Origin of the sequence: uncultured Imperialibacter sp., assembly GCF_963974565.1 — a bacterium.
GTDB lineage: Bacteria > Bacteroidota > Bacteroidia > Cytophagales > Cyclobacteriaceae > Imperialibacter > Imperialibacter roseus.
Genome location: NZ_CAXBCJ010000008.1, coordinates 1 through 57415, shown reverse-complemented (window position 1 = coordinate 57415; position 57415 = coordinate 1). Strand labels below are relative to the sequence as shown.

The following is a 57415-nucleotide window of genomic DNA, read 5'->3' as shown; positions in this document are numbered from 1 at the left end:
CCAGAAATCTCCGAAAAAGGCCTTCGCTACGACCTCACGGTACCTTTTGCCCGCTATGTGGTGATGAACCAGCACCTGCACAACTTTCCATTCAAGCGATACCAGATACAGCCTGTGTGGCGAGCCGATAGGCCGCAGAAAGGCCGCTACCGGGAGTTTTTCCAGTGTGATGCTGACGTGGTGGGCACCAACAGCCTGCTTTGCGAGGCAGAAATTGTGCTGATGATCAGGGAGGTGTTTGAAAAGCTGGGGCTGGCAGACTACTCTATCAAGCTCAACAACCGGAAGATACTGAGCGGCATCGCCGAGCTGATGGGGGCCCCTGGCAAGGAAGGCCCTTTGTGCGTCGCTATCGACAAACTGGACAAGATAGGAGAGGAGAAAGTATTCGAGGAGCTAAAGGAAAGAGGGTTTGGTGACGATGTGGCCGAAAAGCTAAAACCATTTTTGCAGCTCACCGGGTCTAATACTACTATCATTGCCGACCTTGAAAAGCTATTGGCTGGCAGTGAGGTCGGTATGGTTGGCGTCGCAGAGTTGAAAGAGGTAATGGCAATGGTGGAAGGTTTTGGGGTAAAGGTGGATCAACTTGCCATCGACCCAACACTGGCCCGTGGCCTTAGCTACTACACGGGTTGCATTTTTGAAGTAAAGCCAACCTCCGTGCAAATGGGAAGCATTTGCGGCGGCGGCCGCTACGACGACCTTACCGGTATGTTCGGTTTGCCCAACGTTTCTGGTGTTGGTATATCTTTCGGTATTGATCGTATTTACGATGTGCTCGACGAACTGAACTTGTTTCCTGCAGAGTCGCTGCGCACATCCAAAGTGCTTATCGCTAATTTTGACCCGGCCTCAGCAATGAAGGCGTTGGCAGTTCTCGGTAAGTTAAGAGAGGGGGGCATTGCGGCCGAACTTTTTCCAGAGTCAGCCAAGCTGAAAAAGCAGTTTACCTATGCCGAAAGCAAGGGCATTCCTTTTCTGCTCATGGCCGGAGAGTCGGAGTTCGCCTCAGGTGAATTTGGGCTTAAAAACCTTCAGTCGGGGGAGCAAAAAACATTCACAATAGATCAAATCATTAGCGAGCTAAGGTAAGGGAAGCAATTTCGTTGTTTTATATTGCGTTGTTTAACTACCCGAAAGGCCTGCGTAACAGTACCAGGCAGGTTAATTACTTGGCTTTGATTCAGAGAAAACGGTTTATTCAGCTTGCGGTATGTTGGGGGGTGTTGGCACTTTCGGTAGTCGCACATGCTCAAAAGACCAGTAAAATCGGCCGATTTTCTGTTGACAAACCCATAGGCTGCGCTCCGCTTACAATCAATATATCGGAGTTGGATAACTTCGGAAATATCTCCAGGCAGTATTTGTATGAAGATGGCGCTCCGGTAACCAACAGCACGACCCATACCTTCAATACGCCCGGTACTTTCAACATTGTTCAGGTGATTGGGTTGGATATCAACCCCAAGACGGACACACTGGAGATAACAGTAAATTCGCCGGAACCACCGCAGGTAACGGTCGCCAACTGCCGCAATTTTTCAGCCAGTGTGAAGGTGCCTGCGAGCCCCTACGATTATTACCGGGTTTACTACACCACCGTCGATTCGGTGGATGTGCTGGCTGGTAACTATGCCGTTCCTCATGATTATGGCGTGGCTGGCAGCTTTCCCGTAAGGGTAAAGGGCTTCTACAACGGAGGCAATGATGGTTGCGGTGAAACTAACGTCACGATCAACACCAGAAGGGAGCTTACCGACCCGATCTTGAATAGCATCGAAACTTTTCAGGACAGCACCATGCTGATCAGTGCCACGCTCAACTCAGGTATTAGCTACGTATTGCAGGTGTCGGAAAACAATGGAAGCACTTTCAGCGAGATTCCGTTAGTCTTTCAGGGGAATCAAATTTTGTTGGATCAGCTGCTGCCGATGACTAACGACTATTGTTTTCGTCTGGCAGCCTACGACCCCTGCAACAATGAGTTCTACTACTCCAACACTCTCTGCCAGGTAAGCCTGGCTGCCAGCTTCGAGCAGTACCGAAACCTCCTTAGCTGGGTTCCTCCCGGCCCGGCAGCTCAGTCTTTTGAAATCTACCGCAATGATACCTTATATTATCAGTCTGCCAATGCCGGGGTGACGCAGTATCCCGACTCCACCCTCATTTGCAACACCGACTACTGTTACCAGGTAAGGGTCAACTATCCGGTAGGGTTTGCGCTGAGCCAGGTGGTGTGTGGCACCTCCTTCGAAAAGCAAAACTTAGCACCTATCACAGGTGTCTATTCCACTTATCAGGGCGATGATCTTTTTCTCAGTTGGGAGAGTGCTGAGCAAGCCAATGCCAACACTACCTATCAGGCAGTTTATGCTTTTGACGGTAGCAATTTTAGTACAGGAGCTACTTTCAAAGGCGACATTAATGAGCAACTGGTTAGCAATCCACAGTTTTTAAAGAACAGCTATTCTTATACTATTCGTTATAGCGACGAATGCAATAACCTTTCTCCGCTGGGCACCATTACCCGGCCTGTATTTCTCAGTATCGAGCAACAACAAACGAACACCTTTCACCTAACGTGGAATCAGTACCGGCCACTTACCGACGGTGTGCGGCAATATTATGTCGATCTATGGGATATCAATATGGCGCTGTTGACCACTTTCGATGTATGGGATCCCACCTTCTACGAGTTGCGGCTTACTTCCGAGTACAACAGCGCTGCTTATGTAACCGTGCGGGCCGCAGGGTTAGGTGTTGATGCCGACTTTGTCACAACCAGCAATCGGCGGGCCATCTCTTTTCACAGCGATCTTTATCTGCCCTCAGCCTTCACCCCTAATGGAGACGGCCTGAATGAGGAGTTTGGTGTGAAGGGGCCCGAAGTGACTAATTTTAGCTTTAGAATTTACAATCGATGGGGAGAGCTGGTGTTTTACACAACTGAGCAACCCAAAGGATGGAATGGCGTATTCAAAGGTGCCCGGGCCCCGCAGGGAACATACAGGTATTATGTGGAAGGAACCGATGCAGGAGGCAGACTGATCAAAAAAAGCGGTAATTTTGTTCTGCTGAAAAACTAAACGAAGAGCATATGTTTGATATGATGAAAATGATGGGCAAGGTGAAAGAGGTGCAGGATAAAATGAAGGCTGCCCAGGAAAACCTTGCACGCATCGAAGTGGAAGGTGAGTCGGGAGCTGGTATGGTCAAAGCTGTAGTTAATGGAAAAAAGAAGCTTATAAGTCTTGATATTGATCCGTCACTCCTTAATGACAAGGACAAAGAGATGCTTCAGGACCTGGTGATAGCGGCAGTAAACATGGCCACAGAAAAGGCTGATGAAAAAGCCAAAGAGGAAATAAAGAAGAGCACAGAAGGAGTTCTGCCCAATATTCCGGGGTTCGACTTTGGTAGCATGGTATGAGCCCAAAGGTAGCTGTAGCCATTCTCAACTTCAACGGCAAAGACTTTCTTGATCGTTTCATGCCCTCGGTCATCGATTTTTCACCCGAAGCCGACATTTGGGTGATAGACAACGCATCAACCGATGGCTCGGTAGATTTTCTGAAGAAAAACTTCTTTGACGTAAGGATTATAACCCTTGAAGAGAACCTGGGCTATGCGGGTGGCTATCAGGCAGGGCTGGCTCAGATCGACGCCGACTACTACGTTTTGCTTAATTCAGATGTGGAAGTGACCGAAGGCTGGCTTCAGCCAATGATTTCCCTTCTGGAAGCAGACAAAACGATTGCTGCCTGCCAACCAAAAATTCTTTCCTGGAATTTGCGGGACACTTTTGAGTATGCCGGTGCGGCTGGTGGCTTTATCGATATACTTGGCTACCCGTTCTGCAGAGGGCGGGTATTCGAAACGCTTGAAAAAGACAGCGGACAGTACAACGACCAACTTGAAGTTTTTTGGGCTACAGGGGCTTGTTTGTTTATCCGGTCAGCCGCTTTTAACGAAGCGGGCGGGCTGGATGCCACCTTCTTTGCTCACATGGAAGAAATTGACCTTTGCTGGCGTTTGAAGATGGCTGGCCACAGCGTCTACTACCAGGGAGAGTCGGTCGTGTATCATGTTGGGGGAGGCACGCTCGATAGCTCAAATGCCTATAAAACCTATCTCAATTTTAGAAATAGCATCGTTTTATTATTGAAAAACGACGTTTCCCGATCGTTGTGGTGGAAAATACCGGTGCGGTTCAGTATTGACTTCCTGATCTTGCTTAGGTTTTTGGTGTCGGGCAAAGCCGATCATGCAAAAGCTATTTCAAATGCCCACGTGTTTACTGTAAGGAATTTTTTAAAGTACAGATCGGCTCAGCCAAAGAAAGCTTTGAAGATGCTAACCGGTGCCTATAAGGGAATTGCGCCCCTGGCGTATTTGGCTGGGAATAAAGGTTACAGCAAACTGAAAGGGAGAATTCAATAATACCAAAGTATATTGTCACGCCTTCTGAACCAACGTCTGAACTGCATGATAAACGCCAACGTCAGATAAACGATCAGAGGAGATCCGAAAGTTAAGAACGACGAATAAATAAAAAACAACCTGATGCTAGTTGTGGGGATTTTCAGATAATCACCTAACCTGTTACAGACTCCAAATGCGTATTTTTCAAGAAACTGTATCATGAATAGCGTCTTTTTGCTCTGCAAAGTTAATAACAAAAGTTGTATATTGTTCTAACGGTTGAATAAAGCAAAATTATTTTCCGTATAATTGCAATAGAACCATTATAACAATAGTTTTACGTCGGAATTCATAATCATTCAAAACATTATTCAAATGAAAAAAACGAGACTTGCTTTCGGCATATTGTTTGGATCACTCCTGATGTCAGGTTGTGCGCTAAACAAGATGATAAAACTTGCCAATGACCAGCAGTTGGAAGTGACCCCGAATCCTTTAGAGCTTCATGCTGACAAAGTGGAATTTGAGATGTCCGCTATCCTTCCTCCAAAAATGCTCCCAGGCGGTACTTCTTACAGCCTAAAAACCTTCTATCAGTATGGAACCAACGAAGCCGAGTTAGGCACAGTTGAATTCAAAGCAGGTGATTTTCCTAATAGCAGTTCTACAACATCCAGAAAAAGCCAAACATTCTCATTTGCCTACGACCCAGCAATGGCGAAGGGTGATGTAATGATTCAGGGTGTTGCTGCCAAAGGAGCAAAAAACAAGACTACTGAAAAAATGAAAGTAGCTGAAGGTGTCATCACCACATCTTTGATGGTAGAAGACATTGTAGCTGCTTCTTATGCTGACCACGGATACAACGACAAAGAAGAATTAGAACCAACAAACGTTGAATTCTTTTTCGAACAAGGTCGTTCAGTTCTTAGAACTTCAGAGAAAAACAGTGACCGTGGTAAAGGTTTCACTGCTTTCGTTGCCGATAAGAACGTAACTCGTACTGTAACTATCACAGGTACTCACTCACCAGAAGGTACTGAAACAATCAACTCTGACCTATCTCAGGATCGTGCCGAGGCGATTGAAAAGTGGTACAGAGACATGATGGCCAAATACGATTACAAAGGAATGGCTGATCAGATCAAATTTGTATTGAAGCCAGTAGTTCAGGACTGGACACAATTCAAAACCATGCTAAATGGCTTTGATGGTGTAAGCTCTGATGAAAAAACTGCCATGCTTGCTGTAGTAAACGGAACAGGTTCTTTCGAAGAAAAAGAAAAGGCGTTGCAGAAGCTTTCAGGTTACAAGAAAGTGTTTGACAAAATCTATCCAGTATTGCGTACCGCAAAAACTGAAGTCTTGACTGTTAAAGTTAAGCGCCCTAATCCTGAAATTGCCGTTTTAGCTAAGCAAATTGGTGAAGGCTCAATTTCTGCCGATTCTCTTTCAAATGCTGAGTTGCTTTTTGGTGCAACACTTACTCCATCTCTTACTGAGAAAGAAGCTATTTACAAAGCGGCTATTAAGAAGCAGGATACTTGGGTAGCACACAACAACCTTGGAGCTGTTTATCTTCAAATGGCTGCTGCAGCTAGCGGTGCTGATGTGAAGAAGAATGTTGACTTGGCGCTTACTCAATTGGAAATTGCCAACAAACAAAAAGCGAACACTGCCGAAGTACTGGTAAACATGGCAACAGTTTATATGCTACAGGGTGACAACACTAAAGCATATGACGTAGCAGGAACCGTTTCTGGTGCAACAGGTGATGCTTTGAGAAAGCTTAACACTTTGAAAGGAACTCTTGAGGTAAAAACTGCTCAGTACGATAAGGCATTGATGTCTTTCGCTGGAGCTGACAATACTGCAGAGGTATCTTTCAACAGAGGTCTTGCTCTTGTACTTAAGAAAGAATTCTCAAACGCTAAGACTGCCTTCAAAGATGCTACTGATAAAGATAGCTCTTATGCGAAAGCGTTCTACGGCCTTGCGATTGTAGGTGCCCGTACTTCAAATGCAACAGAAGTAACAAACGGCTTGAAATCAGCGATTGCAGAAGATTCTTCACTGAAAGAAAAAGCACTTACAGATCTTGAATTTAGGAACTACGCAGACGCCGTTAGATCCCTTTAATTCACAGGAAGATTTGAATTCTATTAAATAAGAAAAGCCCCATTATGGGGCTTTTCTTATTTAATTCCGCAGGAGGTTGAGGGGTTATCTAACCTTAACTGTCTCCTTTTCAAGTTTTAAAGAATAGACCGACAGGTAGTTGGCAGGGTTGTTAAAGTAACTCTCCAACTGCTCAACGGTTTCTTCCTCCATTAACGGCATCAGCGGTTGCTGCACTTGTTTTAATTTTGCTAAGGACTGTTTCAGCGTCTCATCCCACTTTGGGTAGTAGGCGTCAAAGTCATCGGCACTAACCGATCCACGGCAACCCGGCTTGTCACACAACAGGCTGATTCTCTCTGTCATGTTAAAAATACCGTATTCATCGGTGATCTGTTCACCGGGAAAAATATCCCGGATTGCAATTTCAAAACCATAACCAGTGCTCATCGTGTTGCATTGGCAACAGTGATTTACATACTTGGCAAGGTCCCAGCTCACCACCCTAACGCCTCGCTGATCTATGTAAGAATACCTTTCGATCTTCTCTTGAAGTAGCGGGACACATTTTTCGAATGTTTCGGGGGTGATTTCAAGTTCCAGACTATCCCTGATGTACGTAATTGTACCTTCAGGGATAAATTCTGTGGCAAATACACCGTAGCCTACGGTCTCATTTACCAGTCGGAGTTCAGTGTGAGGATGAATCATACCTAATTCATAACACTATAATTTTATGCAAAGAAATATAAAGTTTTGAATAGTCAATTATTCATTGAAAAAATTCATAGTTCTTTCGATTCCTATTGCTGCAAATGAGAGGATCATATCGATGGATTTGTCCATTCTTTCAGGTAGGAGGGCCATTTCTTCCCTGGAAAAATTATTTAGAACGTACTCCACCTGATGGCCCTTTGAGTAGTTATCGCCAATGCCAAAACGAAGCCTTGCGTAGTCCTGGCCGCCAAGTGTTGCCTCAATGTTTTTAAGTCCATTGTGACCAGCGCTTGAGCCCTTGGGCTTCATCCGCAACTTGCCAAAGGGAAGCGCAATGTCATCGGTGATAACAAGGATGTTTTCTCTGGGAACTTTCAATTGCTGCATCCAATAGGCCACTGCTTTGCCGCTGAGGTTCATATAAGTAGTCGGCTTAATGAGGTGCAGGGTTCGGCCCTTATGTTTGATTTCAGCCGTGTAGGCTTGCTTGTTGAAGGTGAAGCTGGCAGACTCTGCCTGAGCAAGTCGATCCAAGACCAGAAAGCCAATGTTGTGCCGTGTGAGCTCGTATTCAGGCCCGATGTTGCCTAGTCCTGCTATTAGGTATTTCATTGCGTTAATCGTTTGTCTGCCGCCTCCAAAATAGAAAATCCCGCCTTAACAGGCAGGATTTTCACATTGATGGCATTTGAATATTTTTTATACCGCTTCTTCTTCCTCTTCTCCATCAGCGCCTTTGCCTTTAAGCGCTCTAGGAACTTCCACTGATGCGATAGAAACAAGGGGGCTATTCAAGATGTTGTATTTAGCCTCTCCAAGCTCTCCCACCTTCACTGTTTTGCCAAGTTCCAGTTTGCTGATGTCTACCTCAATGAATTCGGGCATTTCAGAAGGAAGTGCCTTCACAGTAAGTTTACGCATCTTAGAAACCAACTTACCACCCTTTTGAACTCCGGGAGCTACACCCAGGAACTTAACAGGGATGTCAAGTTTTACTGGTGAGTTTTCATTCAATTCAAGGAAGTCAGCATGCAGAATCATCTCGTTTACCGGATGGAACTGAATGTCTTGCAAGATTGCTTTGAACTCTTGTCCTTCAATATTCAGATGAACAAAAGCAGCATTTGGTGTGTAAACAAGGTCTCTGAAAAGAATCATAGGCGCATGAAAATGTACCTGGCTTTTTCCTCCGTAGATGACACATGGAACACTGCCCGCCGCCCTAAGGTCTTTGGACTCCTTTTTACCGAGATTTGCTCTTTTAAACCCTATAATCTCTACTGTTTTCATAATGATGTATATTAATTATTGATAAATAGCGAACTAATGGAGCCGTGGCTATGAACATTGTTGATGGCCTTGGCAAATAGGTCAGCCACCGAAAGCACCTTTATTTTCGATGATTGCTGTTTAAGGGGCAGAGTGTCAGTCACAACAAGTTCTTCGAGCACTGAGCTGTTGATATTGGCGTAAGCATTGCCCGATAGTACTGGATGCGTACATATTGCTCTTACCGTTCTAGCTCCCTTCTCCTTAATAAGCTGTGCCGCCCTGCAAAGTGTGCCGCCGGTGTCGATAAGGTCATCGATAAGCACTACGTCTCTGTCGGTCACATCTCCAATCACCTGCATGGAGGCAATTTCGTTGGCACGCTTGCGGTGTTTATCGCAGATAACCATATCGGCTGAGAAATGCTTTGCGAACGTCCGTGTTCTTGCTACGCCTCCAACATCAGGAGAAGCAAACGTCAGTGCTTCAAGATTGAGTGATTGAAGGTACGGAACAAAAATAGCCGTTCCATCAAGGTGATCAACGGGGATGTCAAAAAAGCCCTGAATCTGTCCCGCATGCAAGTCCATAGCCATCAGACGGTCAGCACCTGCTGACTGCATTACATTGGCTACCAGTTTTGCTGCAATGGAAACTCTTGGCCTGTCTTTTCTGTCCTGGCGTGCGTAACCAAAGTAGGGCACCACTATTGTGACATACTTGGCACTGGCCCTTCTTGCCGCATCTATCATGAGCAAAAGCTCCATAAGGTTGTCGGCAGGTGGGCAGGTAGATTGAATCAGGAAAACGTCGCAGCCTCTGATGGACTCGTTGAAGCTGTAGGAAAGTTCGCCATCACTGAAGCGCTGCGAAGAATAGTTTCCAAGAGGTTTCCCATAAGCCTCGGCAATTTTCTTCGCCAGGTCTAACGATCCCGTTCCAGGAAAAATCTTTACAGATGATTCAATTGGTTCCATCAAAATAGAGCACTCCAGAAAGTAAGAATCCCGGCTTTCACCGGGACTTTTGAAAGTTGACCGACAAGGATTCGAACCTTGACAAACAGAACCAAAATCTGTTGTGCTACCGTTACACCATCGGTCAATCCGATTTTGGAGGTACAAAAGTAGAAACTATCTTTTGGTTTACAATAGCAGGTAATAAAAATATTGTACGAAAGTCCGTAACACTTTCTCTTTTTCGTCTGAATGCGCCCAGCACAAGAGCCGGCTGACCGCACGGACAGCCCTGCCCTGCATTGTCATTCAACCTGCCACTCTCTCCAATATCGGATAGTGAGCATCCATATTAACTGGTAATATGTATCGCTACATGTATCGTTCACGCTCTCAAATGCAGCCGCCGAAGTACTTACTTTTTGGTATTTTCTGATATCTAATGACTTGAAATTGATTTAGTTACAAGAATAATGTACCTTACAGTAAGGTTAGCCAACTCAAGAGCATTTTTTTACCATCAAAACAATACTAATCATGAGAAGAATTTCACAATTATTCTTAATGGTTCTGTCTGTGTCATGCCTTCTGTCTTGTAACAAGAATGAGGATCCAACAGAGCCATTGGCTGACAAGGGGGTGCTTAAGCTTAGCCTCGCACTAGCCATTGACGAATTCCCTACTTCGGGTAGGGTAGCAGAAGTAGTAGATTTGGGCGATTACGTCGTCACTATTTTCGACGCTACTGACGACTCTGAGGTGATAGTTTTCGATCCCTGGTCGAGCGCACCGGAAGAGATTGAGTTGGAGACAGGTGAGTATTACATCGAAGCACACTCCAATAACCTGGTGGACGCAGCGTTCAATAATCCTTATTATTTTGGAAGATCCGACAATTTCACAATTGATAAGGAAGAGATCAAGGAAATCCCCCTTACTGTAACGTTGGCTAATTACAAGGTGTCAGTGGTTTATTCAGACGACATCAAAATGGATTTTGACACTTACGGAATGGTTGTTACCTATAACAACACTGGGGAGCAGCTTGACTATGGCGACTCCGAGGAGCTGGAAGGCTACTTCAGAGCCAACAACCCTATTTTCATCGAAATTTCGATGACTTATTTCAAGGTGTTCGATGGAACGACGATTGATAGAACACTTACAGCAACTATTGATAATCCGCTACCAAGAACACACTACAGAATTAATGCAGATGCCCACCTCGACGACGGTAAAATCGTAATCAATATCAATATCGACGACGGTGTCGATGTAGTCGACATTACTCCTGCTGAAGTAGAGGTACTCAACGGACCCGCCACCCCCGAAACGATTGGGGCCAGTTTTGAGCAGTCGTTTGAGGATGAGCGTGGATTTCCGTTCGGGGAACTAGTTTGGACGTTTTCAGACATAGCGCTCGCAAATAATAACGCAATTTACTGGAGCCCGGTCATAGGTGGCATCAAGGCATCGATGGATGGAGATGGATATGATGACCTTGTGTTAAATGAGACACTTGACTTTGTTGAGGCCGAATCGAACAGGGGCAACGGGGTGCTTGTTTGGCAGGGATTGACCCAGATACCGTTGTTCAATGGATCTTTTCAGCCGAATGAAACACGAATGGAAATGTCAATTTTTGACGGCGATGGAGTGACGCCGAGAGGCGTGGTTGACCCGGCGACCCTGGGTATGCCTGCCAGCATAGGAGGTATGGTTCCAATTGTCAATAGTGGCGATAGTTTTGTTGTAAAATTCAAGCTGTTGTCGAAATCAGGGGCGAACTGGGTGCCCTATCTTGATACCTTTGATGCTGCGTCAACACCGCCAGATGCTGGTGGTACGGCCTACAGCTCCTTCGAGGGCGGCTTCTTCTGGGAATAGCGAATACGAACCATGAGATAGATGAAACGAGGTCGGGAGGCCTCGTTTTTTATTTGTCTATTCTGGTAAGAATATCATTCATCATGTCAATCTGAACTTTTTGAATTTCAATGAGCTCTTGCTGCTGATGAAGAATCAGGTGATCGATTTTTTCGTGCAGCATCCTGATTTCCAGTTCCGACTTTAGGTTGATCATATAATCTTTTTTGGCCCTTTCTCTGTCTTTCTGCTCCTGCCTGTTTTGACTCATCATGATCACCGGTGCCTGCATGGCAGCAAGGCAGGAGAGGATAAGGTTAAGCAGGATGAACGGATACGGATCAAACCCTTTGTTAGAGAGCCAGTAAAAGTTAAAAACGATCCAGATAAATAGAAATATGCCAAACGATATGATGAAGGTCCATGAGCCCCCGAAACTCGCCACATGATCTGCTATCCGCTGGCCAAAAGTGCTTTGAACTGCATCATCTTCCACTTTATCAGTAATGGTGGTTTGGTCTTTCAATGTCTCCAAAACATTGCTTTCAAGATCAGAAAGCTCGTCGAGCTCGGTTAGCAGGCAATTGGATATGTATTTCTCCCGGTAAAAATTGAGCTCCTGTAATGCCAGAAAAGAGTCATCGGAGAATTTTGGATGATCAGACCTGATTAAGTCCAGGATTTTTTTTCGGATGGAATTTCCAGCTACTCTGTCGCTGATGGGAAACTCCTTACCTGATGTATCGCTGATGAATGTCGACATGGTTTTAGGCTATATTTGGACATAAAGTTACTCAAATGAGTGGCTTAAAGTAGTGTAAAGGTATGACGGGAATAATTCAACAGGGTGCATTGCGAACACAGCATGAGAGGGTCATTAAAATGCCCGTTTAGCAAGTTTGTTTTGATTAAAACTTAATATGGGCCTATCTTCCGGCCTGATTTTTTTATTGGAACACAAAAAACAATAGATGGCGGCCAGGGGAGGATTTTCTAATAAACTTGGATTCATTGCAGCCGCAGCTGGTTCAGCTGTTGGCTTGGGTAATATATGGCAGTTCCCCTATGTCACCGGGCAAAATGGCGGCGCAGCTTTTTTGCTCGTATATATTGGATGGATTTTTCTCATCGGCCTGCCGATAATGGTGGGGGAGATCGCTGTCGGAAGAAAGGCACAATCGAACCCTTACGGGGCGTACAAAAAGCTGGGAGGTAAGTCATGGGCCTACGTGGGCCTGTTTGGGATCATATGTGGCGTGATGATTCTGTCATTTTACAACGTAGTGGCAGGCTGGGCATTTGGCTACTTCCTCGAACTAAGCTTCGGGAATCTGTTGAATGAGCAAGACTACAGTGGTTTCTTTTCGGCCTACGTGGCCGACTTCAGAGACAATTTGTTCTTCAGCATCGCCTTTATGGTGATCACAGCTTATATCGTTTACAGAGGGGTGCAGAAGGGGATAGAGGGCACTTCCAAAGTGCTGATGCCTACACTCTTCCTTATTCTGATTTTCATTATCATTTACGGATTGACACTGCCTAACGCCATGGACGGGGTTAGTTTCTATCTGCTACCTGACTTTAGCCTGATCAATGGCCGAACGATTTACACCGCTTTGGGGCAGGCTTTCTTCTCTCTCAGCCTGGGAATGGGAGCGCTGATCACGTACGGATCCTACATCAGCAGGAATGACAATATTGTCAATTCTGCAATTCTTGTGACCATTGCCGATACAGCAGTCGCTTTTCTGGCTGGCCTGATGATATTTCCCTTGGTGTTCTCACAAGGACAGTCGCCTGCTGAAGGCCCCGGGCTTGTGTTTGTAGCACTGCTTGGAGTTTTTCAGACAATGGGGCCACTTATCGGCAAAATTGTTGGTGGCGGGTTTTTTCTGCTGCTTTGCTTTGCAGCGCTGACTTCTACCATATCTCTTTTGGAAGTACCGGTTGCCTTTCTGGTGGACGAGAAGAAATGGTCAAGGAAAAAGGCGGTTTCTGTGATGGCGCTATTGATATTTCTTATTGGCCTCCCAAGTATGCTCGGGTTTGGCGCTGTAGGAGCTTTTACCGAATTCGTTAGCTATGAGGGTGGGGTTAAATCCTTTATGGACGTGGTGCAGGATCTCTTTTTTGTCATTAGCCTACCACTTGGTGGGTTCCTTTTGAGTGTTTTCATATCCTCCAAATGGAAAACTGCCGGACTTAGCGAAGAAATAAGCCATGGAAACCCTTCCTACAGGGGATCGTTCATTGAAAAGTTCTTCAACTTGATGATAGTCTACGTTTGCCCCGTAGTGCTGGGAGCTATGTTCCTGCTTACTGTGTTGCAGAAGTTTTTTGGAGTGGAGCTGATTTGACGGTATAGCAAGATTTATGCTTCACTCAGGAGCTGGACGACTTCATCTTCCAGTGGAGACAGGTGTCTGCGAATAATATTCCAAATGATTCTATCGTCAATGTTGTCGTATGAATGAACCAGTCTATTACGAAGGCTTATTATTTGTTTTGCGTTATTCAGTGGAGGAGAATCATCCGAGTTTTTGATGAAAAGATTAACAGCCTCTCCAATTATGCCGAGCTGACCTTCTACAGCACTTTTAACCATATAGCTCGTGCTGTATTCGTCAAAGGAATTTATTTTTTCTGTGAAGGAATATACCAGCCGAATTGAACTTAGGATATCAGACAGATACTTCCGCTCTTTGTCCGTCATAAATCAACTTCTTGGTGGCTTCGATACTTTTTCTGAGGTAGGGATTTTTTATTGATTCATCTGTCAATAGGTCCACTTTTTTACCGAAAAAGCTTTCAATTTCATCCCAAAATGACATCAAAGCTTCCCCGTACTCCATCGGATCTGTGATATTCATTTTTATAACGAGATCAATATCGCTTTTGGCTTTATCAAACTGATCTGTTACCGAAGAACCAAATGCATATAGTTTATCCACCTTGTATTTGACACAAAGTTTGATAAACCCCTCCTGATTTCGTTTTATCAGTTGTAAGATATGCATCTAGTAAAGATCGGGAAAAATTACCTAGTCCTTTACAATCATCTCTTCCACCCACTTCCTCGCATTTACAAAGGCCTCCATCCATGGCGTTACCTCATCTGATTTTCGTCCGTCGGGATAGTAGCCCCAGTTCCAAGGAAACATCGACCTTTCCAGGTGAGGCATGATGGCCGCATGGCGCCCGTTGTGGCTTACCACGCAGGCAGTGTCGAACTGCGACCCGTTGGGGTTGGCCGGGTAAGAAGAGTAAGCAAACTTAGCAGCAATATTGATCTTCTCCGGTTCTGCAAATACAAACTGACCTTCACCGTGCGCTGACCAGATCCCTAGTCTGCTGCCAGCAAGTGAGCCAAACATCACGGAGTTGTTCTCTAGAATTTCAACATCTGTAAAGGTGCACTCAAACTTGCCTGAAGTGTTGTGATGCATCTTTGGGTGGTCGTTCTTTTCAGGGTAGATCAGCCCTAGCTCCATGGCCAGCTGACAACCGTTACACACGCCCAGGCTGAGGGTGTCTTCTCTTGCGTAGAAATTATCCAGCGCTTTTTTAGCCTTGTCGTTGTAAAGGAAGGAACCCGCCCAGCCTTTTGCCGAGCCCAGCACATCCGAGTTGGAGAAGCCGCCCACAAACACAATCAAGTTGACTTCTGACAAATCTTCCCTGCCGCTGATAAGGTCAGTCATATGTACGTCCTTCACATCGAAGCCAGCCAGCCACATGCAGTAGGCCATTTCACGGTCACTGTTGTTGCCTTGCTCTCTGATGATGGCCGCTTTTATGCCGGTTGTCTTTGGTCTGGTAAATGAAAGGCCATAATCAGCAAGTTTGCCACTGAATTGTGCAGGGAGCTTGATTTTTAGTGGCTGCTTGCCAAGGTTATTATAGCGTGTGTCAGCAAAGCCCTCTTTGGTTTGTTTTTTATCCAAAAGCCAGGAGGTTTCTGCCCACTCTTTGCGCATTTGGGCTACGTCAAACGTCCAGCTATCACTTCCCAGTTTAATTTCTACGCTGGGCTTTGAGGTTACTTCTCCAATAACGCTGCAGGTGATGCCTGTTTCGGTGAAAATGGTGTCAAGCCTTGCTGCATCAGTTGTTTGAACCACCAGGCCAGGGTTTTCACTGAACAGTACTTTAATAGCATCAGGCTCATTCAAGCCATCCAAATTCACCTTCATCCCCACTGATGCAGAAGGGAAGCACATTTCTAAAAGCGTGGTGACAAGGCCACCAGACGAAACATCGTGACCGGCAATGATAAGCCCTTCGCTGATGAGCAACTGCATCAGGCTAAATACTTTAACAAAATAGTCGGCCTCAGCGGCGTCTGGAGTGGAGTCACCCAGCTTGTTCAATACCTGCCCGAGTGTGCTGCCGCCCAGTTCGAAACCTTTGCTGCCAAGGTTGAGGTAGAGCAATTTGCTGCCGTCAACGACTTTGGCTACCGGTTCAATTGTCTTCCTGATATCAGTTACCTGCCCTACAGCGGAAATAATGACAGTGCCGGGAGAGTAAACCGTTTTGCCTGGGTACTTCTGCGTCATCGACAGGGAGTCTTTACCTGTCGGGATGTTTACGCCCAGTGCACAGGCGTAATCACTAACTGCCTGCACGGCATTGTACAGCCTGGCGTTTTCTCCCTTATTTTTTGCAGGCCACATCCAGTTGGCGCTGAGCGAAACGCCCTTGATGCCCCCTTCCAGTGGAGCCCAAACCAGGTTGGTCAAGCTTTCAGCAATGGCCAGCCTGGAGCCAGCCTTTTCGTCGATGAGCGCTGGCACCGGGGCATGGCCGATGGAGGTACCAACTCCCTTGTTGCTGCCAAAGTCGAGTGCCATGATGCCGAGGTTGTTGAGAGGAATTTGCAGCTCTCCACAGGTCTGCTGCTTGGCCACCTTGCCGGTAACGCAGCGGTCTACTTTGTTGGTAAGCCAGTCTTTGGAAGCCACTGCTTCCATTTTCAATACCTTCAGCAGGTATTCTTCCACCTTAGTTGCGGAAGTTTGAATTGGCTGGAAGCTGGATTTCTCTTCCTTGTCTTCCAGAATGGTCTTAGGAGATGAGCCGAAAAGATGAGTCAGCTCAAAATCCACAGGCTTCTTACCTTCTTTGTTCGTGAAGGTCAATTTGTGGTCGCCGCTTGCTTCACCCACAACGTACATGGGCGAACGCTCTCTGTCAGCCACCTTGCGCAGGTAGTCGAGATGCTTTTCATGAAGTGCAAGCCCCATGCGCTCCTGCGACTCGTTGCTGATGATTTCTTTATCAGAAAGGGTTGGGTCACCAACAGGAAACTTGCTGATCTCAAACTTTCCTCCGGTTTCTTCTACCAGCTCTGACAAACAGTTGAGATGCCCGCCCGCTCCGTGGTCGTGCACCGATGAAATCGGGTTTTCGTCGAGCTCGGCAAGGGCTCTGATGGTGTTGGCTACCCGCTTCTGCATTTCGGGGTTGGAGCGCTGCACAGCATTTAGCTCGATGGAGTTACCAAATTCGCCGGTGGCCACAGACGACACGGCTCCGCCACCCATGCCAATGCGATAATTGTCGCCGCCCAGCACCACAATCTTATCTCCTTTTTCTACACTCTTCTTTTGACTATGATCCCTGATGCCAAATCCAACACCACCCGCTTGCATAATCACTTTGTCGAAGCCATGAGCCTTGCCATTCTCTTCGTGCTCGAAGGTCAGGAGGCTTCCGGTGATAAGTGGCTGCCCGAATTTATTACCATAGTCGCTGGCACCGTTGGAAGCTTTGATGAGTATTTGAGAAGGTGTTTGATAAAGCCACGGTCTCTCAGGGCTGTGGTTTTCCCAGGGCCGGTTGCTCGACAGCCTGGAGTAGGAGGTCATGTACACAGCCGTTCCTGCCAGTGGGAAGCTTCCCTGGCCGCCCGCCATCCTGTCTCTGATTTCTCCTCCACTGCCGGTAGCAGCACCGTTAAATGGCTCCACGGTGGTGGGGAAGTTGTGAGTTTCTGCTTTGAGAGAAAGCACGCTCTTTCTGGTTTTGGCCTCAAAGTAGTCAGGCTGATCCTGCCGGGTAGGGGCAAACTGCTCGATACTGGGCCCTTCAATAAAGGCCACGTTGTCTTTGTAGGCGGAAACAAGAAAGCCGGGATTGGCTTTCGATGTCTTTTTGATTAGCTGAAAAAGTGTATCTGGTTTCTCCTTGCCATCGATGATAAAAGTGCCATTGAATATCTTGTGGCGGCAGTGCTCCGAATTCACCTGAGAGAAGCCAAACACTTCGCTGTCGGTAAGTTTGCGCCCCAGCGACTTGCTCACTGATTCCAGGTAGTCGATTTCTTCCTGGCTGAGTGCAAGCCCCTCTTTCTCGCTGTAAGCCTTAATATTGTCGATCTCTACAATAGCATCGGGCACATGGGAGACGGTGAAAACATCCTGATCAATTATCTGGTACACTGCTTTCAGCATCGGGTCAAATTCACCCGGATAGGCTTCTTTTCTAACAAACTCCTCAATCCTCACCACCCCACTGATGCCCATGTTCTGGGTGATCTCCACGGCATTGGTGCTCCATGGCGTAATCATCTCTTTCCGTGGCCCAATGAATGGCCCCTCAACTGACGGACCGTCCACAAACTTCCCGCCACTGAAAAGCCAGGTAAGCTTTTCTCTGGTCAGGCCGTTGGCAGAGGTCGCAACTTGAAGGATATAAAATGTACTAGCGTCTTTCTGGAAAAAGAGAATCATGAGGTCGCTTGGGTATGGGATTTTTGAAGCCCAAAGTTAAAACAAAAAGAAATAGTCGACTTCTAAAAAAGGTAATTTTAGAAGGCCTGGTACAGAGAAATTGAATTTAGCCGTTGGGAATGATCGTCTCCGGGATCCGTTGCCTTATCCAGAGTGTGGACGGACGTTTTCTAAGAGCGATTCGTGAAATTTCTTTAGGAGGGAATTGTGGCCGGTTTTGATCAATACAAAGTCTGATGAGCCGCACTTTTTTTCAAAAGCATGAAGTTTGCCATAGGGGATAACCGTATCATATTTTCCAGCCACCATCGTTACTTGTATGTTATTTTGGTTGACAGTTTGAAGCACCTTGTCTATGTTTTGAGTAAAATGCCTGAAGCCCACCCAGGCGTGGTAAATGCTGTTACCGTTGTTGTGATCAGCCACCTGCGAGATAGCAAACTTTGCCAACCGCCCAGACACCAACCTGGTGCGGCTAAAAAAGGAGATCAGGCGGATAAGAAGAGCAGGGTGGTCGTTTAGATAATGAAAGATGGCCCTCATTACCCAGGTGCCAGTCGCAACTTTGTACCAGGGGTTAAGGTAGATGCCGTCTGGTGCAGCTAAAATGATTCTTTGCACCCGCTGAGGAAACAACATGGCCGTAGTTAACGCCAGTTTACCACCGAGGCTGTATCCCATCACGCTGAATTTATCTATTTGTTCCGCTTTCAGGATATCCAGAAGCAAATCGTGCCACGACTCGGTCGGCACTGGGAGCTCATCGACCGGCCATCGGCTTTTTCCATGGAAGAAGAGATCAATGGAAATGATCGTATAGTCTATTCCCAGTGAGGTTTCGAACAATTGGAAGGCCAGCTCAGTTTGTCCAAAGCCATGAAATGCCAAAAGGAATTTCGTGCCTGTCCCATATTTTTTATAGTTAAGATATTTTGCCGGAGCCTGCTTCATGATGACGAAACCAAATTTAATACTTTTTTACCTGCAAACGTTTGAAAGTTTAGTCAGTAGCATTTATGCCGCCGCCAATCCTCCGTGGTTTTGCAATAGTGGCAAAGAAATGGCCCAACAGCCTCAAATAAAGACTTTTAGGGACTATTATTATCGGTAAGTTAATTTTCACTTTTTTCTAAACCTTTTCAAAAACTAGCCGTTACTTTGACAACGGAAACTTTGAGTAATGTGAAAGTTTCCAAAGTTTAGAAGAATATTTTGGAAGTAAGAGACAATATAATAGAGCAAGCTGACCAGCTTATTTGCCGTTTGGGCGTTAGAAGTGTGACGATGGACGATCTGTCCCGTCACATGGGTATCTCTAAAAAAACGATCTATCAATTCTTTAAGGATAAAGACGAGGTAGTGACGTTGGCGGTTGGCCACCATTGTGAAAAAGAGTACCGTGAATTTGTGAAAATGCACCAGGAGTCGTCCAACTCCATCGATGAGCTATTTAAGATTTCGCAGTTCATGAGAACGAATGTAGAGACCATTCATCCTTCGGTGCTGCACGACATCCAGAAGTATCACCCCAAAGCCTGGACACTTTTTGAGGAGTACAAGGAACGAGTCTTCACTCAGAATATCGTGGATTGTTTGAAGCGGGGAAAAGCCGAAGGCAGTTTCAGAGAGGACATCGATGAAAATATACTGGCTGTGCTGCGCATGAAGCAGGTAGAAATGGCCTTCGATGCCCACACTTATCCAAGAGGTAAATATGAATTTAAGGAAGTCTGCGAACAAATATTCTATCACTTTATACAAGGGATTTTAACGGATCAGGGAAGGAAACTTTATGACACAATTTTTAACAAGCAATCATATGAATCTCAAAAGTAGTTGGAAGATTTTTTTGGTGGCAATGCTTCTGGTGGCTGGCCAACTCAGCGCTCAGGACAACGGCGGCACGGTAGCTTCCGACGGACCACTTTCACTTGAGCAATGTATCGACTACGCACTTGCCAATTCTATCAGTGCGCAGAATGCTACGCTTGACGAGCAAATAGCAGTGGCCAAAGTAAAGGAGACGGTGGGTATAGGGTTGCCGCAGATTTCTGGTAACATGTCCGTTAACCATAATCAGAAACTGCAGCGGTTTTATGGAACCTACAATGACGATCCAAATGCGTTCAGCTTTTTCCCTGTAGGAATACCTGGTGCTCAAAATGGCGACGTATTGGCTGCGCCCAACTTCTTTCAGTTAAAAAGTAGCGGGAATGCAAGTCTCACAATTAATCAAATGATCTTCAATGGCTCTTACATAGTGGGTTTGCAGGCATCAAATACGTACAAAGAGCTGTCTCAAAAAACTTCCGAGCAAACCAGAGAGCAGATAGTTGAGCAGGTAACAAAGGCTTACTATGCTGTTCTGATCAATCGTGAACGGATGCAGCTTTTTGATGCCAATATTGCCAGGGTCGATAGCCTTCTTAGGAACACGAGAGCGCTGAATATTAGTGGGTTCGCTGAAAAAATTGACGTTGATCGTATTCAGGTAAGCTTCAATAACCTGGTGACCGAGCGGGACAAGTTCAGCAATATGAATGCACTGGGGCTGGCCATATTGAAGTTTCAGATGAATTATCCGATGGAGCAGCCGATTGACGTGGCTGGCACCATTCAGGACGTTCAGCTCGATCCTACCGAAAAACTTAACGGGAGCGACTGGGACTACAAAAACAGGCCAGACTATAAAGTGTTGGAAGTAAACAGGCGGTTGCAGGAACTTAATATTAAGAACCTTTACGCTGAGGCGTTGCCGTCTATGAACGCCTTTGCTACGCTTGGCTATTCAACTCAATCAAATGGGGTGGGAGGAATTTTCAAAACCAACACAAATATCGACGATTCAGATCTCGTCGGTCCCGATAAATGGTATGACTACTCTCAGTTTGGGGTGAGTCTTAACGTGCCCATTTTTGGTGGTTTGCAGCGCACCTACAAGATTCAGCAGGAGAAGCTCACACTACAAAAGCTGGATAACGGCTTTAAGTCATTGGAAAACCTGATCGACCTGGAAATTCAGCAGTCTTATCTGAATTTTGACAATGCGCAAAAGTCGCTTGCCTCGCAGGAGGAGAACATGGAGCTGGCGGAAAGCATTGCCAGGGTAACCAAAATAAAATACGAGCAGGGAGTCGGCTCTAACCTGGAGGTAATCGACGCAGAAAACAGCCTTAGAAATGCGCAGACTAACTACTATAGTGCACTTTACGATGCCATTGTGGCCAAGGTCGATCTCGACAAGGCAAAAGGACTATTAATTAAGGAATAAGGAGAACCGAACTATGAAAACATATACATCATCCATGAAAAGTTTACAGTTGCTGGCACTAGTTGCCGTTCTTTTCGCAGGCGTTTCATGCGGAGAGGCCCCTTCAGATATTGAAGAAAAAAAATCCGAACTCAGTGAATACAACAACGAGCTTCGGGAGCTGAAAGCTAAGATTACTACGCTCGAAAAGGAAATAGCGCAAATGGATCCCGAGTTTGGTAAGGAGAATACCAACGCCATTCTTGTGGCTACTATGCCGGTTCCTACCAAAGACTTTTTTCATATGACTGAGGTAAGGGGATGGGTAGCCTCTCACAAAAATGTGATGATGAGTGCTGAAACAATGGGTAAAGTACAGGCAATTCATGTAACCGAAGGCCAAAAGGTGAACAAAGGCCAGGTACTGCTTACCCTTGACGCCGACATTGTTCGCAACAATATCAGTGAGGTGCAGACCAGCCTCGAACTAGCCAAAACTCTTTTTGAGAGACAGTCGAAGCTTTGGGAGCAAAAGATAGGTACGGAGGTGCAGTACCTGGAAGCAAAAAATCGTAAGGAGTCGCTTGAAGACAGGTTGGCCACGCTGAACTCTCAGCTCGCTCAGTCAGTCATAAGGGCGCCGTTTAGCGGAAGAGTGGATGAAATTCCGGCCACACTCGGTTCCATCGCTTCTCCGGGCATGCCTTTGGTGCGTGTGCTTAGCGAAGACGATATGTATATCAAGACTGATATCTCAGAAGTTTTCATTGGGAAGTTTACCGCAGGAGATCCAGTGGAGGTGTACTTTCCCGTTCAGGACAAAACGGTAACTGCCAGGGTACTTTCGGTTGGTCAGGTGATCAACAGCGAGAACAGAACTTTCACAGTAGAAGTGAGCTTGCCAAAGCTGGACTTCACCGTAAGGCCCAATCAGGTGACAGTGCTTCAACTGATTGACTACAAGAGCAGCAAAGCATTGGTTATACCCACCAAGATCATCCTGAGAGACGACAAAGGAACCTTTGTTTACACAGTTGCTGATCAGGACGGCAGCCTTGTGGCTACCAAAATCCATATTGAAACAGGGCTTACCTTCAAAAGTGAAACTGAGGTGATAAAGGGACTTCAGGGAACTGAGAAGTTAATTGAAAAAGGATACAGGGATGTAGCCGAGGGAGTTAGTGTGACGTTGGCAGCTGCCAGCAAGTAATTTATCTCAAAAACCGAATCCATATGGCTAACGATACAAATACTAACGATAATCTTCCGGAGGAAAACAGGTTTTCTGAAGAGAACGAAGAAGTGGTGGACAAAGAGTTTAAGCTCACCTCAGCTTCTCTTAAGAACCGAACCACGGTTTTTTTCCTGACTTTTTTGCTGATAGTGATGGGTGTGAGTTCTTATATCTCGCTTCCAAAAGACAGCTATCCGGAAATTGAGCAGCCGATAGTTTACATAGGTACTGCACATCCGGGCAATGCCCCGCTTGACATAGAGAACCTGATAACAAGGCCGATCGAGAAAGAGATCAATACCATCTCTGAAGTTGATAATATCAAGTCGACTTCCGTGCAGGACTACTCCACCATCATTGTTGAGTTCAACGCCGAAACGGCCATTGAAGACGCTCTGACGAAGGTGAAGGATGCCGTGGACAGGGCCAAGCCCGAGCTGCCAAGCGACTTGCAAACTGATCCAAACATCTTCGAACTCAACCTGTCGGAGTTTCCCATCATGAACATCAACCTCTCGGGGAATTATACCCTGGAGGAGCTGGAAGACTATGCGGAAATTCTTGAGGACGAGATTGAAAAAGTAAGTGAGGTAAGCAAAGTAGAAATCAGGGGTATTGACGAGAAAGAGGTCAGAATCAATGTCGACCCCTACAAGATGGAGGCTGTGAAGGTCAACTTCTCCGACATTGAGAATGCGATTTCCGCTGAGAACGTTTCTTTGTCTGGTGGAAATATTCTTGAGGACGGCATCAGAAGAACCATTAGAGTGGTGGGTGAGTTTGAGGAGGCCAGTGAAATGGAAGACATCATTGTCAAAAATGAAAACGCCAATATTGTCTACCTCAAAGACATAGCAACCATTGAGTTCGGTTTCAAGGAAAAGCAAAGCTTCGCCAGAATGAATGGCAAGCCTGTGGTTTCTGTGGATGTGATCAAAAGAAGCGGTGAAAACCTGCTGATTACCACAGAGAAGATAAATGCGATCCTCGACAAAACGATGGATACGCTGCCTGCTGATCTTGAAATCGCTATCACTAATGACCAGTCGGAAATGACCCGTGAAATGGTGAGCAACCTGGAGAACAATATCATCTCAGGGGTGATTCTGGTGGTTTTGGTACTTCTCTTCTTTTTAGGAACGAGAAACGCCTTGTTTGTAGGTGTGGCCATTCCGTTGTCGATGTTCATTTCCTTTATCGTGCTGTCGGCCTTTAGTATCACTATCAACATGATGGTACTGTTCTCGCTGATCATGGCATTGGGTATGCTGGTGGACAATGGTATCGTGGTGGTGGAGAACGTTTACCGTTTGATGGAACTGGGCATGAAGCCGCTTGAAGCTACCCGTCGGGGAGTGGGAGAGGTGGCCTGGCCTATTATTTCCTCCACGGCTACCACACTTGCAGCCTTTCTTCCTTTGGCCTTCTGGCCAGGCCTGATGGGGCAGTTTATGCGTTACTTACCCATCACCCTGATTGTTACGCTTAGCTCTTCACTTTTTGTGGCTTTGGTGATCAACCCGGTAATGATTGCTGCCTTTATGAAGGTAGACAACAGACAAGCATTCAACTATAAAAGGATATGGATATTTGCAGGTGTGAGCATAGGCATTGGCGCTTTGCTGCTACTGGCAAAAGCGAATGTGCTGGGTAACCTGGCTTTGCTTCTGGGGATGCTTATTCTCTTAAATGTCTATGTGCTGGTTCCACTGTCCAGAAAGTTTCAGGATACTTTTCTGCCTTTCATAGAAGGGCTGTACTCCCGAACGCTACAGTTTGCTTTGCGAGGCTGGAACCCAACGCTCTTTTTCTTTGGTACTGTATTTCTTTTGTTCTTTTCACTAGCCATGATGGGGGTGTTTACTCCCAATGTCATCTTCTTCCCGGTGAATGAACCAAAGTACGTCAATGTGTTCATTGAGCAGCCCTCAGGAACCGATATCAATGTGACCAACTCATTTACAGAGGAGGTGGAGAAGAAGGTGATGAAGGTGATAGAGCCTTATCAGTTCATGGTAGAGTCGGTGGTGACCAAGGTAGGTCAAGACACAGCTGACCCCAACGACCCTTCAGCGGTGGGCCAGGCTGAAACGCCAAACAAAGCCAGGATCACTGTCAATTTTGTGGAGTTTAAGTACCGCAAGAGAGAAGGTTCGGATGAATGGGTAATGACCAGTGACATCATGAACGAGATACGTGAGGCAGTTCAGGGCTATCCTGGTGTGGCGCTGACGGTTGATAAGGACGCAGCTGGCCCACCAGTAGGTAAGCCAATTGCCATTGAAGTTACCGGACAAGACTTTAACCGACTGATAGAAATTACTGAAGACATGAAAACCTTCATTAATGAATCAGGCATAGAAGGTATCGAAAGGCTTAAAACCGACCTTGAAACAGGCAAGCCAGAACTTATTGTAGATATCGACAGAGAAAAGGCCCGCAGATTTGGCCTGTCAACTTATTCGATAGCCAACGAAGTGCGTACATCGTTGTTTGGTAAGGAGATATCCAAATTCAAGCAGGGAGAAGATGACTATGAAGTGCAGTTGAGACTTGACGAAAAGTATCGGTACGATATCGATGCGTTGATGAACAAGAGCGTGGTTTTCCGTGATCAAACCAACGGACGAATTGTTTCCGTGCCTATTTCTGCCGTCGCCAAAGCCGAATTGAGCACAACGTACGGTTCGGTACGCAGGAAGGATTTGCAAAGAGTCGTAACCATCAGCTCCAACGTGCTGGGAGGAGCCAATCCAACAGAAATCAACGATCAAATCAAAGAGCTGCTCGTGAACTTTGATATGCCTCAAGGCTACTCCTTCAAGTTCGGTGGCGAGCAGGAGAAGCAGGCAGAGGAAATGGCCTTCCTGAGCAGTGCCTTGCTGCTGGCGGTATTCCTGATCTTCCTGATCATTGTGGCGCAGTTCAATAAAATGACTGCTCCCTTGATCATCATGACTTCAGTGCTTTTCAGTACAATTGGGGTGTTCCTTGGTTTGGTAATTTTCCAAATGGACTTCGTGGTCATCATGACAATGGTTGGCATCATTTCTCTCGCCGGTATCGTGGTGAACAACGCCATCGTACTTATCGACTTCATTGAGCTCACCAGAAGCAGAATGAGGAAAGAGCTGGGTGTGGAAAGGCTCACTATCGAGCAAGTGGATGAGGCCATTGTGGTCGCAGGAAAAACGAGGCTTCGTCCGGTGCTACTGACTGCCATCACCACCGTGCTTGGCCTGGTGCCTTTGGCTATCGGATTGAACATTGACTTTATAGGTTTCTTCAGAGAGTACAACCCAGACTTTTTCATGGGCGGAGACAATGTAATCTTCTGGGGACCCATGTCGTGGACCATCGTATTCGGTCTTACGTTCGCCACCTTCCTTACGTTGGTGATTGTGCCTGTGATGTACTGGTTCTTTGCCAGAGTGAACAGGAGATTCGGATTAAGCTAAAATAATTGAGCCCCTTTAAAGTATTCACCGGACTTTAACGTCTATTTAAAGGTGAACTTAAAGGGGCTCTTTTTCTTTCTTATGAAAGAGGTTCCGAGCTGGCCATATTAATTCCATCCCTAAATGAACAGGATCGTGTTTGCATTCTTTTTACTCCTTCTTTTACTGGCTATCGATTGGTATATTTTCCAAGCCGTCAGGCTGGCAACTGCCGACGTGTCCCTCACTACACGGAAAATTGTTTATTGGATTTTCTGGGGCGTCACCACCTTGTCTGTATTTGGCATACTTGTAGTGAACTTCGCCGACTTATCAGCAGTGAAAGGTCTTCGCACCTTCATTGTGCTCGGCATCTTCATTAACGTGATGTCAAAACTATTCGCTCTTATTTTCTTGTTGGTAGGAGATATTATCAGAGGGTTTCAATGGCTTGGCAACTTCATATTTTCAAGTCCGGAGCCTATCAATCCTAATGGAAGGGCCATTCCCAGGTCTGAGTTCATTTCGAAGGTAGCACTTATTGCAGGAGCTGTTCCGGCATTGACGATGAGTTATGGTATTTTGAGCGGCGCTCACGACTATCGGATTCGACGTAAAACCATCTTCTTTCCTAACCTGCCCAAAGAATTCGACGGGATACAGATAGGGCAGCTTTCCGACATCCACTCTGGCAGCTTTTTCAACAAGACAGCAGTAAAAGGCGGTGTGGAAATGCTGCTGGGCGAAAAACCAGATATTATCTTTTTCACCGGCGATTTAGTGAATAATGAGGCTGAGGAGGTGAAAGAATACATTTCCATTTTTGATAAAGTAAAGGCGCCTCTGGGAGTTTACTCCACTCTCGGCAATCATGACTACGGAGACTACAAAAACTGGGCATCAGAGGCTGCTAAGCAAGCAAACTTAGAAGACCTTAAAGCGGCCCACAAAGAGTTAGGCTGGCGCCTGATGATGAATGAGAATCTTCCTGTGAAGGTGGACGGCGAGCAAATAGGCATACTTGGTATCGAAAACTGGGGAGCCGGCAGGTTTGCCAAGTATGGCAAAATGGATTTAGCTCATCAGGGGACAGAGGAATACCCGTTTAAAATTCTGCTCTCGCATGACCCCAGCCACTGGGACGCACAGGTAAGGCCCAACTATGGCGATGTAGAGCTGATGCTTTCAGGCCATACACACGGCTTTCAGTTTGGTGTAGAAATTGGCGGATTCAAGTGGAGCCCTTCTCAGTATGTTTACAAGCAGTGGGCAGGCTTGTATCAGGAGGAAAACCAGTACCTTTATGTCAATCGGGGCTTTGGGTATTTGGGGTATCCCGGTAGAATTGGCATTCTTCCTGAGATTACTATTCTGGAATTAAAAAGAGCCTGATCGACATCGGTCGAACCAGGCCCTGATTTTTGGGTTGTTGTCCGTCAAAACGGCAATGTCATAAATATTTGAAGCACGGAATTCTTTGAGTTTGGAGTTGCTTCGGCCACATTGGAGCCGCTCTCACCAATCTCCTGCAGGCCATAGTTATACCTAACTCCCAAAGACCCACCGGTAAAGTTGAAGCCGACTCCTCCAAATATGCCGTAGTCGACTGTATTGAAATTGTCCCGATCAAGTTCGTCCACCACTTCCTTATCTCCGTTTGAGTCGATTCGTTTAACTTTTGCTGACGTAAGCAACGACACATACGGGCCCGCTTCGATATAAAAATTACCGACAGGGCTTATTTTTAATGCTACAGGTACATCTACATAACTCAGATTGAAACGGTATTTACCGTTGCCTATGCCAAGAAATGTATTGTCGTAAATTACTTCAGCCCCTTTCAATGAGTAAAGTATTTCTGGCTGTATGGCCAACACATCTGTTAACTGTGCTTTGTAGTAGACACCTGCATTGAACCCGATTTTCATATTTTCATCGTCCACGTCGTTGACGTAGAGATTTGAAAAGTTGAGTCCTCCTTTAAGACCGGCCTCCTGAGCAAGGGCTCCGCTGGTAATGAACATCATTAGTAAACTGGTTGCTAAAATGGTATTTTTCATATTATTTTTATGATTTTTACTATATACTAACGAAGTGGAGACCAGATTGTTGCGTTGAGCCGACTAGCCATCTGGTGGTCAGCGACTTAACATATCGTAGAGATTGGTGGCGTTGAAGCTATTAATCGCTGTGCATTGCGAGGTGCAATGGTGATTGTTTTTCACAAAAAAAGCCCTGAAGTGTCGTTCAACTTCAGGGCTTTGAAACTGGCAGTTATGCCAGAAATTTACTCATATTTCAGGTTGTTTGCCGGGTTGGAGTTGGCTGCTCTTAATGCATGATAGCCAGTTGTCAACACAGTAATAACCAGGATGATCAACAACACGACAACAAACAGCAGCAGGTTGATGTCAACGTGATATTCAAAAGTTTTGAGCCAGTCATTCATGAAATAGTAGCCGAGCCCGAACGCAGGCACAGCACCTATGAGTACCAGCCACACAAAGTCTTTCACAAGCAGAGTTACAAGGCCGCCAGTGTTGGCACCCAGCACTTTCCTGATGCTTATCTCTTTGGTGCGCTGCTCCGCTATGAAGGAGGCTAAACCAAGCAAGCCAAGACAAGCTATGAAGATCATCATCAGCGAAAATCCGAGAAACAGCTTGCCACGAAGCTGATCTGTTTCATACTGCTCCATAAACTCCTCATCAAGGAACGTAGCATCGAAGGGAATGCCTGGATACACCTCGTTCCAGCTTGCTTCTATGGCGGCGAGCGAAGCCTGCAGGTCTTCCGATGTTTTGATCAGCACACTCGAATTATTGAGGCCAGGAATGAACATCAAGGCTTCAATGGGGTTGTAAAGAGACTGCTGATGGAAATCCCTGACCACACCCACCACTCGGTGAAACACGGTGCTGTCACGGTCAAACTGGAACTTCTTGCCTATAGGTTCTTCCCAGCCCATTCTGGCCACCATGGCTTCGTTTACCATCACTGAGGTGGCTGTGTCGCTTGGGTATTGAGAAGAGATATTTCGCCCTTTCTCAAAAGGAATGCTGAGTGTGGGGAAAAAGTCATAGTCGACTACGTAGGCATCGATGCCATAATTTTCCATTACTCCCTCGTTGGTCTCGACACTCATCACATTTTTGCCATAGCCATTCCCTGGCGAGGTACTCGAGGAAGCCACGGACTTGATATTAGGGTTCTGCATCAGGGAATTTCGGAAAACAGGATACTTTTCACGGCTGGCCTGGTTGTCCAGCACCACACGAACCACCTGGTCTTTGTCGAAGCCCAAATCCTTGCTGCGCAGGTACTGCATTTGATCGTAGATGATGAAGGTACCTATCAGCATGAAGATGGAGATGGCGAACTGGATACCAACCAGCACACGTCGCAGCCATTGATTGCCGCCTCTGCTAGCTCCCTTGCCCTTTAGCACTGCTGCTGGTTTAAAGCTCGACAGGTAAAAGGCTGGGTAACTTCCACTGACAAACCCAGTCAGCACCAGAATGCACAGAACCACCAGGATGAGCTGTGGCTGCAGTAGGTCTAAAAGAGATAAGTTGGTGTCGAGGGATCCGTTGAAAAGGGGTACAGCGATCGCCAAAACTATTAAGCTGATAACTAAGGAGATAACTGTAAGCACTACCGATTCGGTGATAAACTGCCCAATCAACATGCCCCTTTGAGCACCCATTACCTTTCTGATCCCTACTTCCAATGCTCTGCGCATGGAGCGTGCGGTCGACAGGTTCATATAGTTGATGCTGGCAATAACGATCAGGAACAAGGCAACGGCGGCAAAAATGTAGATGTATTTGATGTTGCCAAGTGATTCAGGTTCACCTTCAAAAGTGGAATAAAGGTGAATGTCTTTGATGGCAATCATTTCATACCGGATCACGATGTCAAACTGATCGAAGATCACCGCTACGTATTTATCAATAATGTCATTAAGCTTGGTCTCCACTACTTTCGGGTCAGCACCCTCTCTTAACAAAGCGTAAGTGTAGATGCCAAAGCCGCCCCAGTTTTGGGAGTTGTTTCTGTCGGAAGTGCTGGCCGACATCATAGCATTGGGTCTGATGTGAGATGTTTTAGGCAGGTCTTCATACACGCCAGTTATTTCGAAGGAATTCTGGTCGGTTTTCAGGATTTGCCCAACCGGGTTTTCGCCTTTGAAAATTTTGTCCGCCATGGTTTTGCTGATGACCATGGAGCTTGGATTCTGTAGCGCTGTGGAGGGGTTGCCGGAAATAAGGTCAAAGGAAAAAACATCAAACACTGTGCTGTCTACCTGAAAGACGTCTTCTTCAAAATAGTTGATATTGTCTTTGATAAACTTGGTGCGGCCGTTGCCAATAAAGCGGACGTACTGCTCTACCTCTTCAAATTCAGCCTTCAACGTTCGGCCAAGAGGGAGCTGGGTCACTGCCCAGCGGAACGCATTGTCAGGTTCCTTGATGTCCGACGAAATGCGGTAAATCCTGTCCGCTTTTGCGTGATGTTTGTCGTAGCTAAGTTCTTGCGACAGATAGAGAATGATTAGTAAGCTGGAAACAATTCCGATTGTTAAACCGAGAATATTAAGCGCAGCATAGGTAGGCTGGCGCATCAGGTGCCTGATGCTCACCATTAGGTAACTTTTTAACATGATTAGTCCTTTTGAGTTTGAGTCTTGTAAATATTACGAAATTCTTCGTAAAAGGATGTTAAAAAAAGTTAAAGTCCTGGGCAGAAGGATTTAGGTAGTCAGCGGGAGATATTTTGAAGTGAGTGAAACCGAAAGGAAAGGCCTATGTCAATTTTTTCACGGCCTTGATTACGTAGTCAATTTCTTGTTCGGTATTATAGAGTGAAATTCCCATACGGGTAACTCCGCCTTTTTCCAGAAGGCCCAGTACTTCAATGGCCCGCACGGCATAAAAATGGCCGTCCCAGGCGCAAATGTTTTCCGCAGCAAGGTGCTTGCATACCTCTTCGGCCGTTTTTCCTTTGACTGTAAACGACACGGTGGGAGTTCTTTTTTCAGATGAAAAATCCTGCCCTACAACCGTCATGCCCTTGATGGCCTTTAGTTCTGTGTAAAGTTTTGATGCCAGGGCGAACTCATGTTGACTTACTTTGGCGTAAGCATCATCCAGCTTCTCTCTCAGGCTATTGCCTGATCCCAATGAAGCGATAAAATCAACAGCGGCGGAAACACCAGCCATGGCCGCATGATTGAGCGTGCCGGTTTCAACGGAATAGGGAGCTATCTGGTCGGTGGTTCTTAGCCTGTCGGTTGGCAGCCTGTCGAGCAGGCCTGGCTTTGCATACAATATACCTACATGAGGCCCATAGAATTTGTAGGCCGAACAAATGAGGAAGTCGCAGCCAATGGCTTGCACATCGATGCTGAAGTGCGGCGCATAGTGAACTGCATCCAGCAGGAGCCAGGCCCCCACCTTGTAGGTCATTTGCCTCACCAGTGCAAAATCGTTGACAGTGCCTATGGCGTTGCTCGACATGCCCATGCAAACCAGCCGGGTATTTTCATTGAGCTTCTGCTCAAAATCAGCATAGTCCAGTGTGCCGGTGGGTAAAAGCTTCACCTCCCGCACTTTGACACCAAAATCTCTCAGGGTAAGCCACGGGCCCCGGTTGGCCTCGTGGTCAAGTTGTGTGATCAATACTTCATCGCCAGGCTTCAGCAGCCTGCTCATTGCCCGGGCCAGCGAATAATTGATAGTGGTCATGTTCTGACCAAGAGAGATGCACTCCGGGCCAGGAGCCCCCAGCAGGGTTGCCATCTTTGCCCGGGCGTCCGCCATTACTTTATCGGTTTCCCGTGTGGTGACAAAGGCACCGTGGGTGTTGGCGTTGGACCGGCGATAGTAGGTTGAAATAGCTCTGATGACCCTCTCAGGTACTTGGGTACCGCCTGGGCCATCCAGAAAGATGAGGGGTTTCTTGTTGTGCAGACGCCGTAAGGCAGGAAACTGGTGATGTACGGACTGAGGATCGAACACAGACTTTTTAGCCATGGGAGTGTGGAGTTTAAGAAGTCTAAGATGAGAAAAAACACGATATGGAGTATTGCTTTTTTGAAGGGCGGGCTGAATTTTTCCTCGCCATTCCGACTTTTTATTACTTAATAAATAATTAGAAACCACGTAAATTAGTGTACTTTCAAATTGTTCTGTATTTTGCCATGGTGTAGATTTGTCAAAACCTATATTTTAGTGGTCTATGAAAAAAGCGTGGATTGACTTTTTAAATTCTTTTAAGCCTACCTATTCGGTAACCGTACGTTTGTATCACGTAATTCCGAATTTTCCGGAAGTACAATCTTTTCAAGATCGGGAGGAGTTTGGTAAGGGGCAGTACCAGAAAGCGAAGCTGTACTATGACAGGGTTGTCAGAAAAAATATTGAGCACAAAGTGATGCCTGTAGAGGTGAGACTTATCAAGGGCAAAAAGACCGTGATGGAGTCCAGAAACTTCGGACCTGTGGATACGGTCAAGAACCTAAACGTTCCAGTTTAGAAGAGTGATGTTTTTAATGTGAAACCCGAAGCTGTCTTTTGACAGCTTTTGTGTTTTGTAGCCTACTTCAACTTTGGCAGTGACAGTCTGAATTTTACTGCCAGTAGCCGGATTACAACGATGACGCCAATGGAAATCAGCAGGTTGACATTGCGATCAATTTCAAACAGCCTTAGCGATAAGTAGCAAATAGCGCCGGCCAGGCAGGCTGTAGCATAAATCTCTTTCCTGAAAATCACCGGCAGTTCGTTGGTCAGTGTGTCCCGGATCACCCCGCCCATGATAGCAGTAAACATGCCCATAATGGCTGCTATTTCTGGCCTTACACCAACAGAGAGGGCCTTTTCAACTCCCAAAATTGTAAAGAAGGCTATGCCCACAGTGTCGAACAGCATGAAGGTTCGTTTTAGCCTGGAAACAAAGCCGTACAGAATAAAGGTAACGATGACACCAAGAATGATGGCGTAGAGGAAATTAATGTCACCAATCCATACCAGGGGATAGCTACCAAGCAGCACGTCCCTCAAGGTACCTCCTCCAATGGCTGTTAGAAAGCCAGTGAAGGCCGCAGCAAACCAGTCGGCTTCTTTGCCCTGTAGCGCCAGGGCGCCGGAAATGGCAAAAAAGAATGTGCCGATAAGTTCGAGGGCGTATTGAAGATCCATAATCGTATAATTGACGCCTCAAAATTAGGGAAAGAGAACAACAAATGCGGGCCGGAAACTCGATTTAAGGCCAATCGAATTTTGTTAAATCTCCGTAAATAAAATTGTATTTCAGCTGGCTCTTAAGCTTCTCGTTGCTGACGATTTTAAAGGAGGTGACGTCTGACGCAGCAAATTGAGGAAGAACTATCCCCAAAACCTCAGAAGCCTTTGTATAGAAATCCCTTTTTGGCGGGTGAGTATCACTGCAGCAGTTAAATGTGTCGCCGCTCGCTTGCCCTTCGATCATTTTGTGAATGATGTTAACGCAATCGTCCCGGTGGATCAGGTTGACCAACTCTTCACCATTTGCCAGCCCTTTTTTTCCGGCGAAGAACCTGGCCGGTTGGCGGTCGTGGCCAATCAGGCCGGCCATACGCAGAATGATCACCTCCTTGCCATCTAGTTTTCTCAGCCGGTCTTCAGCGTCGAGCAAAACCTTCCCGGCTTCAGAATCAGGCAGAAGCTGCATTTCTTCTGAGACAACTTCGTTGGTATTTGGATAGACAGACGTTGAGCTGATGTAAATGATTTTGCCAACAAGCGACTTAGCTACGCTGTCCAAAAGGATACCGAATGAATTTCGGAACTGCTCAGCCCCGCCTTTTCTAACGCCCGGGGGGTAGTTGACAATCAGAATGTCCGATGTAAGAAAGTCCGATAGCTGGGAATAGTCTCCGCCGTCGGACAACTGAATCAGGAACGGTTCGATGCCGGTCTTTTTCAGTAAGGCAAGTTTTTCAGGGGAGGTGGTAGACCCTTTGATCTTAAATCCATTTTGAAGCAGGTGCCTTGCCAGTGGCAAGCCGAGCCAGCCACAACCTAAAACGCTAACTGACTTCTTTGAGGTGCTGTTTTCCATGCGACACGATATTAAGAAAAAGCTGTCTCAATCTGTCCCTTAAATCAGTTTTATACCAACGGAGGGCTTTATCGAAAAACAATCGGGTGGTTTTTGGTGCTTTGTTTTAGCTTTGTGAGCATTCATCATAATCAATTATTAGTGTCTACGCCGTTTCGCCTTCTGTTTTGTGTGTTTTGGAGTATCCTTATGATTTCCTCCTCTCTGTTGATCATGATCATTACATTCGATAGAAAAATACCGGTTGTGATGGCACGGACCTGGTGGTCGCCTGGGATTTTGTGGGCATGTGGAGTTACGCTGAAAGTGGAAGGAACTGCGCACGTCAATGACAAAGACTCGTATGTGTTTGTCAGCAATCATCTGTCATATCTTGATATTGCTGTTTTGTTCAGGGCAGTACCCGTTAATCTTTACTTTGTTGCCAAGCAGGAGCTGAAAAAAGTGCCATTTCTTGGGTGGTACATGATGGGCACAGGGATGATATTCGTTGACAGGAGCAACAGAGAAAAGGCTATTGAAAGTTTAAAAAAGGCTGGCCAACTTATTAAAGGAGGCAAAAATGTACTGATGTTTCCGGAGGGAACCAGAAGTCGCAATGGAGAAGTCGGCATTTTCAAAAAGGGGCCATTTCTCCTGGCATCTCAAGCCGGAGTGCATGTGGTTCCAGTGGCTATTAGTGGGTCGGAAAAAGTGTGGAAAGCCGGCAGGTTTGCTATAAAACCTCATAAAGTAGATGTCCATATCGGCCTGCCTGTTAAGCATGATGGCAAAACGGATATCAACACATTTATTGGAAAAGCCAGGGAGCAGGTGATAGAGTTGAAGGCCATGCCAGCCGAGGCTTAGTGGTTTTTGCTGCATGTAAAATCACTGACCCTTTCTGTTAAGATCGACATCGGCATAAAAGCCCAGGTCTTTGTTTCTTACCTGTTTCGTCCAAAAGGCAATTTGCCCCGTGTGGTAGGAGTAGTGCTCTACGGCATGAATAACATTGCCAACCCCTGAAAACTCGTAGGCTTGCACTGGACGGACTCTCAAGAGCTCCTCTTCAGAGATAGTTTGGATCACTTCAATGGCTTGAGCAATCGTGCTTTCAAGCTTCAACTGGAGCTCTTTTTTGCTGTAGCCGCCCTTTGCGTCAAACTCTTCATCTCTCACCCTACGGTCTTCTTTGCCCCCCAATGATGAAATAATGTACTGGGTAATATTTCCACAGAGATGAAGAATAAGGTTACCCATGCTGTTGGATGAGGCGTTAGGGCGCTGCCATATTTCCACCTCAGATAGTTGATCAAGGCATTTGGCTATTTTTTGCGTGTTTTCCTGCAAGCGCATGATGGCATGCTGTTTAACTTCAACAGCGAGTAGGGAAGGTGTCATTTTATATCAATAATCGAAAATATCGTTCACGTTAATTGTCAGTTCGGGAACGGCGGTGGAAGTCACGCTTTCGTCGTCTGTAAATTTTAAAGATTGGCTGTATTTTCCGTCACTACGCAGCACGAAAACTTCTACGACTTTTTCACCCGGATAAACCACCCAGTACTCTTTTACACCATTTTCTTCATATAGGCTAAACTTATCTTTGAGGTCTTTCGAAGAAGTGGATGGGGAGAGAATCTCTACCATAATATCAGGTGCGCCACTGCAGCCTTTGTCATCTAGTTTGGAGGGATCGCACACCACACAAATGTCTGGCTGAACCACGGAGAAAATCCGATTATCGGGATCTGATGGTTTTTGTGGCAGCCGCACATCGAAGGGGGCAGCGTAGGCCTTGCATTTCTTTTTTCTTAAAAAGCTCCAAAGAATGCCATGGAGGTTTCCGCTAATGTCCTGATGTGCCCGGTTTGGGGCTGGCGACATATGGAAAACCTTTCCTTTGATCAACTCCACCCTCTCCTCGAAACTCCACCGAAGGTAGTGGGCGTAGCTATAGGTAGCTTCCGGCTCAAGCAACATGATGTCGTTGATGTCGGTCTCCGGTGTTTGGTAGGGCTTTGCCATTAGATAAAGATAAATAATTGAACGGAGGCTGCAATGAATTCTCGTTAGTTTGGCAGCCCCGGCTCAACCATAATCACCTCTTCTCTCTCCACAATTACGGCTCCAGGATGAGCGCCTTTTGGTTTTCTCACCCATTTTTTTGGCGTGAAAATTACAGGGCAAAGTGTGTCTGTTTTCCTTTTAGAATAGTAGGCAGCCAGAGCCGCCGCCTGCTCGATAACCGGCTTTGGGAAGTTTTGTCCTGCTCTCCATTTCAATACTACATGCGAGCCAGGCACATCTTTGGCATGCAGCCAAAGGTCGTTTTTTGTAGCGTACTTCAGGGTCAACTCGTCGTTGTTTTTGGCGTTGGTGCCCACCCACGCCTCGTACAGCCCAATCTGGAACACTTTAAAAGGGCGGTTTATGGCAGCTTGTTTCGATTCTTTCGCTAGTCCGTGTTGCTGAATATACTGCCTGATGAGTTTCAGGTCGGTCATGTCTTCCAGATGCAGCAGATGTTCTGCAACAGTTTCCTCCAGCGCTTCCTTAGCAGCAATGGCCTCCTCTAGTTTCTCTATTTCAATCTTTTGGTTTTTGGCTTTCCGGTAAAAAATCTCTGCATTTTTCTGCGGGGTCAAAGCCCTCTTAAGCTTGATGCTAACTGGCTGGCCGGTATAAAAATTATCAAGCACCACTTCCTCCAGTCCTTCTTTTACCTGGTAAAGGTTGGCCATAAGCACATCGGCCAGTTGGGAGTAGCTTTTTCCTTCTTTCAGGTCAATCAATTTAGCTTTTGACTGTTTCAGGTAGCTTTCTGTTTGCTTCAGCTCTTTTCTCAGGCGTTGCAGCAGCGGGTGAAGCTCGGTTTTTAGGTAAAACTCCCTGCTAACCTTTTGCGCATAAACCGTAGTTGCTTCAATAGCCGAGTCAGTTTCCATGAGCACTTCCCCTGCTTTGAAAAGCAGCAGCTGCACCTTTTCCTGCCAGCGGCAGATGTAAAACGTGGGACTTTCAAAAGCACTTAGCATCTGTGTTACCAGCGCCCATTTTCTTTCTATCGTTGTGTCATCGTAGCCCAGCCCGTTTAGAAATGCTGTGGTTTCTTTGCCCAAAATGGGAACAAATTGTCTAAGTTCGCCGCCCACCTCGTCAAAGTGCGCTCTTGTCAGTTGAAGTGTAGTACCAAGCTGTTCTTGTGTTAGGCCTTCATCATCCAAAAGCTGGCTCCGGAAAAGCCTCTGGTTACCGTTTTTGTCGGTGCCGATGATGTTTGACCTGCTGCCGTGCATCTTGAACAGGAAACTAAAGCTATTGTTAAATGCCATGACAAACGAGCGATCGCAGGGGGTGATGCTGACCATTTCCAATTCGCCACCAATGGCTTCTTCAAAGAGATCGACATTGTTTTTTCTGCCCCTGGCAAAGCTTTCAGGGAATGAAATGAAAGTGAGCTGGGGAATTAAAGAGACCCTGATAAACTTCTCTTCCTCGTTTCTGTAAAAGTGAAAAATGAGCTCATCTTTCTGCTGGCTGAAGCATGCTCCTAATGTGAAGCCCCGCCAGGCGGCATCCAGCTCCTCACAAAGCGGCTTCAGAAAGAAATAGTTGAGATGCATAGTTAGAGCAAACCTTGCAGCAGGAAATTAAAGCGTTAGCTGCTGACCATCGTAGGCAAGATAGATGTTTTCTGGCAATTGAGCAGAGACATCCCTATGCGAGCCCAGCTTGTGGGAGATGTGCGTGAAGTAGGTTTGGTCGGCTTTTAGCTCCTGCGCCAGAGAAATGGCTTCGTCCAGCGTAAAGTGGGAAATGTGGGGCGTTTTCTGCAAGGCATTAAGCACCAGTACCTTGCTTCCTTTTATTTTCTTCTTTTCCTCGTCCGAAATGTAGTTGGCATCAGTTATGTATGTGAAATCGCCAATTCTGAAACCAAACACCGGCAGCTTGAAGTGCATAACATTAATAGGCGTTATCGTTGTATTGCCTATGGTGAATGGCTTCCCGTCAAGAAGCTTTACGTCCACCAATGGAACGCCGGGATACTTGTGGTCAGCAAAAATATAGGAGAACTCTCTCTTGAGCTGTGTGATAACCGCTGTGCTGGCATACACCGGCATGTCCATTTGCTGTAGAAAGTTAAAACTCCTGATATCGTCCAGTCCGGCAGTGTGGTCTTTGTGCTCATGAGTGAAGATGACAGCATCGAGTCTTTTGATTCGCTCACGGAGCATCTGCTGTCTGAAGTCGGGGCCGGTGTCTATCACCAGACTGAGACCATCAACCTCAATATGAACAGAGGAGCGGAGTCGTTTATCGTGAAAGTCAACCGACTGGCATACTTCACAATCGCAGGCAATGACGGGCACTCCCTGCGAGGTGCCGGTTCCGAGGAAGGTCAGCTTCAAATCTCCAGCTTGGTTTGGGTGAGCTCCAGAAGAAGCGATCTGTTTTTTTCGCTGAGGCCTTTTGGGTCGATTTCTATAGACTTTAATATCTCGAGCAAGGCATTGATTTTGCCGTCAAGAGGGAAATACTTATTGACAATGGCAATTTTGGTGTCTCTTAAAATGCAGTAGCCGGAATGGAAACTGCCTTTTTCATAGCGGAGAATATAGTCCGACTCAGCGAAAATATCTTCTAATTTGTTGAGGAAATGTTTGCTGTATTTTACCTGCATATCAACTGGTATACTTCCTTACTTTTTCAACAAGCTGGTCAAAATTCAGAGGCTTGGGAATGAAGTCATTGATTCCATTAGCAAGAAATTCCTCCATGGTGTAATTCCGGGCGTTGCCGGTTATGGCAACAATAGGTATATTTTTTTTAGCCTCATCACTTAGGTTTCTCACCTTTTTTGTGCACTCGATACCGTCCATCACAGGCATGTTAATGTCCATTAGGATAAGATCAAAAGACTCTTCATTGAGTTTTTGAAGCACTTGCTCCCCATTCTTTACCGAAGTGATTTGAAAATTTTGAAGCGTGAGAATCTTCTTGGTAAGGTTCTGAATAACTGAGCTATCTTCAGCGACTAGAATTTTTTTCATAATTATGATGAGGTTGAACTCGCACCCACAAATAACTTGTAATTTTCTTTAAATTCATCAAAGCTAGCATCTATTTGAGCTAATTTCTTTTCTACTTCTTCGTAAATGCTACGCTTTAGTTCCTGTTCAAGCTGAGTTACATACCAGGCAAAACGCTCTATGCCCAGGGTTCCGGAGTTACCCTTTAGCGTGTGCAGTTCCGACCTCAGTACCTCGTAATTGCTCACTCTCAGAGCGTCTTTGCAGTTTGCAAGACTCTCCTGAGCCTCCTTTAAGAAGTCGTTGAGCACCGACTCAACCATTTCGGCTCCGCCATACTTGCTGAGTTCGTCCAGCACCAGCGTGTTTACAATTTTAAGGTCGTCAGGTACCTCGGCCATTTTTTGGACTACAATTTCGCTTGGCTTATTGTTCTCTATCCAATCCACCACTTTTTGGATGATGGTTTTGGCCTGGATCGGTTTGGAAATATAGTCGTCCAAACCACTATCGAGGAATTTCTTCCTGTCTTCTTCCATCGAATAGGCGGTCATGGCGATAATTGGGGGCTGATGGTCGAGGTTGAGGAGTTTAATCTCCCGGGTGACCTGCACACCGTCTTTTTTGGGCATTTGTATGTCCATAAAAACCACGTTGTACTGGTGCTGCTGGATCATTTCAATAGCGTCGTCGCCGTTTTCTGCAAAGTCTACCCTGCATCCCGCCTTAATAAGGATATGCCCTGCTACCTTCCTGTTGACGTCATTGTCGTCCACCAGAAGTATATATGGGATTTTCTTGCTGAACACTTTCTGAATGGCCTCGTCGGTAAGGGGAAGATTCCTTTCCTCGGGTTGCTCTATTATTTCTGCTTCGAAGGTAAACCAAAAGGTACTGCCAAGGCCGGGCGTAGAATAAACGCCTATTTCACCGCCCATCGATTTGGTCAGCTCTTTAGATATTGCCAGTCCGAGGCCTGTGCCGCCAAACTTTTTGGTCATAGAGTTGTCAACCTGGCTGAACGAGTCGAAGAGCTTCTTCAGGTCTTCTTTGCTTATCCCAATGCCCGAATCTTTGATCTTCACCTTCAAAATCAGGGTGTCCCCCTTTCTCTTGTGCTCGTTAAGGCTGATGTAAATTTTGCCTCGCCCTTTGGAGAACTTGATGGCATTGGAGGTGAGATTCGAAAGAACTTGCAACACCCTGGTTTCGTCAAGGAGGAAGTACTCGGGTAAGCTTTTCGCTACCGTGTATTGAAGGCTGGTTTCGTTGATTGACGCCTGCTGGCTGAATAGGTTATAAAGCTTGTCCAGCGTTCCCCGGAGGTTTACAGGCCTTTTTCTAATCTCCATTTTGCCCGCCTCAATTTTTGACAAATCGAGAATGTCGTTGAGAATGGTGAGGAGGGTTTCGGAAGACTTTTTAATTGTTCTGAGGTACTCGGACTGCTCCTGATTGAGTTGTGTACTGCCTATCAGATCCAGCATGCCAATGATCCCGTTCATAGGCGTCCTAATCTCATGGCTCATGTTGGCCAGGAAACGCTCTTTGATCTTGAGTGACCTTTCTGCCAGCTCTTTTGCTTTGCGAAGCTCTTCATTGGTGCGGATCAGCGTGGTGATGTCTCTGGCGACACCTTCAATTTCAAGCGGGTAGTTTCTGCGATATACCAGGCGGATGTTGCAGAGGCATTGCAAATCCTTTCCATCTTTTGTGTACAAGGTCGCCTCGAAGTTTCGTAGCCTTCTGTTCTTTCGCAGCTTGCTGAATACACTGTGGATGGAGTCGGACGAGCTGAAGAGTTCGTCGATGTTTTTTCCTATTACCTCCTTAGATGTGTAGCCTAAAAGTTCTATGACCGACGGGCTGATCATCGTGATCTTTCCCTTTGCATCGCAACGGAAATAAATGTCCTGAAAGGATTCGAAGATATTCCTGAATTTCTCTTCGCTTTCCTGTAGTGCCACTTCCGAAAGCTTCTTCTCAGTAATGTCGTTGGCGATAACTGAAATCTCTTCAATAGAGCCGTCGGGAAGGAAGATTGGGTTGAGGAATACATCTCTCCATATTTTGTTGCCCTTGAGGTCAGTAACATGGCTTTGGAAGTTGACGATTTCGCCACTAAAAGCACGGTCGTACTTGGTTTTCCAAAACTCGCCGAGGCTTGGAACCAGAAAGTCGAAGCCGCTCTGACCACCCAGAGAGGGGGTAATGCCATAGTAGCGCTGCAGCGCATCAGCGTAGTTTTGGTTGAAGGAAGTGAAGCAGTAGTTCCTGTCGATGGACCAGATTTGGTGAGTGGTAGACTCAAAAATTGCTTTTAGCCTGGCGCTTTGGCTAATGATTTTCGCTTCGTTCGACTTGCGTTCGAGCGCAAGAGACACCTGGCTGGAGATGAAATCCAGCAGTTCAAGGTCTTTGTGGTTATAGGCTGTTCGGTCTTTGTAAGAATGAAACGAAATAACACCCGCCGGTTTACCATCGACATTGACCTGCACTCCCAGCCATATCAGCGGAAGCTTGGCATGAAGAGGCAACTTTTTATTATCTGCAATGCGCCGAATACCGTCTTCGTAAATGATCAGTGGCTTGCTTCTCTCAAATGTGAATTCAGCCAGCAGTTTGGTAATGCTTTTTAGCTGCTTGACTTCCGACGGCTCTTCTAACTCGGTGATGAGGTAAGGGAACTGGATTTTCCCTGTTTTTTCATCTTTGAGACTGATGGCAAAATTCTGAATCTTCAGTATTTTGTTAAGCTCCTCAAATACGTTGCGGTACAGCGCATCCAGATTGCTACTGGTGGTCGTCAGGTTGGCAATTTTGTAGTAGAGGCTTTGCGCTTTTTCGGCACGTATCCTTTCTGTAATGTCGTAAAAGATACCTCTAAACTCTGTCGGGCTGCCATCCTGAATAGTGCAGTTGACTCGCCCGGAAACGTAGATATTCTTACCAAACTTACTGATAAAAACAGTTTCAAACTTCTCGATTCGCTCCCCACGTCCAATTTGGTTCAGGTTCTCGACTGTACTGCTTTGGTAGTCTTTCGGTATCAAATCAGTAAGCCTCAGCTGGCTTATTTCTTCGTCATTGTATCCGAGTTTGGTTTTCCAGGCCTCATTCACAAACCTGAACTCTCCTTCCGATGTGAAAATTTGAATAAGGTCGCTCGAATTGTCGAAGAGTTCTTTCAGCTGGGCGTTGGTCTTTTCTAACTCTTGTCGAACCTTCCGTCGTTCTGTAATATTTTCTCCAACGATGGTGATACCAATTACCTGGCCCTTGGCATTCTTAAGTATAATGGAGCTAAACCGTATAATGAGAATTTCGTCTCCATCCAGCGTAATTACGCCAGTCAGTGCCTCGGTGTAGTCCTCTCTCTCTACCAGTGTTCGGAAACTTTTTTTGGTTACGTTGTCGCCGCCGTAGGGCTGAAACACCTCAAACAGACTCTTGCCCATGAGGTCCCCGGCGGGTTTTCGGGTGGCTTTCAAAAATGCTTCGTTGCAAAATGTAATAATGCCCTCGCTGTTGGTGGTAAGCGAAAGAATTTTAGACTGGTTGAGCGATTTTTGAAGCTTTTTTTCGCTCTCCAACAAAGCTTTTTCACGGCTTTCAGCTTCTTCTGCCAGCTTCCTCTCGGTAATGTCTATGGTGGCGGATATATAGCCGGAGAACTTACCCAGGCTACTGACTCTCGGAATGCCTGTATCCAGCACCCATCTGTATTTCTTGTCGTAGCGGCGCAGCCTGTAGGTAACCTCATATTTTTTGCGACGCTTAAAAGCCAGATCCATGGTAACCAGCACGTCATTCAGGTCTTCTTCATGAATGTTGGCAATCCATCCATTGTTTTGCTCCTCCTCGACTTCCTTGCCGGTAAACTTGAGCCATTGCTTGCTGAAGTAATAGAAAAAGTTGTTGGAATTGGTCATTCTCAACAGCACAGGAGCATTGTCGGCCAGAGATTGGAACGTCTTTTCCGATTCCAGAAAATACACATCGGCGTCATCGTCCTTGTTCTCCAGCTTGATTGTGCAAAGCAGGTGGTTGTTTTTCTCTTCGGTTAGTGCCGATAGCTTTATTTTAGAAAAGAAGACCTTCTCAGAAGAGTTTTTAATTTCTCCAACAAACTTTTGGGGGAGGCCAAGCAGCGCCAGTTTTATTTTTTGTTGGAACTTGTCTGCTGAGGCACTGCCATCGGCTTGAAAATTCGGGCAAAATTCAAAAATTGACTTTCCAACAATTTCTTTGCTACCAACCTTGAAAACCTCAAGAGCTTTTTCATTGCAGTTGACAATGACGTCATTGTTTAGCAACAGGCTGATGTCGTTGCTGTCTTCTATGGACGTTTTAAACCGTGATTGTGCTATCCGAAGCTCAGCATTAAGCCTTTCGATCTCCTTCCGTAATTCTTCCGTAGTTTTGTTGTCAAGGCTGATCATGCATCAAAGGTAGTCTGCCAAACAGGCGACGTATTGCCTAAAGTTAATAAAATTGCAAAAAGATAAGTAAACGAGCCTGATTTAAGGATGCCAATAATGAGTCGGAGTGATAAAAAGCTGATTGTAATAGTGGGGCCAACTGCCGTTGGAAAGACCGACCTGGCTTTCGACCTGGCCAAAAAGCTCCCGACTGAGATCGTTTCGGCCGACTCCAGGCAGTTTTACCGGGAGCTGGAGATTGGCACTGCAAAACCCGAGCCTTTTATGCTTGAACAGGTGAAGCATCATTTTGTTAATAGCCTGTCGATTACCGAGGACTACACAGCCGGGCAGTTCGAAAGAGATGCGCTAGCCGTGCTGGCTGATGTTTTCAAAGAGAGAGGCGTAGCCATCATGGTGGGTGGATCGGGCCTTTATGTGCAGGCGGTGTGCGATGGCATGGATGAAATGCCTGTTATCAAAGAAGGTGTGCGTGAGAAGTGGAATGCGAATGTGGCAGAAAACGGTCTTTCGGAAGTGAGAAAATACGTTGAAGATCACGACCCTGAGTTTTTTCAAGAGGTTGATAAAAACAACCCTGTGAGGCTTGTGAGAGCGGCTGAGGTAATTGAATCGACAGGGAAAACGTTCTCTTCTTTCAGGATGCGGCAGGGTAAAAGTGAGCGGCCGTTTTCTACTATCAAAATAGGTCTTACGGCTGACCGCCAGCAATTGTACGACCGTATCGACCTGCGCATGGATCAAATGATCGCCAACGGCCTTTTTGAAGAGGCTGAGTTTTTTTTTGGCAACAGGCATCTTCAGTCGCTGCAAACGCTGGGTTATCAGGAGGTGTTCGGCTACCTGGAAGGCAACTACGACAAAGCAGAGGCTGTTCGGCTGCTCAAGCGGAACTCACGAAGGTACGCAAAGAGACAGCTGACCTGGTTTAGAAAAGATGCGGAGGTTCAGTGGTTTGACCGGTTGGCAACCGCTGAAGTGTATAAGATGCTTCGTGAGAATGGCCTCAGCGTTTAGAACTTACTCAGCTTCATTAGCACAGCCACAATCCGGTAGGGGAAGCTGGAAATCAGCTTGTTATAACGAAACATCTGTGCTCTCAGGCTTCTAAGCTCCTTTGAATCTTCTGAAGCCAGTTGCTGGTCAATCACCTGCAGGCTCCCGGAAAGCCCGAATTCACTGGCCGAGGTGAGTATCTTTTTTTTCTCAGAGCGAAGAAACTGGTTGACCACCATGCCCCAAAGCATGAGAAAGAGAGAAAGGGCCAGGAAGATGGGTAAAAAGCCCATGACAATTAGATGCTAAGGATTTCGACGAGCCGAATCAAATCCTGATCGAGCGGCTTCGACTTTGAAATGGCGATTTTTAAGTTGGTGTATACCACTTCTTTGTCGATAATACCTACCATTACATTTTTTTCCCCATTCAAAAGACCTTCTACTGCAGCCAGCCCTAGTCTGGAAGCAAGAATCCTGTCAAAAGCGGTGGGGTTGCCGCCTCGCTGGATGTGACCCAGCGTGGAAACCCGTATATCCGCTTTTGGCAAATGCGGTGCTACTTTGGCGGCAATTTCATGTGCATTGCCTTCCTCACCTCCTTCAGCCACTACCACAATGGAGGAGGTCTTCTGCGCATCTTTGCCTTTTTGAAGGGCATTAATCACTTCGTTGATGGTAGTAGAAGTTTCAGGCACCATCACCAACTCGGCACCGCCGCCGATGCCTGACTGGATAGCAATATAGCCTGAGTGCCGCCCCATTACTTCGATAAAAAAGACCCTGTCGTGCGACATGGCCGTATCTCTTATTTTGTCGATGGCTTCGAGCGCAGTGTTTACCGCTGTATCAAAGCCAATAGTATAGTCAGAACCAAATAGGTCGTTGTCAATTGTGCCTGGCGCACCCACCACCGGAATGCCATACTCCTCAAAGAAGATATTAGCACCGGTAAAGGTTCCGTCTCCACCAATGGCAATCAGGCCTTCTATTCCTCTTGACGAAAGCTGCTCATAGGCCTTCTTGCGACCTTCCTTGGTCATGAAATCTTTACTTCTGGCCGATTTGAGTATCGTGCCGCCCCTTTGAACGATGTTGCTAACGGAATAAGACTTCATTTTGTAGATGTCCCCCTCAATCATTCCATTATAACCATACTTGATTCCGTAGATCTCAAGTTCATGATAAAGAGCACTTCTAACAACAGACCTTATACAAGCATTCATGCCAGGTGCATCACCACCCGAAGTAAATACAGCTATTTTCTTCATTAAAAAACCATTTGTTTGCGCTTAGCTCGCCAACCTTGTGAAAAGCAGAGACTTCTAACATTCTAAGGTAGGCACAAAAAGATAAATTTCTAACGCTTTTCGCTAATGCGTGGCAAATCTACTATTAATCTTGAAATGGCCAATGGTCTCTTTTTGTATGTTTGCTTATTCTTAGCCTAGCCGGGATGAAAAAACTGAAAGTATTGATAGTTACTTACTATTGGCCCCCGAGTGCAGGAGGGGGTGTTCAGAGATGGCTGAAACTTTCCAGTCACCTCCCGGAATTTGGTGTTGAGCCTATCATTTTCACTCCGGAAAATCCGGCATTCAGCCTCAAAGATGACACGCTGATGAGGGAAGTAGCTGACAATCTGGAGGTTCGGAAGTTTCCGATTTGGGAGCCACTAAAATATTTCGGTAAGGACGGACAGCCCAGGCAGGGGCAAGTGCTTGAGAAAAAGAAGAAAGGCTTTCTTGATACATTCCTTATTTGGGCCAGAGCTACCTTTTTCATTCCCGACCCCAGAGTCTTTTGGGTCAGACCGTCGGTTCGCTTTCTGGCTCCAATGATTAAGAGCAATAACATTGACCTGATTATCACCACGGGGCCTCCGCACAGCATGCATTTGATTGGCATGAAGCTCCAAAAAAAGACGGGAGTAAAGTGGGTAGCTGATTTCAGAGATCCCTGGTCACAATGGGACATTCTCGACAAGCTTGGGGTGAAAGGGTGGGCTCGTAAACGTCACAGTTTTCTCGAACAAAAGGTTATCAAAAACTGTGATTTGCTCATAACGGTTAGTAATGCCTGGGCGGCCGATTTTAGCCGATTGGGTGCCACTAAAACGTTTGTGCTAACGAATGGGTACGACGAGCATGCTATGGAAAGTGAAAAGCCTACGGTGCCAGGTGGAAAATTTAGGCTTGCACATATTGGCATGCTCAATGAAATGAGAAACCCTCTGGTGTTATGGGAGGTGCTTTCGGAGCTGTGCGTCGAAAACAGGGAATTTGCTACTAGTTTGGAAATTTACCTGGCAGGTATTCTTAGTGATCAGGTGATTGCATCTATCGAGGCTTTTCCTGAGCTGAAGGGTAAGCTCGCTGTTGATGGCTACCTGTCTCATGGCAGTGCAAGAAGGGCGATGAAAACCAGCACGGTTCAATTGCTGGTAATGAATGATTCCGGCAATGCAAAAGGACACATACCCGGAAAGTTTTTTGAATACTTGGAGGCGAAGCGACCGATTTTGGCTATCGGTGATTCTGCCGGAGATGTTGCCAAAATCATTGAGGATACGGGGGCAGGTGCATGCCTTGGATTCAACGACAAGGTTGGAGTTAGGCGAGCGTTAGAGAAACAGTTTGCTGATTTCAAAGCTGACCAACCATTCGCACCTAAGCACTTTGATAAATACGCCAGAAGGAGCCTCGCTATGAAGCTCTCAAACAGGTTGTTCGAAATTTTTATTGATAACAAGCGCTGACGCAGGTTTTAGCCTGACTACATATTATGAATACAATCCCACATTTTGATATAAGCCGACAACATCAGAAGCTGAGACCCGCTCTTGACGAGGCTTATGACAGGGTGCTGAGCAAAAGCTGGTTTGTTCTTGGTGAGGAGGTCAAGGCCTTTGAGAAGGAGTTTGGAGAGTATTTGGGCGTGAAGCACTGCATTGGCTGCGGCAATGGCACCGACGCCCTGGAGCTGGCATTGAAGGCTGCGGGTATAAAGGCCGGAGACGAAGTAATTGTTCCTGCCAATACCTGGGTTTCCCTTGCAGAGTCGGTCATCAATGTGGGGGCTTCGCCTGTCTTCGCTGACGCCCTTCCCGGAGAATACACCATCGATCCGGCATCAGTTCAAAGGTGCATTTCGAAGACAACAAGAGCCATTATTGTCGTGCATCAGTATGGGCAGCCAGCGCACGTGAATGAATTATTGGAAATACGAGACGCACATAAGCTGGTATTGATCGAAGACTGTGCCCATGCGCATGGAGCTGTTTATCAGGGAAAAAATGCAGGTACCATTGGAGACTTTGGCTGCTTTAGCTTTTACCCCACCAAGAACCTGGGCTGCCTGGGCGATGGGGGCGCAGTTGTTACCAACGACGACGAATATGCGGCTACAGTTCGGTTGGTGGGCAATCATGGACAGCCCGCACGGGATGTACATAAAGTGGCAGGCAGAAACAGTCGGCTGCACGAGCTTCAGGCAGCTTTTCTGAGATCGAAGCTTCCTTTGCTCGATCAGTGGAATACAAGACGAAGATCCATCGCCACCTACTATATGTATGGTCTCGACAGGTCGATGTACCGATTGCCGCAGGTGGGAGATCCAGACTATGCTGTTTTTCATCAATATGTAATTCAAACAGATGACAGGGAAAACCTGATCCGACACTTAGATCGTGGCGGCGTTGGTGTCGCTATTCACTATCCAGCCCCTATTAACGAACTTTCCCCATACCGGTCGTTCAGAACAGACCCTGAGGGGCTGTCAGTTTGTTCGTCTGAAAAGAGCAGCATTCTTTCCCTTCCTATGTTTCCCGAGCTAACTGATGATGAAGTGCAAAGGGTGATTCACACACTAAATAATTTCAGGGGCTAGACAATTGCCTGCTTTGCTCTACTTTGTATTGCATGAGGTAGCGGATTTGGGAGGCTCTCGTCTTGGCCTCTTCCGCCTTTGGTCCTTCGAAGAGGTCGTCCACAGTGGCTGTCCATAGTTCCAGCCATCGGTCGAAGTGTTCTTTTTTCAACTGCTCTTTCTTGTCCAGTTGGATATGCACCGACATCGGATGGCCTTTGTATGACATTATTCCCAGGAGGGTAGTCTCCCAAAACTTATACATGGTGGGCATGTGCCTGGCAAAATCGAGTGCAGCGATGTCTGTGAAAATGTAACCTATCGTACCGTCGATTCTGATTTTGCTGTAGAACTGGTCAACCAGTTTTTCGATGTCTGCTCTGGATGCAATATCCTGCTTCATTACTTGCCGCTTTTTCAAATACTGATGCAAGTATAAAGAGCAGAGAATTTCCTTTTTATGATTATCATCATATGTATAAAAAAAAGAAGCCCACACCTGTTGGCCCCCGAAGGGCAGGCATGGACTCCAAACTAATAAACCAGATCGATAGCCGTCGTTGGTCAGCTAACGATTTCTTCAAAGAGGATTTTACTTCGAAGCAAAATTCCTCATATATGTATTACACGCTGTTTCGCTTCCAATAAACATGATCGAGTACTCTTTCATTACCAACCAGGTATTGTCGTCCTTTGAGAATTTCAGAGTAAGCTGATCCTTTGATTTTGACACCTGAGCGAGCACTTTTGAAAACCAGTTCATGATATTTTTTTGTTTGGTTATTCAATTATACGGAGGAAAAGAGAGCGAGAAATTTTGTTTCGACGAATAGGAAGTAGGTGTCGATAGAGCCGGGATATGAGACGACGTAGTAAAAATTGGTACTATTGAAATTATTTTTTGTGTTTTCCAAATACGTAGTTCCATAAAACTAAATCTGCATGCCTGTTTAGGGATCAGGCCGGGGCTAAGTTCAAAGCCTACATTGGTTAAAAACCACCTGGTTTAGAGTTACAATTATGAAGATGTCACTTTCGAGCGAAATTTCGCATGTAAATACTGCATTGCATTTCGTCTCCCATGAACAGGATTGAGTGCTCCTTCATCACAAGCCATACATTGTCATCCTTTGAATACTTCAGCCTAAGTTCACTTTTTGGCTTTAATATCTTCGTAAAAACTGCGGGTAGCCACGACATATCATTTAGTAGTTGATTTGCCTATTAATACGGTATGCAAAACAGAAGTAAGTGATGTTTCGATGAAGTGGAATTTGACATCGACAGACCCATGCGGCAACACGATCGAGCAGAAAAAGAAGGATCAAGCGGAAAATCTGGAGGATCACCCTTTACACCCAATATCCCGAGTAGTCATAAAAAAAGCAAAAGGTCCAAGCCTATCCGACTGGAGAAGCCCGGCCGGGCGAGACGCATTGAGCCAGTTTTGCTTTTTTATTTAACCACAAACGAAACATTCAATCCCCGGAAATACAGATTGATCCAAAAAGAGTTGCTCAAGCTGAAGGGCAACATATGAAGGAGAAACGAAAAGAAAAAAAGCCATACCTGTTGGGCCCCGAAGGGCAGGTATGGGCTTCAAACTAATAAACCAGATCGATAGCCGTCGTTGGTCAGCTAACGATTTCTTCAACGAGGATTTTACTTCGAAGCAAAATTCCTCATATATGTATTACACGCTGTTTCGCTTCCAATAAACATGATGGAGTACTCTTTCATTACCAACCAGGTATTGTCGTCCTTTGAGAATTTCATCACCAGTTGGTTATTAGATTTTTTTGAGAAAAGTTTCGTTAGCCAGTTCATAGGATAAATTGTTTGTTTTGATCGTTTATACCCCTCCAGAATGCCTGGTAACCGTTGTTTCGATGAACACTGCCAGAGAGGCGACGGATTAGAGGTAATTGAAGATGTGTCCTTTTTGGCCCCCCTGTTGATAGTCTGGTGTCGAAAGATGGGTGTAATATTTGTGTTTCAATTTTCAATCGTATATATTTAAGAAAATTAAATATATAACAATGTCATCATCTGAATTTATAAAAGGCACGCTGAAGACCATTATTCTGAAGCTCCTTGCCGAAAACAAGCAAATGTATGGATATGAGATCAGCCAGAAAGTGGAGGAGCTTTCTGCAAGCGAGATCAAACTGACCTATGGTGCTCTTTACCCCGTTCTTTACAAGCTGGAGAATGAGGGGTTGCTGGTTGCCGAAACCGAGGTGGTGGACGGACGTGCCAGAAAGTACTATTCGCTTACGCCACAGGGAGTGGAGTTGGCAAAGGTAAAAGTGTCGGAATTGCAAAAATTTACCGAGACCCTGAAAAATATCCTGCTGCCGGCACCGAACATAAGTCTGGAGATATGGGGAGCTTGAGCAAAGAACAGCTTCAGGCCATCAGAGATTACCTTGCCCGCCAGGGTATGACCTACAAGCCCCTGCAGGATGAGGTGCTTGATCATGTTAGCTGCGATATAGAAAAGCTGATAGCATCCGGGCAGTCTTTTGATGCTGCCTGGCTGGCGATCACTAAGGAACTACCTCCAAAACAAATTCAAACTATACAATTAGAAACCATGGAAACAATGAACAAAAGAGAATCGCTCTCGAAGTGGCTTGCCTACCTTTCTTTTTTCCTGCTTTTCGCAGGATCGGTATTTAAGCTGATGAAGTTTCCCGGTGCCGGGCAAATGCTCATCGGATCTTTTATAGCCATTGCGCTTGCGTTGATCAGCGGATCTACGTTCGGAATGATAGCCAATAAAGAAAAGAGGGGAGGGTGGCTGCTTGTAGCAATCCTGTTGGGAGTGCTGCTGTTTCTGGCGTCATTTACTTTTCAAATCCTGCACCTGCCAGGAGCTATTGAGCTGAGGACAATGGCGGTGTTGGCGCTGTGTTTATCTTACTCCATTTCTTTTTTCTACCTGAGAGGCAACGAAAACTATCTGCTGACCTGGCTTCACGAAAGGTATACGCCAGCTATTGAAAGATTTATTTTCATATTATTTGCAGCAGTATTTGTGTTGAGAATGCCTTCGCTGACGTTGGGGTACGAAGATTTTGTGTCTCGAATATTGCTGGTTATTACCATTGCTTCTGCCGGGCTTCATTTCCATGCCATAAGCTGGCAATATCTGAAGGCTGAGGAAAAACCAGGCGTAATTTTTTCGCTTGGGTTGTCCTTTAGCCTGGTTGTTTTTATGCTACCGGCCCTGGTTGATTTCCTTGATATAAACGCAAGAGGGGTGCTAACTGTATTGTTCTGGCCAGTAGCTGGATTTATTGCGACCTACATGGGAGTGAAGGATGGCAAACAAAAGGCTATCTCCCTGGCCGCCACCGCATTTTTTACGGCTGTCTCTTCCGTATGGGCCTTGGTTGCTGCAGGCTTCTTGGTCACAGCGGCCAACGGTTGGGTATTCAATGGGTTTGTGTTGGCAGCTCTTCTATCTTTATTGGTCTTTTTCAGGCAGAACCGATTTTTCAGGATGTACATGCTCATCGTGGTTAGCCACTACCTTTTTGTGTACCCGTGGAAGCTTGGGCTTTGGTAAAATTTGTAGATGCTGGTTTTGATTCGTCAGTCTCAAAGCCAGCATCTACTTTTTAAAAGGAATGGGCTTGCTCAGGTAGTACGCCGGATAAGCACTTATCAACAGAGTATCTACCACCTCCGGAAAGGAGCAGTGCAGTACTTATTGCCACCCACAGGATGAAGAACTCAATCCCTTCTCCAGGCTGATTTCCATACCAGTTCATAAAAAAACCATGTTGCAAGTGAGAGGTCGTAACAATTACTATCGCAAGCAAAATGTAGGAGGCTGCCAAAATTCTCGTAGCAAAACCGGCCAGCAGAACAATGGAGCCTAGTGCTTCTAATAGGATCACCAGGAAGCCGAGCACCCAAGGCATGCCAACAATTTCGGTGAAGAAGATCATCGTTCCATCAAAGCCATAACCCTCAAACCAGCCAAAAAGCTTTTGGGCACCATGAGGAAAAATGACAAGACCAAGTAGCACTCTCAAAACGAAAGGCTCCCATGTATCGGGGGTTTTAAAAATTTTATTGATCATGATTCCTTCCTTTTCAAACTCCGTAGTAGAATTTCTCAAGTACGATTTGGCCGTTCCGCCATTCCTGCACAGATATCTGGGTGTAGTTTCTGGTTCCCCAGTCTTTGTGGGTGTAGTCGTAGTGCCATTCTACCATGGTCACGCTTTCACCAACAGCAACCTTGAGCGGTTTCGCCCCTCTAAACTCTGTGATTGCTGCGAAAAACTCTTCTTCCCGCCTTCTGTTGGCGGCCTTGCCCACAGTGGGCTTCGTTTCGTTTTCCTGCATCACTACATCTTCATGGTAGTACCTTTCAAAGGCTTCCATGGCCTTGCCCTGAAGAACAAGGTCGTTCAGGTCACTGATCTTTTCTAATAATGTTGACATATTACTTTGTGTTTTGTGAGGCACAAAGTTCCGACCTGAGATACTGCGGGAGAATAAACCAGATTAAAAAGGAAGGTTCAACTAGATTAACATCTATTGCTCATGGATAAGCTGACTTCTGATTTTGCTGAGAAACTCCTTAGTGATACCAAGGTAAGAGGCGATCATATATTGAGGCACACGTTGCTCTATTAGAGGATATTTTTTTCTAAAAGCCAGGTATCTCTCCTTAGCAGGAACGCTCATACTTTGCACTATCCTATCTTGCGAAGCCACAAAGGCGTTTTGAATAATAATCCGGAAGAATCGTTCGAGTGATGGGATTTTTTGGTAAAGCTCCTCAAGCTTCTCATGATGGATTTGGATCAGCTCAGTAGTCTCCAAACAAAGTACGTTGTAGTCGGCAGGCTTTTGCTTGATAAAGCTACCCAAATCGGCTACCCACCAGTTTTCTATTGCAAACATGGCAATATGCTCGTGTCCGTCCGGATCTACGTAAAATGACTTCAAACACCCCGATAACACAAAGCTCTCAAATTGGCAAATGTCGCCTTGTTGTACGACGTACTGTCCTTTTAGATACCGCCTCTGATTGATATTGGCCAGCAGCAAATGCTGCTCTTCTACGGTAAGAGCTATATACCTGGCGATATAATCAAGTAGAGGTTTGGGGTTCACTTTCTCTGATAGTTAAGTCAGTAGTTGGTAAACGTAATTTCCTGGTTCTGGGGTTAGCTCTTTTTCAAACCACGGATTCTTCTTTTGCTATATCCGTTTTCTGACTGTGAGTTACTGCCTAAACCTACCCCAAACCACCTTTACCAACTCATTCACATCGGGTGAAATTCTAAAAAGAAGGACGGCCCCGCCAAATAAGAACGTGATCATTGTAGACCGGACGAAAATATCCAAAAATACATTTGAAAAAGCAGGAAGATAGATGCCGGCCAAAAGCACCAGTCCAGAAATGACCAGCATACTCACATTTTTCCATGTGAATGGCTGAACTCCGAGTTTCATCCACACAAAAATCATCTTCACCAAATTGTAAATGAAGAGAGAAATGGCGGAAGCCCAGGCTGCTCCATCAATGCCATAGAGCGGAATAAGCCACAGGTTAAGCACAACAGCCAGGATAGCCAGGATCACCAACGACGCCACGTTGAACCTGAAGTACTTCGACATCACAATGATCTCCCCGTTCAAGCTAAAGGTCATGTCCAGCAGTTTGCCCAAACCGATGATGTTCACCACGGTAACCCCCTGGATAAAGGCTTCGTTGTTGGGTACCAGCGCAAAGATGGAATTGAGGTTGGCTGCAATGCCGGTGTATAAAAGTGACCCAGCAATCATCTGGTTGATGGACACCTTTTTGTACAACTTGTCTATCTCCACCATGTCGTGCTTGTCGAAAGCCCGGGAAATTAGGGGTGTCGTTATCTGCGTCAGTGCCCGGCGGGGCATTTCGATCACTACAGCGATGTAAAAGGCAGTGGTATAGATGCCATTCCAGCTCAGGCCTATTATTCCGCTGATCATGATTTGATCAATATTCAAGATGATGAAAGAACCGCCGGCACCCAGCAACGCATACATGCTGTAGACCATCATTTCTTTCAGTTGTGGCCTTTCGAATGTAGAAAAAGAGAATTTGAGTGACAGCTGCTTGCGGTAAGCAAGATAGCCGAGCAGGTAAAGCAACGATACACCGTAGACCAAAATCATGGTGTAAACCATGACAGGGAAAGTGATGATATTCACAGCATAGAGCAGCACGGTGATACTTGTCCCAACCCTCACAAGCACTTCTTTGGCAAAGTTAGCCGCCACAATTTTTAAGAGTGCCCGGGAATACCCTTCGGCTACTGCCTGAAACGACATCACCAGCAGCACAGCCAGGATCACCCACTGGTAGTTGTTGACCAACCCAGACTCCTTAGCAAAATAGGCCGTGATGGGTTCCCTGAAAATATTGTAAAGGACAAGTGTGATCAGGTAGCCGATCGTTACCCCAATGAAGCCAAAGGCCAGCAGTTCGCCAGGGCCGTTTTTCTTTTTTTCGAACGCCGGATAGAAACGAACGGTGCATTGGGCGAGGCCAAGCTGAGCCAGCGGTAACAGGAGAAAGGCGGCACTTGGAATAAGCCGAACCAGGCCAATTTCTTCAGGTGTCAGAAATTTTGGAAAAAGGATAAGCACGTTGACATAGCCAATCACCACGCCCACATAGGTAAGCACGGTTGTGATAAAGCTCTGCCGGATGACTACGCCCATGGTTATGGTTTAAACCAGATAACGGTGTCGGTAAGGCCAGTGGAAGTGAACACGCACGGCCAATCTTTTACAGCCTCATGTACCGGTTTGTACCAGTCTCTTTCTGCATTGTCCAGCACGAGCATGCCCCCAGGCTTCAGTTTGTGAATGCCAATCAGAGCACATTCGGTGCGGGCACGGCCGTCAACAAGCAGGAAGTCAATCGAATTATCGTCGAAGGTAAGCAACTCGCTTACGTAGTTGACGAATCCTTTTTTGGTTTTTAGCCGTTCGGGAAAGTAACTCATTATTGATGCTGGAAATGGCTTTTCTTTTCCATCAGGCTCTACCAGCCTGTAATCCACGTTGTTGATATTTCGCTCTTTCATCCAGGCTTGCACTTTCTCATACCAGCCTTTGTGGTGTTCAATACTAGTGAGTTGACCGAGGTGCTGCGCAAAAAAAGCCGTGCTTTTTCCACTGCCAAACTCAACACCTTTCATGTCTTTCGTCAGCAACTCCCTGAAAATGACAATGGAAGCTGGAGATGTCCAGGCTGTCATGCGGTTGAACTGCTTAAAAGTCCAGTAGTAGGTCTTGAGTACCGGTCGAAGGATTCTGTAAGACAAGTAGGTGAAGTTGGCACCTTTGGCCGCTTCTGCAGGCACCTTGATGTTCCGCTTGATGAAGAAAAAATTGGCTGCTAGTTCTTTTGCCTGCTCGTACCTGGCTTGCGATGTTTGCATTGTTTGTATTTTGCGGCTCGAAGTTATCAAATTATCCAGAACAAACCGGAATGGCCCCACTCAGAATAGGCATGTTACTCGATCAGGATTTTCCGCCCGACTCCCGGGTGGAGAATGAAGCGGTAAGTCTGATTGAAGCTGGTTTCGACGTATTCCTTTTCTCGTTAGCGTACAAAAAGGAAGCAGGCGAGGAAGTTTGGAATGGTATAAGGGTCAAAAGATACGCAGCAGGTAAATGGATATATAAGTCTTCGGCGCTGGCCTATGATTTTCCTTTTTTTCATAGGAAAGTGAAGCCGATGATTGTTCACTTCATTGAGAAGAACAACATACAAGCGTTGCATGTACATGACATGGTGCTGGCGAGAGCTGCTTTTCAGGCAAACGAAAAATTCGGTCTTCCATTGACTCTTGACCTTCACGAGAACAGACCGGTGATTATGCAGTTTTACCCTCATTTGAAGAAGTTTCCGGGCAAATACCTGATCAATTTATCCAGGTGGGAAAAGGCACAAAACGAGCTTCTGAGAAAAGCCGAAAAGGTGGTATTGGTGACAGAAGAAGCACGGGACGAAGCAGTTCGTTCTGCCGGTATAGAGCCTGGAAAAGTGGTGGTGGTGCCCAACACGATTCACCCGGACATCTTTTTGAACTATTTCATAGACGCTGGGATTGCCGCTCGCTTTAAGGATACTTTCAACATTGTATATGTGGGCGATACCGGCTTGAGGCGTGGAACCATGGAGCTTATTGAGGCGCTGCCTTTGGTCTTGAAGACAATTAAGAATGCACATTTGATTGTCGTCGGCAAGAGCACTGAAGATGTGCAGTTGCGGCATCGGGCCAGCGAACTCGGTGTTTCAGAATTTGTAAGTTTTGAAGGCTGGCAGGACGTATCTCTTTTCCCCTCTTACATAAGTGTCGCTTCGGTTTGTGTGTCACCCATCCACCGCAATTTGCACCACGACACCACATTCGCCAATAAGATTTTTCAGTACATGGCGATGGGTAAACCTCTCGTAGTAAGTGATTGCCCACCCCAAGTCAGGGTGGTTGAGGAAGCTCAGTGCGGATTGGTTCATGAGGGAGGGAATGCTGAGGATTTGGCCAGGCAGATAATTGCTATTTCCAAAGACCCGTCCCAAGCTATGAGAATGGGCGAGAATGGTAAAGACGCAGTGCTTGAGAAGTACAATTGGCCCAAAACCAGTGCTGGGCTTATTGATTACTACCAAGGTCTCAGAAACAAATAGCCCAACGAGAAGGATGCCACAAAGACACGAAGGGCACAAAGCTTTAGTTTTTGATGGTAAAGCCTGGTGTTAGCGAAGGGATTTCTTAGAGTCTTTGTGCCTTTGTGGCAATTTTTCGTACTCCTGATTTGTGTTTTTTGGCAAACCTAAGACTTAATCGAGTGGTTTTAGGTTGTATGTGATTTTCACCTTCTAAAATACAGAACTCAGAAAGGGCAGTGCTGGGCTTATTGATTACTACCAAGGTCTCAGAAACAAATAGCCCAACGAG

The 57415-nt window shown here is 46.1% G+C and carries 53 protein-coding genes and 1 tRNA gene (1 of these 54 cut by a window edge); 20 read left to right on the top strand and 34 right to left on the bottom strand.

Annotated elements, in window-relative coordinates; all coding sequences use genetic code 11:
* From hisS to AAC052_RS12720, 4 genes are all read left to right on the top strand, one after another.
* Positions 1-1095 carry the 3' portion of a histidine--tRNA ligase gene (gene hisS / locus AAC052_RS12735; RefSeq protein ID WP_339813739.1) on the top strand. The gene continues 276 nt to the left of window position 1, outside the view, so the window shows 1095 of its 1371 coding nt (coding positions 277-1371); its start codon lies off the left edge, out of view; the stop codon is at positions 1093-1095.
* Between the two features lie 86 nt (positions 1096-1181).
* Positions 1182-3089: a gliding motility-associated C-terminal domain-containing protein gene (locus tag AAC052_RS12730; RefSeq protein WP_339813737.1), complete on the top strand. Its 1908-nt coding sequence runs from the start codon at positions 1182-1184 to the stop codon at positions 3087-3089.
* A gap of 11 nt (positions 3090-3100) precedes the next feature.
* A complete protein-coding gene (locus tag AAC052_RS12725; RefSeq protein ID WP_339813735.1) occupies positions 3101-3433 on the top strand; it encodes a YbaB/EbfC family nucleoid-associated protein in 333 nt (110 codons plus the stop codon).
* On the top strand, positions 3430-4443 hold the full coding sequence (locus tag AAC052_RS12720) for a glycosyltransferase family 2 protein (RefSeq protein WP_339813734.1): 1014 nt from the start codon (positions 3430-3432) through the stop codon (positions 4441-4443). The genes AAC052_RS12725 and AAC052_RS12720 overlap by 4 nt, the downstream gene beginning before the upstream one ends.
* Here the strand turns inward: AAC052_RS12720 and AAC052_RS12715 are convergent.
* Positions 4437-4646 carry a PspC domain-containing protein gene (locus AAC052_RS12715; protein ID WP_151999780.1) on the bottom strand — a complete coding sequence of 70 codons (210 nt, stop codon included), beginning with the start codon at positions 4644-4646 and terminating at the stop codon, positions 4437-4439. The two genes, AAC052_RS12720 and AAC052_RS12715, sit on opposite strands and share 7 nt — an antisense overlap.
* Before the next feature lie 154 nt (positions 4647-4800).
* Between AAC052_RS12715 and AAC052_RS12710 the strand changes: the two genes are divergently transcribed.
* A complete protein-coding gene (locus AAC052_RS12710) occupies positions 4801-6564 on the top strand; it encodes a hypothetical protein (RefSeq protein ID WP_339813733.1) in 1764 nt (587 codons plus the stop codon).
* Positions 6565-6648: 84 nt separating this feature from the next.
* Here AAC052_RS12710 and AAC052_RS12705 read toward each other — a convergent pair whose 3' ends face one another.
* The 5 genes from AAC052_RS12705 to AAC052_RS12685 form a co-directional block, all read right to left on the bottom strand.
* Complete coding sequence (locus AAC052_RS12705; RefSeq protein WP_339813732.1) at positions 6649-7254, bottom strand: SET domain-containing protein; 606 nt, start codon at positions 7252-7254, stop codon at positions 6649-6651.
* A gap of 57 nt (positions 7255-7311) precedes the next feature.
* Complete coding sequence (pth, locus tag AAC052_RS12700; protein WP_339813731.1) at positions 7312-7872, bottom strand: aminoacyl-tRNA hydrolase; 561 nt, start codon at positions 7870-7872, stop codon at positions 7312-7314.
* A gap of 87 nt (positions 7873-7959) precedes the next feature.
* Positions 7960-8550, bottom strand: a complete 591-nt coding sequence (locus tag AAC052_RS12695; RefSeq protein WP_339813729.1) for a 50S ribosomal protein L25/general stress protein Ctc — start codon at positions 8548-8550, stop codon at positions 7960-7962.
* A gap of 11 nt (positions 8551-8561) precedes the next feature.
* Positions 8562-9506, bottom strand: a complete 945-nt coding sequence (locus tag AAC052_RS12690) for a ribose-phosphate pyrophosphokinase (protein WP_339813728.1) — start codon at positions 9504-9506, stop codon at positions 8562-8564.
* 56 nt (positions 9507-9562) lie between these two features.
* Positions 9563-9633: transfer RNA gene (locus AAC052_RS12685), tRNA-Gln, on the bottom strand.
* Positions 9634-10022: 389 nt separating this feature from the next.
* Here AAC052_RS12685 and AAC052_RS12680 point away from each other — a divergent pair.
* On the top strand, positions 10023-11372 hold the full coding sequence (locus AAC052_RS12680; protein WP_339813727.1) for a DUF4493 domain-containing protein: 1350 nt from the start codon (positions 10023-10025) through the stop codon (positions 11370-11372).
* A 49-nt stretch (positions 11373-11421) separates the two neighbouring features.
* Here the strand turns inward: AAC052_RS12680 and AAC052_RS12675 are convergent, their stop codons facing one another.
* A complete protein-coding gene (locus tag AAC052_RS12675; protein WP_317487802.1) occupies positions 11422-12114 on the bottom strand; it encodes a DUF1003 domain-containing protein in 693 nt (230 codons plus the stop codon).
* A 208-nt stretch (positions 12115-12322) separates the two neighbouring features.
* On the opposite strand from AAC052_RS12675, the gene AAC052_RS12670 reads away from it, so the two are divergent.
* Positions 12323-13708 carry a sodium-dependent transporter gene (locus AAC052_RS12670; protein ID WP_317487801.1) on the top strand — a complete coding sequence of 462 codons (1386 nt, stop codon included), beginning with the start codon at positions 12323-12325 and terminating at the stop codon, positions 13706-13708.
* A gap of 14 nt (positions 13709-13722) precedes the next feature.
* Here AAC052_RS12670 and AAC052_RS12665 read toward each other — a convergent pair whose 3' ends face one another.
* The 4 genes from AAC052_RS12665 to AAC052_RS12650 form a co-directional block, all read right to left on the bottom strand.
* Positions 13723-14064, bottom strand: a complete 342-nt coding sequence (locus tag AAC052_RS12665; RefSeq protein WP_339813723.1) for a HepT-like ribonuclease domain-containing protein — start codon at positions 14062-14064, stop codon at positions 13723-13725.
* On the bottom strand, positions 14033-14368 hold the full coding sequence (locus tag AAC052_RS12660) for a nucleotidyltransferase domain-containing protein (protein ID WP_339813722.1): 336 nt from the start codon (positions 14366-14368) through the stop codon (positions 14033-14035). The genes AAC052_RS12665 and AAC052_RS12660 overlap by 32 nt, the downstream gene beginning before the upstream one ends.
* 24 nt (positions 14369-14392) lie before the next feature.
* Positions 14393-18085 carry a phosphoribosylformylglycinamidine synthase gene (purL, locus tag AAC052_RS12655; protein WP_339813720.1) on the bottom strand — a complete coding sequence of 1231 codons (3693 nt, stop codon included), beginning with the start codon at positions 18083-18085 and terminating at the stop codon, positions 14393-14395.
* Between the two features lie 144 nt (positions 18086-18229).
* Complete coding sequence (locus tag AAC052_RS12650) at positions 18230-19036, bottom strand: alpha/beta fold hydrolase (RefSeq protein ID WP_339813719.1); 807 nt, start codon at positions 19034-19036, stop codon at positions 18230-18232.
* A gap of 261 nt (positions 19037-19297) precedes the next feature.
* Here AAC052_RS12650 and AAC052_RS12645 point away from each other — a divergent pair, with 261 nt between their 5' ends.
* From AAC052_RS12645 to AAC052_RS12625, 5 genes are all read left to right on the top strand, one after another.
* Positions 19298-19921: a TetR/AcrR family transcriptional regulator gene (locus AAC052_RS12645; protein WP_317487796.1), complete on the top strand. Its 624-nt coding sequence runs from the start codon at positions 19298-19300 to the stop codon at positions 19919-19921.
* Positions 19905-21356 (top strand): TolC family protein, encoded by a 1452-nt coding sequence (locus AAC052_RS12640; protein WP_339813718.1) that lies wholly within the window; start codon positions 19905-19907, stop codon positions 21354-21356. Before AAC052_RS12645 ends, AAC052_RS12640 begins: the two co-directional genes overlap by 17 nt.
* Positions 21357-21390: 34 nt before the next feature.
* Positions 21391-22545, top strand: a complete 1155-nt coding sequence (locus AAC052_RS12635; RefSeq protein ID WP_317487794.1) for an efflux RND transporter periplasmic adaptor subunit — start codon at positions 21391-21393, stop codon at positions 22543-22545.
* 23 nt (positions 22546-22568) lie between these two features.
* Positions 22569-26027 carry an efflux RND transporter permease subunit gene (locus AAC052_RS12630; protein ID WP_339813715.1) on the top strand — a complete coding sequence of 1153 codons (3459 nt, stop codon included), beginning with the start codon at positions 22569-22571 and terminating at the stop codon, positions 26025-26027.
* Positions 26028-26150: 123 nt separating this feature from the next.
* Complete coding sequence (locus AAC052_RS12625; protein WP_339813714.1) at positions 26151-27398, top strand: metallophosphoesterase; 1248 nt, start codon at positions 26151-26153, stop codon at positions 27396-27398.
* 44 nt (positions 27399-27442) lie between these two features.
* Here the strand turns inward: AAC052_RS12625 and AAC052_RS12620 are convergent, their stop codons facing one another.
* The 3 genes from AAC052_RS12620 to AAC052_RS12610 form a co-directional block, all read right to left on the bottom strand.
* Complete coding sequence (locus tag AAC052_RS12620) at positions 27443-28066, bottom strand: porin family protein (RefSeq protein ID WP_339813712.1); 624 nt, start codon at positions 28064-28066, stop codon at positions 27443-27445.
* Between the two features lie 227 nt (positions 28067-28293).
* Entirely contained in the window at positions 28294-30669 is a 2376-nt protein-coding gene (locus AAC052_RS12615) for an ABC transporter permease (RefSeq protein WP_317487790.1), read from the bottom strand.
* 142 nt (positions 30670-30811) lie between these two features.
* The gene (locus AAC052_RS12610) at positions 30812-32041 is read right to left on the bottom strand and encodes a cysteine desulfurase-like protein (RefSeq protein WP_339813709.1); all 1230 of its coding nucleotides are present in this window, start codon (positions 32039-32041) and stop codon (positions 30812-30814) included.
* A 205-nt stretch (positions 32042-32246) separates the two neighbouring features.
* Between AAC052_RS12610 and AAC052_RS12605 the strand changes: the two genes are divergently transcribed.
* Positions 32247-32543 (top strand): hypothetical protein, encoded by a 297-nt coding sequence (locus tag AAC052_RS12605; protein ID WP_151999801.1) that lies wholly within the window; start codon positions 32247-32249, stop codon positions 32541-32543.
* Positions 32544-32605: 62 nt separating this feature from the next.
* Here AAC052_RS12605 and AAC052_RS12600 read toward each other — a convergent pair whose 3' ends face one another.
* Both AAC052_RS12600 and AAC052_RS12595 read right to left on the bottom strand, forming a co-directional pair.
* Positions 32606-33208, bottom strand: a complete 603-nt coding sequence (locus AAC052_RS12600) for a trimeric intracellular cation channel family protein (protein WP_151999802.1) — start codon at positions 33206-33208, stop codon at positions 32606-32608.
* A 64-nt stretch (positions 33209-33272) separates the two neighbouring features.
* A complete protein-coding gene (locus tag AAC052_RS12595) occupies positions 33273-34109 on the bottom strand; it encodes an SDR family oxidoreductase (protein WP_317487788.1) in 837 nt (278 codons plus the stop codon).
* A gap of 213 nt (positions 34110-34322) precedes the next feature.
* On the opposite strand from AAC052_RS12595, the gene AAC052_RS12590 reads away from it, so the two are divergent.
* Positions 34323-34958 carry a lysophospholipid acyltransferase family protein gene (locus AAC052_RS12590; RefSeq protein WP_317487787.1) on the top strand — a complete coding sequence of 212 codons (636 nt, stop codon included), beginning with the start codon at positions 34323-34325 and terminating at the stop codon, positions 34956-34958.
* 21 nt (positions 34959-34979) lie between these two features.
* Here the strand turns inward: AAC052_RS12590 and AAC052_RS12585 are convergent, their stop codons facing one another.
* Genes AAC052_RS12585 through AAC052_RS12555 form a run of 7 tightly spaced genes read right to left on the bottom strand, consistent with a single transcriptional unit; the run spans position 34980 to position 43569 of the window.
* Positions 34980-35492: a DinB family protein gene (locus AAC052_RS12585; protein ID WP_339813706.1), complete on the bottom strand. Its 513-nt coding sequence runs from the start codon at positions 35490-35492 to the stop codon at positions 34980-34982.
* Between the two features lie 6 nt (positions 35493-35498).
* Positions 35499-36119 (bottom strand): Uma2 family endonuclease, encoded by a 621-nt coding sequence (locus AAC052_RS12580; RefSeq protein WP_339813705.1) that lies wholly within the window; start codon positions 36117-36119, stop codon positions 35499-35501.
* A 44-nt stretch (positions 36120-36163) separates the two neighbouring features.
* Positions 36164-37717 (bottom strand): NFACT RNA binding domain-containing protein, encoded by a 1554-nt coding sequence (locus AAC052_RS12575; protein ID WP_339813703.1) that lies wholly within the window; start codon positions 37715-37717, stop codon positions 36164-36166.
* Between the two features lie 27 nt (positions 37718-37744).
* The gene (locus tag AAC052_RS12570; protein WP_317487783.1) at positions 37745-38506 is read right to left on the bottom strand and encodes an MBL fold metallo-hydrolase; all 762 of its coding nucleotides are present in this window, start codon (positions 38504-38506) and stop codon (positions 37745-37747) included.
* Positions 38503-38778 carry a hypothetical protein gene (locus AAC052_RS12565; protein WP_317487782.1) on the bottom strand — a complete coding sequence of 92 codons (276 nt, stop codon included), beginning with the start codon at positions 38776-38778 and terminating at the stop codon, positions 38503-38505. The genes AAC052_RS12570 and AAC052_RS12565 overlap by 4 nt, the downstream gene beginning before the upstream one ends.
* Position 38779: 1 nt before the next feature.
* On the bottom strand, positions 38780-39148 hold the full coding sequence (locus AAC052_RS12560; RefSeq protein WP_317487781.1) for a response regulator: 369 nt from the start codon (positions 39146-39148) through the stop codon (positions 38780-38782).
* A 2-nt stretch (positions 39149-39150) separates the two neighbouring features.
* On the bottom strand, positions 39151-43569 hold the full coding sequence (locus AAC052_RS12555) for a PAS domain S-box protein (RefSeq protein ID WP_317487780.1): 4419 nt from the start codon (positions 43567-43569) through the stop codon (positions 39151-39153).
* A gap of 96 nt (positions 43570-43665) precedes the next feature.
* On the opposite strand from AAC052_RS12555, the gene miaA reads away from it, so the two are divergent.
* Positions 43666-44586, top strand: a complete 921-nt coding sequence (gene miaA, locus AAC052_RS12550; RefSeq protein ID WP_339813700.1) for a tRNA (adenosine(37)-N6)-dimethylallyltransferase MiaA — start codon at positions 43666-43668, stop codon at positions 44584-44586.
* Here the strand turns inward: miaA and AAC052_RS12545 are convergent.
* Both AAC052_RS12545 and pfkA read right to left on the bottom strand, forming a co-directional pair.
* Positions 44583-44858, bottom strand: coding sequence for a hypothetical protein (locus tag AAC052_RS12545; RefSeq protein WP_317487778.1), 276 nt, complete (start codon positions 44856-44858; stop codon positions 44583-44585). The two genes, miaA and AAC052_RS12545, sit on opposite strands and share 4 nt — an antisense overlap.
* Positions 44859-44863: 5 nt before the next feature.
* The gene (gene pfkA, locus AAC052_RS12540; protein ID WP_317487777.1) at positions 44864-45835 is read right to left on the bottom strand and encodes a 6-phosphofructokinase; all 972 of its coding nucleotides are present in this window, start codon (positions 45833-45835) and stop codon (positions 44864-44866) included.
* 185 nt (positions 45836-46020) lie between these two features.
* Between pfkA and AAC052_RS12535 the strand changes: the two genes are divergently transcribed.
* Together AAC052_RS12535 and AAC052_RS12530 are read left to right on the top strand one after the other, a co-directional pair.
* Positions 46021-47322 carry a glycosyltransferase gene (locus AAC052_RS12535; protein ID WP_339813697.1) on the top strand — a complete coding sequence of 434 codons (1302 nt, stop codon included), beginning with the start codon at positions 46021-46023 and terminating at the stop codon, positions 47320-47322.
* Between the two features lie 26 nt (positions 47323-47348).
* Positions 47349-48452 carry a DegT/DnrJ/EryC1/StrS family aminotransferase gene (locus AAC052_RS12530; protein WP_339813695.1) on the top strand — a complete coding sequence of 368 codons (1104 nt, stop codon included), beginning with the start codon at positions 47349-47351 and terminating at the stop codon, positions 48450-48452.
* Here AAC052_RS12530 and AAC052_RS12525 read toward each other — a convergent pair.
* The 3 genes from AAC052_RS12525 to AAC052_RS12515 form a co-directional block, all read right to left on the bottom strand.
* Positions 48442-48834 carry a group III truncated hemoglobin gene (locus AAC052_RS12525; protein WP_339813694.1) on the bottom strand — a complete coding sequence of 131 codons (393 nt, stop codon included), beginning with the start codon at positions 48832-48834 and terminating at the stop codon, positions 48442-48444. The two genes, AAC052_RS12530 and AAC052_RS12525, sit on opposite strands and share 11 nt — an antisense overlap.
* A gap of 189 nt (positions 48835-49023) precedes the next feature.
* Positions 49024-49194 (bottom strand): hypothetical protein, encoded by a 171-nt coding sequence (locus tag AAC052_RS12520; RefSeq protein WP_317487773.1) that lies wholly within the window; start codon positions 49192-49194, stop codon positions 49024-49026.
* Between the two features lie 899 nt (positions 49195-50093).
* Positions 50094-50258: a hypothetical protein gene (locus tag AAC052_RS12515; protein WP_339813693.1), complete on the bottom strand. Its 165-nt coding sequence runs from the start codon at positions 50256-50258 to the stop codon at positions 50094-50096.
* A 212-nt stretch (positions 50259-50470) separates the two neighbouring features.
* Between AAC052_RS12515 and AAC052_RS12510 the strand changes: the two genes are divergently transcribed.
* Both AAC052_RS12510 and AAC052_RS12505 read left to right on the top strand, forming a co-directional pair.
* On the top strand, positions 50471-50827 hold the full coding sequence (locus tag AAC052_RS12510; RefSeq protein WP_317487772.1) for a PadR family transcriptional regulator: 357 nt from the start codon (positions 50471-50473) through the stop codon (positions 50825-50827).
* On the top strand, positions 50815-52005 hold the full coding sequence (locus AAC052_RS12505; RefSeq protein ID WP_339813691.1) for a hypothetical protein: 1191 nt from the start codon (positions 50815-50817) through the stop codon (positions 52003-52005). The genes AAC052_RS12510 and AAC052_RS12505 overlap by 13 nt, the downstream gene beginning before the upstream one ends.
* Before the next feature lie 52 nt (positions 52006-52057).
* On the opposite strand, the gene AAC052_RS12500 is transcribed toward AAC052_RS12505, so the two are convergent.
* The 5 genes from AAC052_RS12500 to AAC052_RS12480 form a co-directional block, all read right to left on the bottom strand.
* Positions 52058-52525 (bottom strand): DoxX family protein, encoded by a 468-nt coding sequence (locus tag AAC052_RS12500; protein WP_339813689.1) that lies wholly within the window; start codon positions 52523-52525, stop codon positions 52058-52060.
* A 13-nt stretch (positions 52526-52538) separates the two neighbouring features.
* Positions 52539-52892, bottom strand: a complete 354-nt coding sequence (locus tag AAC052_RS12495) for a nuclear transport factor 2 family protein (RefSeq protein ID WP_317487769.1) — start codon at positions 52890-52892, stop codon at positions 52539-52541.
* Between the two features lie 93 nt (positions 52893-52985).
* On the bottom strand, positions 52986-53570 hold the full coding sequence (locus tag AAC052_RS12490; RefSeq protein WP_317487768.1) for a Crp/Fnr family transcriptional regulator: 585 nt from the start codon (positions 53568-53570) through the stop codon (positions 52986-52988).
* A 111-nt stretch (positions 53571-53681) separates the two neighbouring features.
* Positions 53682-55166, bottom strand: a complete 1485-nt coding sequence (locus tag AAC052_RS12485; protein WP_339813688.1) for a polysaccharide biosynthesis C-terminal domain-containing protein — start codon at positions 55164-55166, stop codon at positions 53682-53684.
* A gap of 2 nt (positions 55167-55168) precedes the next feature.
* Positions 55169-55891 (bottom strand): class I SAM-dependent methyltransferase, encoded by a 723-nt coding sequence (locus AAC052_RS12480; protein ID WP_339813687.1) that lies wholly within the window; start codon positions 55889-55891, stop codon positions 55169-55171.
* 50 nt (positions 55892-55941) lie between these two features.
* On the opposite strand from AAC052_RS12480, the gene AAC052_RS12475 reads away from it, so the two are divergent.
* Positions 55942-57144: a glycosyltransferase family 4 protein gene (locus AAC052_RS12475; RefSeq protein ID WP_339813686.1), complete on the top strand. Its 1203-nt coding sequence runs from the start codon at positions 55942-55944 to the stop codon at positions 57142-57144.
* Between the two features lie 85 nt (positions 57145-57229).
* Here the strand turns inward: AAC052_RS12475 and AAC052_RS12470 are convergent.
* On the bottom strand, positions 57230-57415 hold a 186-nt coding region (locus AAC052_RS12470; protein ID WP_339813684.1), incomplete at its 5' end, for a hypothetical protein.

Excerpts from the sequence above, each read along its gene's own strand:
- AAC052_RS12725 (WP_339813735.1), top strand. The coding sequence starts at position 3,101 with ATGTTTGATATGATGAAAATGATGGGCAAGGTGAAAGAGGTGCAGGAT.
- AAC052_RS12720 (WP_339813734.1), top strand. The coding sequence starts at position 3,430 with ATGAGCCCAAAGGTAGCTGTAGCCATTCTCAACTTCAACGGCAAAGAC.
- AAC052_RS12715 (WP_151999780.1), bottom strand. The coding sequence starts at position 4,646 with ATGATACAGTTTCTTGAAAAATACGCATTTGGAGTCTGTAACAGGTTA.
- AAC052_RS12710 (WP_339813733.1), top strand. The coding sequence starts at position 4,801 with ATGAAAAAAACGAGACTTGCTTTCGGCATATTGTTTGGATCACTCCTG.
- AAC052_RS12705 (WP_339813732.1), bottom strand. The coding sequence starts at position 7,254 with ATGATTCATCCTCACACTGAACTCCGACTGGTAAATGAGACCGTAGGC.
- pth (WP_339813731.1), bottom strand. The coding sequence starts at position 7,872 with ATGAAATACCTAATAGCAGGACTAGGCAACATCGGGCCTGAATACGAG.
- AAC052_RS12695 (WP_339813729.1), bottom strand. The coding sequence starts at position 8,550 with ATGAAAACAGTAGAGATTATAGGGTTTAAAAGAGCAAATCTCGGTAAA.
- AAC052_RS12690 (WP_339813728.1), bottom strand. The coding sequence starts at position 9,506 with ATGGAACCAATTGAATCATCTGTAAAGATTTTTCCTGGAACGGGATCG.
- AAC052_RS12680 (WP_339813727.1), top strand. The coding sequence starts at position 10,023 with ATGAGAAGAATTTCACAATTATTCTTAATGGTTCTGTCTGTGTCATGC.
- AAC052_RS12675 (WP_317487802.1), bottom strand. The coding sequence starts at position 12,114 with ATGTCGACATTCATCAGCGATACATCAGGTAAGGAGTTTCCCATCAGC.
- AAC052_RS12670 (WP_317487801.1), top strand. The coding sequence starts at position 12,323 with ATGGCGGCCAGGGGAGGATTTTCTAATAAACTTGGATTCATTGCAGCC.
- AAC052_RS12665 (WP_339813723.1), bottom strand. The coding sequence starts at position 14,064 with ATGACGGACAAAGAGCGGAAGTATCTGTCTGATATCCTAAGTTCAATT.
- AAC052_RS12660 (WP_339813722.1), bottom strand. The coding sequence starts at position 14,368 with ATGCATATCTTACAACTGATAAAACGAAATCAGGAGGGGTTTATCAAA.
- purL (WP_339813720.1), bottom strand. The coding sequence starts at position 18,085 with ATGATTCTCTTTTTCCAGAAAGACGCTAGTACATTTTATATCCTTCAA.
- AAC052_RS12650 (WP_339813719.1), bottom strand. The coding sequence starts at position 19,036 with ATGAAGCAGGCTCCGGCAAAATATCTTAACTATAAAAAATATGGGACA.
- AAC052_RS12640 (WP_339813718.1), top strand. The coding sequence starts at position 19,905 with ATGAATCTCAAAAGTAGTTGGAAGATTTTTTTGGTGGCAATGCTTCTG.
- AAC052_RS12635 (WP_317487794.1), top strand. The coding sequence starts at position 21,391 with ATGAAAAGTTTACAGTTGCTGGCACTAGTTGCCGTTCTTTTCGCAGGC.
- AAC052_RS12630 (WP_339813715.1), top strand. The coding sequence starts at position 22,569 with ATGGCTAACGATACAAATACTAACGATAATCTTCCGGAGGAAAACAGG.
- AAC052_RS12625 (WP_339813714.1), top strand. The coding sequence starts at position 26,151 with ATGAACAGGATCGTGTTTGCATTCTTTTTACTCCTTCTTTTACTGGCT.
- AAC052_RS12620 (WP_339813712.1), bottom strand. The coding sequence starts at position 28,066 with ATGAAAAATACCATTTTAGCAACCAGTTTACTAATGATGTTCATTACC.
- AAC052_RS12615 (WP_317487790.1), bottom strand. The coding sequence starts at position 30,669 with ATGTTAAAAAGTTACCTAATGGTGAGCATCAGGCACCTGATGCGCCAG.
- AAC052_RS12610 (WP_339813709.1), bottom strand. The coding sequence starts at position 32,041 with ATGGCTAAAAAGTCTGTGTTCGATCCTCAGTCCGTACATCACCAGTTT.
- AAC052_RS12605 (WP_151999801.1), top strand. The coding sequence starts at position 32,247 with ATGAAAAAAGCGTGGATTGACTTTTTAAATTCTTTTAAGCCTACCTAT.
- AAC052_RS12600 (WP_151999802.1), bottom strand. The coding sequence starts at position 33,208 with ATGGATCTTCAATACGCCCTCGAACTTATCGGCACATTCTTTTTTGCC.
- AAC052_RS12595 (WP_317487788.1), bottom strand. The coding sequence starts at position 34,109 with ATGGAAAACAGCACCTCAAAGAAGTCAGTTAGCGTTTTAGGTTGTGGC.
- AAC052_RS12590 (WP_317487787.1), top strand. The coding sequence starts at position 34,323 with ATGATCATTACATTCGATAGAAAAATACCGGTTGTGATGGCACGGACC.
- AAC052_RS12585 (WP_339813706.1), bottom strand. The coding sequence starts at position 35,492 with ATGACACCTTCCCTACTCGCTGTTGAAGTTAAACAGCATGCCATCATG.
- AAC052_RS12580 (WP_339813705.1), bottom strand. The coding sequence starts at position 36,119 with ATGGCAAAGCCCTACCAAACACCGGAGACCGACATCAACGACATCATG.
- AAC052_RS12575 (WP_339813703.1), bottom strand. The coding sequence starts at position 37,717 with ATGCATCTCAACTATTTCTTTCTGAAGCCGCTTTGTGAGGAGCTGGAT.
- AAC052_RS12565 (WP_317487782.1), bottom strand. The coding sequence starts at position 38,778 with ATGCAGGTAAAATACAGCAAACATTTCCTCAACAAATTAGAAGATATT.
- AAC052_RS12560 (WP_317487781.1), bottom strand. The coding sequence starts at position 39,148 with ATGAAAAAAATTCTAGTCGCTGAAGATAGCTCAGTTATTCAGAACCTT.
- AAC052_RS12555 (WP_317487780.1), bottom strand. The coding sequence starts at position 43,569 with ATGATCAGCCTTGACAACAAAACTACGGAAGAATTACGGAAGGAGATC.
- miaA (WP_339813700.1), top strand. The coding sequence starts at position 43,666 with ATGAGTCGGAGTGATAAAAAGCTGATTGTAATAGTGGGGCCAACTGCC.
- AAC052_RS12545 (WP_317487778.1), bottom strand. The coding sequence starts at position 44,858 with ATGGGCTTTTTACCCATCTTCCTGGCCCTTTCTCTCTTTCTCATGCTT.
- pfkA (WP_317487777.1), bottom strand. The coding sequence starts at position 45,835 with ATGAAGAAAATAGCTGTATTTACTTCGGGTGGTGATGCACCTGGCATG.
- AAC052_RS12535 (WP_339813697.1), top strand. The coding sequence starts at position 46,021 with ATGAAAAAACTGAAAGTATTGATAGTTACTTACTATTGGCCCCCGAGT.
- AAC052_RS12530 (WP_339813695.1), top strand. The coding sequence starts at position 47,349 with ATGAATACAATCCCACATTTTGATATAAGCCGACAACATCAGAAGCTG.
- AAC052_RS12525 (WP_339813694.1), bottom strand. The coding sequence starts at position 48,834 with ATGAAGCAGGATATTGCATCCAGAGCAGACATCGAAAAACTGGTTGAC.
- AAC052_RS12520 (WP_317487773.1), bottom strand. The coding sequence starts at position 49,194 with ATGAACTGGTTTTCAAAAGTGCTCGCTCAGGTGTCAAAATCAAAGGAT.
- AAC052_RS12515 (WP_339813693.1), bottom strand. The coding sequence starts at position 50,258 with ATGAACTGGCTAACGAAACTTTTCTCAAAAAAATCTAATAACCAACTG.
- AAC052_RS12510 (WP_317487772.1), top strand. The coding sequence starts at position 50,471 with ATGTCATCATCTGAATTTATAAAAGGCACGCTGAAGACCATTATTCTG.
- AAC052_RS12505 (WP_339813691.1), top strand. The coding sequence starts at position 50,815 with ATGGGGAGCTTGAGCAAAGAACAGCTTCAGGCCATCAGAGATTACCTT.
- AAC052_RS12500 (WP_339813689.1), bottom strand. The coding sequence starts at position 52,525 with ATGATCAATAAAATTTTTAAAACCCCCGATACATGGGAGCCTTTCGTT.
- AAC052_RS12495 (WP_317487769.1), bottom strand. The coding sequence starts at position 52,892 with ATGTCAACATTATTAGAAAAGATCAGTGACCTGAACGACCTTGTTCTT.
- AAC052_RS12485 (WP_339813688.1), bottom strand. The coding sequence starts at position 55,166 with ATGGGCGTAGTCATCCGGCAGAGCTTTATCACAACCGTGCTTACCTAT.
- AAC052_RS12480 (WP_339813687.1), bottom strand. The coding sequence starts at position 55,891 with ATGCAAACATCGCAAGCCAGGTACGAGCAGGCAAAAGAACTAGCAGCC.
- AAC052_RS12475 (WP_339813686.1), top strand. The coding sequence starts at position 55,942 with ATGGCCCCACTCAGAATAGGCATGTTACTCGATCAGGATTTTCCGCCC.